42 protein-coding genes and 1 tRNA gene (1 of these 43 running past the window's edge) are annotated in these 57,671 nt (G+C 38.5%); 10 read left to right on the forward strand and 33 right to left on the reverse strand.

The features are described 5' to 3' along the window. The 10 genes from I6F42_RS10320 to I6F42_RS10365 form a co-directional block, all read right to left on the reverse strand. Positions 1 to 689 (reverse strand): GDP-mannose 4,6-dehydratase (locus I6F42_RS10320; RefSeq protein ID WP_197152059.1); only part of this gene is annotated, 689 nt, incomplete at its 3' end. A gap of 104 nt (positions 690 to 793) precedes the next feature. Then, a complete protein-coding gene (locus tag I6F42_RS10325; RefSeq protein ID WP_007582302.1) occupies positions 794 to 1,837 on the reverse strand; it encodes a glycosyltransferase in 1,044 nt (347 codons plus the stop codon). Then, positions 1,815 to 2,933, reverse strand: a complete 1,119-nt coding sequence (locus I6F42_RS10330; protein WP_007582304.1) for a glycosyltransferase — start codon at positions 2,931 to 2,933, stop codon at positions 1,815 to 1,817. The genes I6F42_RS10325 and I6F42_RS10330 overlap by 23 nt, the downstream gene beginning before the upstream one ends. Before the next feature lie 17 nt (positions 2,934 to 2,950). Further along, on the reverse strand, positions 2,951 to 3,826 hold the full coding sequence (locus I6F42_RS10335) for a glycosyltransferase (protein WP_197152061.1): 876 nt from the start codon (positions 3,824 to 3,826) through the stop codon (positions 2,951 to 2,953). Next, positions 3,819 to 4,985: an O-antigen ligase gene (locus tag I6F42_RS10340; protein ID WP_007582309.1), complete on the reverse strand. Its 1,167-nt coding sequence runs from the start codon at positions 4,983 to 4,985 to the stop codon at positions 3,819 to 3,821. The genes I6F42_RS10335 and I6F42_RS10340 overlap by 8 nt, the downstream gene beginning before the upstream one ends. A 24-nt stretch (positions 4,986 to 5,009) precedes the next feature. Then, the gene (locus I6F42_RS10345; protein WP_007582311.1) at positions 5,010 to 5,945 is read right to left on the reverse strand and encodes an exopolysaccharide biosynthesis polyprenyl glycosylphosphotransferase; all 936 of its coding nucleotides are present in this window, start codon (positions 5,943 to 5,945) and stop codon (positions 5,010 to 5,012) included. 117 nt (positions 5,946 to 6,062) lie between these two features. Next, entirely contained in the window at positions 6,063 to 7,031 is a 969-nt protein-coding gene (locus I6F42_RS10350) for a Wzz/FepE/Etk N-terminal domain-containing protein (RefSeq protein ID WP_007582313.1), read from the reverse strand. A 114-nt stretch (positions 7,032 to 7,145) separates the two neighbouring features. After that, entirely contained in the window at positions 7,146 to 9,824 is a 2,679-nt protein-coding gene (locus I6F42_RS10355; RefSeq protein ID WP_197152062.1) for an SLBB domain-containing protein, read from the reverse strand. 122 nt (positions 9,825 to 9,946) lie between these two features. Further along, positions 9,947 to 10,735, reverse strand: a complete 789-nt coding sequence (locus I6F42_RS10360) for a YdiY family protein (protein ID WP_197152063.1) — start codon at positions 10,733 to 10,735, stop codon at positions 9,947 to 9,949. A 188-nt stretch (positions 10,736 to 10,923) separates the two neighbouring features. After that, on the reverse strand, positions 10,924 to 11,742 hold the full coding sequence (locus tag I6F42_RS10365; RefSeq protein ID WP_010554133.1) for a mechanosensitive ion channel family protein: 819 nt from the start codon (positions 11,740 to 11,742) through the stop codon (positions 10,924 to 10,926). 284 nt (positions 11,743 to 12,026) lie between these two features. Between I6F42_RS10365 and I6F42_RS10370 the strand changes: the two genes are divergently transcribed. From I6F42_RS10370 to I6F42_RS10400, 7 genes are all read left to right on the forward strand, one after another. Further along, positions 12,027 to 12,102 (forward strand) — tRNA-His (locus I6F42_RS10370). A gap of 481 nt (positions 12,103 to 12,583) precedes the next feature. After that, positions 12,584 to 13,909, forward strand: coding sequence for a surface lipoprotein assembly modifier (locus I6F42_RS10375; RefSeq protein ID WP_197152064.1), 1,326 nt, complete (start codon positions 12,584 to 12,586; stop codon positions 13,907 to 13,909). A 12-nt stretch (positions 13,910 to 13,921) separates the two neighbouring features. After that, on the forward strand, positions 13,922 to 15,043 hold the full coding sequence (locus I6F42_RS10380) for a FecR domain-containing protein (protein ID WP_197152065.1): 1,122 nt from the start codon (positions 13,922 to 13,924) through the stop codon (positions 15,041 to 15,043). A gap of 39 nt (positions 15,044 to 15,082) precedes the next feature. After that, on the forward strand, positions 15,083 to 21,223 hold the full coding sequence (locus tag I6F42_RS10385) for an Ig-like domain-containing protein (protein WP_197152066.1): 6,141 nt from the start codon (positions 15,083 to 15,085) through the stop codon (positions 21,221 to 21,223). 9 nt (positions 21,224 to 21,232) lie between these two features. Then, positions 21,233 to 22,066: an MBL fold metallo-hydrolase gene (locus I6F42_RS10390; protein ID WP_197152068.1), complete on the forward strand. Its 834-nt coding sequence runs from the start codon at positions 21,233 to 21,235 to the stop codon at positions 22,064 to 22,066. Between the two features lie 128 nt (positions 22,067 to 22,194). After that, complete coding sequence (locus tag I6F42_RS20345) at positions 22,195 to 24,306, forward strand: adenylate/guanylate cyclase domain-containing protein (RefSeq protein WP_308807877.1); 2,112 nt, start codon at positions 22,195 to 22,197, stop codon at positions 24,304 to 24,306. Further along, complete coding sequence (locus tag I6F42_RS10400; RefSeq protein WP_007586383.1) at positions 24,278 to 25,939, forward strand: HD domain-containing phosphohydrolase; 1,662 nt, start codon at positions 24,278 to 24,280, stop codon at positions 25,937 to 25,939. The genes I6F42_RS20345 and I6F42_RS10400 overlap by 29 nt, the downstream gene beginning before the upstream one ends. Before the next feature lie 288 nt (positions 25,940 to 26,227). Here I6F42_RS10400 and I6F42_RS10405 read toward each other — a convergent pair whose 3' ends face one another. The 13 genes from I6F42_RS10405 to I6F42_RS10465 all read right to left on the reverse strand — a co-directional run bounded on the left by I6F42_RS10405 (position 26,228) and on the right by I6F42_RS10465 (position 39,313). Then, positions 26,228 to 27,655: an NAD-dependent succinate-semialdehyde dehydrogenase gene (locus tag I6F42_RS10405; RefSeq protein WP_197152071.1), complete on the reverse strand. Its 1,428-nt coding sequence runs from the start codon at positions 27,653 to 27,655 to the stop codon at positions 26,228 to 26,230. Between the two features lie 248 nt (positions 27,656 to 27,903). Further along, positions 27,904 to 28,242: an ISC system 2Fe-2S type ferredoxin gene (fdx, locus tag I6F42_RS10410; protein ID WP_007586379.1), complete on the reverse strand. Its 339-nt coding sequence runs from the start codon at positions 28,240 to 28,242 to the stop codon at positions 27,904 to 27,906. An 11-nt stretch (positions 28,243 to 28,253) separates the two neighbouring features. Further along, a complete protein-coding gene (hscA, locus tag I6F42_RS10415; protein WP_165741392.1) occupies positions 28,254 to 30,116 on the reverse strand; it encodes a Fe-S protein assembly chaperone HscA in 1,863 nt (620 codons plus the stop codon). A 41-nt stretch (positions 30,117 to 30,157) separates the two neighbouring features. Continuing rightward, positions 30,158 to 30,685, reverse strand: coding sequence for a co-chaperone HscB (gene hscB, locus I6F42_RS10420; protein ID WP_007586374.1), 528 nt, complete (start codon positions 30,683 to 30,685; stop codon positions 30,158 to 30,160). An 82-nt stretch (positions 30,686 to 30,767) separates the two neighbouring features. After that, positions 30,768 to 31,091, reverse strand: a complete 324-nt coding sequence (gene iscA / locus I6F42_RS10425) for an iron-sulfur cluster assembly protein IscA (protein ID WP_007377674.1) — start codon at positions 31,089 to 31,091, stop codon at positions 30,768 to 30,770. 12 nt (positions 31,092 to 31,103) lie between these two features. Then, the gene (gene iscU, locus I6F42_RS10430) at positions 31,104 to 31,487 is read right to left on the reverse strand and encodes a Fe-S cluster assembly scaffold IscU (RefSeq protein ID WP_007377675.1); all 384 of its coding nucleotides are present in this window, start codon (positions 31,485 to 31,487) and stop codon (positions 31,104 to 31,106) included. A gap of 41 nt (positions 31,488 to 31,528) precedes the next feature. Next, the gene (locus I6F42_RS10435; RefSeq protein ID WP_197152073.1) at positions 31,529 to 32,746 is read right to left on the reverse strand and encodes an IscS subfamily cysteine desulfurase; all 1,218 of its coding nucleotides are present in this window, start codon (positions 32,744 to 32,746) and stop codon (positions 31,529 to 31,531) included. 24 nt (positions 32,747 to 32,770) lie between these two features. Beyond that, positions 32,771 to 33,262: a Fe-S cluster assembly transcriptional regulator IscR gene (gene iscR, locus I6F42_RS10440; protein WP_007586371.1), complete on the reverse strand. Its 492-nt coding sequence runs from the start codon at positions 33,260 to 33,262 to the stop codon at positions 32,771 to 32,773. Positions 33,263 to 33,498: 236 nt separating this feature from the next. Then, positions 33,499 to 34,224 (reverse strand): tRNA (cytosine(32)/uridine(32)-2'-O)-methyltransferase TrmJ, encoded by a 726-nt coding sequence (trmJ, locus tag I6F42_RS10445; protein ID WP_024589846.1) that lies wholly within the window; start codon positions 34,222 to 34,224, stop codon positions 33,499 to 33,501. Between the two features lie 157 nt (positions 34,225 to 34,381). Continuing rightward, positions 34,382 to 35,137: a class I SAM-dependent methyltransferase gene (locus I6F42_RS10450; RefSeq protein WP_010554084.1), complete on the reverse strand. Its 756-nt coding sequence runs from the start codon at positions 35,135 to 35,137 to the stop codon at positions 34,382 to 34,384. 57 nt (positions 35,138 to 35,194) lie between these two features. Further along, on the reverse strand, positions 35,195 to 36,373 hold the full coding sequence (locus I6F42_RS10455) for a response regulator transcription factor (RefSeq protein WP_007586368.1): 1,179 nt from the start codon (positions 36,371 to 36,373) through the stop codon (positions 35,195 to 35,197). A gap of 139 nt (positions 36,374 to 36,512) precedes the next feature. After that, entirely contained in the window at positions 36,513 to 38,552 is a 2,040-nt protein-coding gene (gene prlC, locus I6F42_RS10460) for an oligopeptidase A (protein ID WP_197152076.1), read from the reverse strand. Positions 38,553 to 38,638: 86 nt separating this feature from the next. Next, positions 38,639 to 39,313 carry a DUF2461 domain-containing protein gene (locus I6F42_RS10465; protein WP_197152078.1) on the reverse strand — a complete coding sequence of 225 codons (675 nt, stop codon included), beginning with the start codon at positions 39,311 to 39,313 and terminating at the stop codon, positions 38,639 to 38,641. 78 nt (positions 39,314 to 39,391) lie between these two features. On the opposite strand from I6F42_RS10465, the gene gorA reads away from it, so the two are divergent. The 3 genes from gorA to I6F42_RS10480 all read left to right on the forward strand — a co-directional run bounded on the left by gorA (position 39,392) and on the right by I6F42_RS10480 (position 42,594). Beyond that, on the forward strand, positions 39,392 to 40,753 hold the full coding sequence (gene gorA, locus I6F42_RS10470) for a glutathione-disulfide reductase (RefSeq protein WP_024594474.1): 1,362 nt from the start codon (positions 39,392 to 39,394) through the stop codon (positions 40,751 to 40,753). Positions 40,754 to 41,017: 264 nt separating this feature from the next. Beyond that, positions 41,018 to 41,650 carry a hypothetical protein gene (locus I6F42_RS10475; protein ID WP_197152080.1) on the forward strand — a complete coding sequence of 211 codons (633 nt, stop codon included), beginning with the start codon at positions 41,018 to 41,020 and terminating at the stop codon, positions 41,648 to 41,650. A 107-nt stretch (positions 41,651 to 41,757) separates the two neighbouring features. Further along, the gene (locus tag I6F42_RS10480; RefSeq protein WP_024594472.1) at positions 41,758 to 42,594 is read left to right on the forward strand and encodes a mechanosensitive ion channel family protein; all 837 of its coding nucleotides are present in this window, start codon (positions 41,758 to 41,760) and stop codon (positions 42,592 to 42,594) included. Positions 42,595 to 42,648: 54 nt separating this feature from the next. Here the strand turns inward: I6F42_RS10480 and tldD are convergent, their stop codons facing one another. The 10 genes from tldD to I6F42_RS10530 form a co-directional block, all read right to left on the reverse strand. After that, positions 42,649 to 44,088 carry a metalloprotease TldD gene (tldD, locus tag I6F42_RS10485; protein ID WP_101163214.1) on the reverse strand — a complete coding sequence of 480 codons (1,440 nt, stop codon included), beginning with the start codon at positions 44,086 to 44,088 and terminating at the stop codon, positions 42,649 to 42,651. Beyond that, entirely contained in the window at positions 44,085 to 44,924 is an 840-nt protein-coding gene (locus I6F42_RS10490) for a carbon-nitrogen hydrolase family protein (protein ID WP_197152082.1), read from the reverse strand. Before I6F42_RS10490 ends, tldD begins: the two co-directional genes overlap by 4 nt. Next, positions 44,921 to 48,778 carry a YhdP family protein gene (locus I6F42_RS10495; protein WP_197152083.1) on the reverse strand — a complete coding sequence of 1,286 codons (3,858 nt, stop codon included), beginning with the start codon at positions 48,776 to 48,778 and terminating at the stop codon, positions 44,921 to 44,923. Before I6F42_RS10495 ends, I6F42_RS10490 begins: the two co-directional genes overlap by 4 nt. After that, complete coding sequence (gene rng, locus I6F42_RS10500; protein WP_007586345.1) at positions 48,778 to 50,250, reverse strand: ribonuclease G; 1,473 nt, start codon at positions 50,248 to 50,250, stop codon at positions 48,778 to 48,780. The genes I6F42_RS10495 and rng overlap by 1 nt, the downstream gene beginning before the upstream one ends. Position 50,251: 1 nt before the next feature. Next, on the reverse strand, positions 50,252 to 50,821 hold the full coding sequence (locus I6F42_RS10505) for a nucleoside triphosphate pyrophosphatase (RefSeq protein ID WP_007586343.1): 570 nt from the start codon (positions 50,819 to 50,821) through the stop codon (positions 50,252 to 50,254). Then, positions 50,821 to 51,300, reverse strand: coding sequence for a rod shape-determining protein MreD (gene mreD / locus I6F42_RS10510; RefSeq protein ID WP_007586341.1), 480 nt, complete (start codon positions 51,298 to 51,300; stop codon positions 50,821 to 50,823). Before mreD ends, I6F42_RS10505 begins: the two co-directional genes overlap by 1 nt. Beyond that, entirely contained in the window at positions 51,293 to 52,135 is an 843-nt protein-coding gene (mreC, locus tag I6F42_RS10515; RefSeq protein ID WP_010553767.1) for a rod shape-determining protein MreC, read from the reverse strand. Before mreC ends, mreD begins: the two co-directional genes overlap by 8 nt. Further along, positions 52,135 to 53,178, reverse strand: a complete 1,044-nt coding sequence (locus I6F42_RS10520) for a rod shape-determining protein (RefSeq protein ID WP_007586338.1) — start codon at positions 53,176 to 53,178, stop codon at positions 52,135 to 52,137. Before I6F42_RS10520 ends, mreC begins: the two co-directional genes overlap by 1 nt. 134 nt (positions 53,179 to 53,312) lie before the next feature. Continuing rightward, positions 53,313 to 55,361 (reverse strand): formylglycine-generating enzyme family protein, encoded by a 2,049-nt coding sequence (locus I6F42_RS10525; RefSeq protein WP_197152086.1) that lies wholly within the window; start codon positions 55,359 to 55,361, stop codon positions 53,313 to 53,315. A 121-nt stretch (positions 55,362 to 55,482) separates the two neighbouring features. Continuing rightward, positions 55,483 to 57,671, reverse strand: the 3' portion of a protein-coding gene (locus tag I6F42_RS10530) for an H-type lectin domain-containing protein (RefSeq protein WP_197152088.1). Its footprint extends 1,552 nt past the window's final position; 2,189 of the gene's 3,741 nt are visible here — the last part of the coding sequence; its start codon lies off the right edge, out of view — the gene reads right to left on this strand; its stop codon occupies positions 55,483 to 55,485.

Raw genomic sequence — 57,671 nt, forward strand, 5'->3', positions numbered from 1 at the left:
TCTCTAATCTGATCACCTTTACCATAAATAGGTAAGTCTTTACCTTCTAGCGCATTAAGTATTACTAAAGGTATTAATTTTTCAGGAAAGTGGTATGGCCCATAATTGTTCGAACAATTAGTTACGATAGTAGGTAATCCATACGTGCGCAGCCATGCTCGAACTAAATGATCACTCGATGCTTTACTTGCAGAATAAGGGCTACTTGGTGAATAAGCCGTTTGCTCGGTGAATAATGGAAGATCACCTTCTTGCTCGTCGGGGTGTGGAAGGTCGCCGTAAACTTCGTCAGTTGAAATATGATGAAACCTAAACGATTTTTTATCATCGTCATTTAATGTATTCCAGTATTCACGAGCCGCTTCTAATAGATTATAAGTGCCTACAATATTAGTTTGTATAAATTCGGCCGGTCCAGTAATTGAACGATCAACATGACTTTCAGCAGCCAAATGCATTACTGCATCTGGTTTATGTGTTTTAAAAACACGATCGAGTTCAGTACGATTGCATATATCAACTTGCTCAAATACGTAGCGGCCATCATTAGCAACCGAATTTAATGATTCTAAATTACCAGCATAAGTTAACTTATCGAGATTAATAACTGAATCATTAGTGTTTTCTACAATGTGGCGAATTACAGCAGAGCCTATAAAGCCCGCACCGCCAGTTATAAGTATTTTCACTACACACCCTAATATATTTGATAAAACTAGGTATATTAACTATCTATTAATACCTAACTTAAAATTTTAATTTGCATTCATTTAAACTAATTGCTTGAGTCTTGCTAGCTATTTCGCAAGCGTTGCAGAGATGAATAATAAAGCTCTATAACATCTTCTAAATCTAAGTGGCTGACTAAGCTTTTTAATTGTTCTGTATCTACACACATATCGTCAAGCGAATCTATAGCGTTTACCAAGCTATCGATATCACCCACTGGGTAAATACTACAGTTTGGATAGGGCCTACGTAATACATCATCCTCGTAACTGACTCTTAAAATTTCTGCAGGGCCCGTTTTACAATTAGTAGTTATAATAGGAACCCCTAATGCAAGAGACTCGACTAAACAATTAGGAAAACCTTCAGTTTCTGATGCTAATAGCATGGCTTCTGAGTTTATAATATATGGATATGGATTACTTGAATGCCCAACAAAAAACACTCTATCTTCTATGTCTAATTTTTTAGCTAATACTATTAAATCCTCACGAGTGTCGCCATCTCCAACTATTACTAAATTCTTTTTTTTATTGCAAGCTTGTAAAGCCAGTAATATATCTTTTATTCTTTTTGATTCAACTAGGCGCCCTACTGAAATCAAAAAACTTTGAAATGGAACTGGGCTGACATCTTTAGAAGATAGGTCTTGATAATCCTTTAAATCATGTGGATTGTATATTTTCTCAATGTCATTTCTAGATAAAAATACCCTTGCTTGTCTCTGCATTTCTTCAGATATGCACACAATACTACTCGCTTTTTTATAGGCTAAGCGAATGATATATGCATTTCTACTACGCTGAAGCCTTTCAAAGCTACTGTGACAGACTAGCTGAGATTTATACCTCATAAAAATAGATAAAAAAGAATTAATAATATTTGGATACAACAAATGAGATTGAACAACATCAGGTTTAAATTTTAAAACAAGGTAAATAAACTTAAAAAAACCTGAAACCTTCCAAAACTTACTTGCTGAACTTTCTTTCAAATACAGGTGCTTAATTTCACAACTGCTATGCTTTGTAAAACCATCAACGAGACTATTAAAAACTTTTTCGGCACCTCCGCCAGAGGCGGAATTAGTTAGAAGCAGTATTTTCATCAGTGCAACCTGTCTTGTAACTTTGTAAATATTCTGAACACATTCGATCTAAACTAAAATCTTTTAATAGCTTCTTATATTGCGCTTGAATAATTTCCTCTCTTAAAGTTTGAGATTCAATTAAGTTACTAAATATTTCTTGCATCTCTTTATCATTATTAAATAAAATATATTCAGATACCGTAGGGTCAAGAATCAAACTATGCGCTGGAATATTTGATAGTAAAATAGGTAGTTTAGCAGCCATTCCTTCTAGCACAGAAATTGGCAACCCTTCTTCTCTAGATAACGATAAAAAAACATCTGACGATACTAGTAGCTCATTTATATTTTCAACTTTGCCTAAAAATTCAATAGCAGTATTATCTCCGGCTAAACTCGAGACCTCGGCCTTAAATTGCTCACTTTCTATACCGCCTGCAATTGAGAAAGTGAACCGATAATCAGGGTATGATTTATTAAGGTATTGAATAAGAGAACTTAAACGATCATAACCTTTTCTGTATTTGACATTCCCTACCAAAACTACTTTTATATTTTTAGTTAATAGAGATTTTTCTTTTACTTTAAAGTTAGAAATATCTACTGAGTTTTCAATAACTTTAAACTTGCTTCCAAACGCCTGTGTAAACCTATCAATGTCTTGCTTCGAAACACCAACAATCACATCAGCGGCTTTATTAATAAAAAATTTATGTACTCTACCAATAAGGCGGTTTAAAAAACCATTCCCATAATAAAAGTCATATGAATTTCTTAAACTTACAACGTAAATAAAATCTTTTTTTATAAGGCCAATAAAAATTAAAAAAGAAAAAATTAAATCAGCACCTTTTAGCTGACTCTGGATCGCATCAAAATTTTGACCTTTTAAGTATTTTGGTATCGCAAATATAGACTTTAATGCACCAACAAGTGGAGAATTAGCATCTGTTATTTGAGTCATTTCCCTACCATTCCAAAAATTCTTTTGAACATTATTGTGGTTCCATAAAAGGGCGACCTTACCCTGAACAAACTTACGGTCGACCATTCTACGGATTGATGCTTCAGCACCACCAACTCCATTTGAATTTAATAAATAAAGAACTTTCATATATTCCTTAAAATGAATTAGTTAAACTTTGCTAAAAAGTTTTTTAATGAAAATACTAAACTTCCTAAAAAGGAATGTTTAAGAAAAAAATAAATGGCTCTTTTCGATTGTGAACTAGACAAAAGAGCAACCACCAACCAAAGGGGGATTTTTTGCCCTCTATTTACAAGATCATTCAGCAACCAGAATGTTACTTTGTCTTTTAGATACTCAGCATGTTTACTTAAAAACTGTATAGCACCTGTTGCAGTTTTAGTGCCCGTTGTAATTCTTTCTCTATTTGGATCCACATTTACTTTATATAGTTTTTTTCCCAGTTTTAAAAAAGGCTTATTTTGAGCCAAAACAACGCGAAACCAACAGTCATAGTCCTGCCATGCAACCATTTTTTCATCAAAAGTATTATTTTTCAAAGTATCTAACTTTGTAAATACTTGGTTCCCTACGTAATTTTTTTCAACGAGATCAAAGTGTGTATACTCAGTTTTATTTAAATCAAACCTGTTTGAGTGCACCCCAAAGATAGAATAATCAGCACAAAGTAATGCATATCTATCATTCCAAGCTGCAAGGTAACTTTGAATGCAATCGGGTTCCATTATGTCATCATCGTCTAGCCCAGTTATAAAGTCCCCTGAGGCCATATCAATAGCACGATTCCTTGCATTACATGCCCCTTTAGGTTGCTCATTAACTAAGAATTTTAGCCTATGATCTTTATTTGCAATGCCTTCTAAAAGAGAAATAGAGTCTTCACACTTCCCATCCAAGGCTACTATCACCTCAATATTAGTGTGTGTTTGAATAAGAACCGAATTGAGTGATCTATTAAGGTCAGTAGGACGATAGTGAGAGGGAATATATACACTTACTAATTGTTCTTGATTAGACACGTTTTTCACCTAAGTTATATACAAATGGAACTACTAAAAAAAGTATCCAGTATGGGTATACCCACATTTCATTAGAAATTGAGAGAAAACAAAATATTATTATTAGGTATCTATTAGCTCTTTTTTGCGTATTAAATAACATATATGTAAAACCAGAAATAATAAGCGTAAATAACACTACCCCATGATCTACTAATATAGCTAACCATCCATTATGAGGTTGAACATAACGCATACTTAACTCGAGTAAACTCCTTACCCCTGTTATCCCATACCCTAATACCGGTCTTTCGTAAAACCCATCTAGAGCTAATCGCCACATAACTAATCGCTGAGAAAACGTTGATAAGTGTTCGAAAAGAGAGAAAGCAATTACAGCTCCGAACAAAATGAAAGCAATGAAACCTATGTTGAAAATCACTTTAATTTTTAATTTAATAAACATTAGCCTAACTAATAGGAGGGCACTGATTAATAAAACAGTCTTTGAACCTGAAGCAAAAAGAGTAAGCAAACATACTAGTAGTAGAGCTCTATTAAAAATAGTTTTTTTTATATTAACAATAATATAAATACTAAAAACCATTAGTAGTGAAGTATAGTTTGGATCATGTGCATAACCTGATGGCCTTACACCTAGTAACGATAGTTTATCCTCAAATGCTTCACCGGAAGAACCTACCGATACAAATGGCAAATCGCCAATTATAGCTTGATACAAGCAAGAAAGAGACAGAAAAAAACTAGATAAAAGCACTGAATTTATTAATACTTTACTATTTAAATATTTTTTATTTAGAAAAAAATAAATAGCTATTAGAAAATTATATATATACAAAATAATTACATTTTTATATACGGCAGTATTCTTATCAAGAGCAGAAAATTGCCAAGCGATTTGATCTTGAATCACTATTATTGTAAGTAATAATGTTAGTAAAATAGCGCGAGTTGGTACTGCCCAATCATTAAACTTTACTTTTACTAGCACAGCAAGAATCAAGCTCGAAATAAAAAACGGGAAAACTAAAAACCGAATATCAAAACCAAGCGAAAATGTTCGGTTATAAATCGAGAAAATTAAAATGCTTATAAATATTGCGCTTAGAGATCTATTTAAGCCTAATTTATTTTTTTTAACGGCTTCATGAAGCTGCATTTATTGATCTAACCCTGCATGTTGTTAGCGGCCCATACCAAAAATTACTGTTTTAATTGTAAGCATAAGTATTTTTAAATCTAATATCGTAGAATGGTGCTTAATATAATGAATGTCGTATTTATGCTTCCAAATAGCGTCTTCCAGTGACGCGCCATATGGGTACCTAACCTGTGCCAAGCCTGTGACACCAGGCTTTACTGCATGGCGGAAACGATAATATGGAATTTCCATTTCAAGGTCTTTAATAAAGATCTCTCGCTCAGGCCTTGGGCCAACTATTGACATACTTCCCTGTAGAACATTTATTAGCTGAGGTATTTCATCAATACGTGTTTTTCGAATGAATTTTCCTACTTTTGTGATTCTTACGTCATTTTCACTAGCCCATTGAGCACCATTTTTTTCAGCATCACTACGCATAGACCTAAATTTATAAACTTTAAACTCTTCATTATATTGGCCTGTTCTTTTTTGTTTATATAAAATAGGGCCTGGGCTTTCTAATTTAATAAGTAAAGCAGCCATTAATGAAAGCGGTAACGTTATAAAGAGTAAGAATATAGAACTAACTACATCTAAAACTCTTTTGGTTATTTGAGTTCTTTTATTCGATAAAATTGAAAATGCTTTTTGATGTAAAAAGTAACTACTGTGCAACAAATGTACTTCTGTGTACTTTAACCTACCGTCTAAATAACTGACTAATGGTTCTACCCATGCACCACTCTCAGTTGCCCTTACTAGAAAGTCTCGTTGCTTATCTGTTAACTGCGCACTTCTGTAATGGCATATAACTTTTTCAGTAAAGTCGACTATTGAGAAGTCATTAATTACAAGCTCAAATGAATGTGCATTAATAATTTCTACAATATTAGAAACACACTCATCTGGGCAAAATACATATATTTTATTTTGCTTTAGTGCTTCTTTTTTTGATTTAAAACTCTTAGTAAACAATTAAAAATTCCAATTTGTCTAATGCGTCAATAAATATCTTGTTACTTATGATTCAAAGTTTAATCATCTAAAGTAATGTTTATTTAAAATTTATTTATAGTTTTAACCTAATCTGACTTATTTTATAGGTTTACTATTTCCCTGTTTAATAAAATATCTCACTAAGACAAAGACACAGCTAATAAAAAAACCTAATATAACCCCTACCAAACAAATCAAAGCTCTTTTCGGTTTAAACTTTTTCTCTGGCACTATAGCTGGATCAATTGTTTTGAAAACATATTCATCTCGTACATTAGCGAACATAATAGTTTTTGTTTGCTCTTCTACTAATTTATAAAGTACAGCACGAATATCAGCAATTTTGGTTTGTTGTATTTGTGACATTAAGAAACTAGTACTTTTATTTGCTTCGACTACATCGCGCTGTTTCATAGTTGAGTTTATTTCTTGTATTAGCCAATTTACCCATTGCTCTGCAATATATGGTGATACATGCTCTACTGAAATAGTCACCATACCATTTTCTTTATTTGCATTTGTAGAAAGTACTTTTGTAAACTCTTTGTAAGCTTCTTGCATTGAAGGTTCAGCCTTAAAAGGGGGTTCAACTTCACGAACCCATTTAGCGTCACTTTTTAAATAAAGGTCTCTGTTATAATTTATTGTGTTATTTTGACTATTCCACGATTTTGCGGCCATTAAGTCAGGCAATATATTATATTTTTTAATAAACTCGCTGGTAAATTTACGCGATTGCAACACTTCAAGTGCCATCTGAGTTTTATCTACACCACCGCTACCTAAACTAACACCTGCTAAACTAGCCAAACCGCCAAACTGACCAGCTAATGCTCCTAGTCCTCCCTGCTGCTCTTGCTCTGCAGGTGCTAATAAAGCTTCTGATTTATAAATGTTAGGCTGATTAATCGCATAAAAAACAGACGTCACTGCAAATAAAATGGTTATTACAATAATAATCCATTTCCCTTGCCAAATAGCAGTAAGCAGTTCTCTTAAGTCGATTTCGTCATCAGCAATCATAGGCTTATTTTTATCTGTATGATTATTTGAGTTATTATCCATTTACATCTCATATTTTTGCTATCAGCTATTAAAATAATTTTAATAGCGCTAATACAAACTTAAGCTAGAAATACTTTCATTCTGCTTAAGCTGTTAGGAAAAACTTGCTTTTTATTAAATACCGCTAATAGCAGCAACCGCTACACCTAGTTGGTACATAATCTGCGTTGCAGTACTCCAAAGCGTTAGCTTATCCATATGCCCTGCATCCATTGGTATTACTATTGTGTCGCCTGGTTCTAACTGATCAGCATTATTTGCTGCGAACCAGCCACCTGTGTTTGGTATTTTCACTGAACCATTGGCTTTAATAATGTAAATTCGATCTTCAGCGGCACGCTCTTTAAGGCCACCACTCAAAGCAAGATAATCATCAACACTCACCCCAGTTTTGTATAGGTGCGATGTTGAGTAATTAACTTCACCAATTACGCTAATTGAATCACGCTTGCTTGGTACGTAAAGTGTATCGCCATCTTGTAATACTAAGTTTTGTTGATTATTTACAATTAAAGGTAAATCAATTACTAAACGTCCTACAGCTTCAACACTTGCGAGGTCGTTTAACAGCTTGTTCATTTCTTCATATGAAAGTGTGCTACTGCTTACAGAGTTTTGGAAGCTCTTAGAAGCTATATCACGGCGAAGCTCTGTAGATAAACGTGCTAACTGCTTTTCCTCTTGCTCTTTAATCGACGTACGGGTAAATACAGCTGCTTTTTGCTCTGCAAATTTTGAAAAACCACCCGCGCGTTCAAGTAATTCAGTTAGCGTTTCTCCTCGGCGTATGGTGTAAGTGCCCGGAAATTTAAGCTCACCTTTTAATTCTACTTTTACGTTTTCTTGCCAATTTGGAATAGCGAATACGTTTATGCTGTCTTTACTTTGTAATGTAATATTACTTTGAAGGTCGCCCTTCATGGCGCTTTCAAGGTCAAATCGTAAGTGTTCTATTTTAGAACCATCGCTGGCTACAATACGTGTAATTTCAGCTTGTTTTACGTAGGCAGACTCTAACAGGCCACCGGCTGCTGTTATTAAATCACTTACCTCACCACCAATCATTAGTGGATAAATACCAGGGAAAGTAACGTTCCCGCTAATCTCAACTAATTGCATAGCTTGCTGCACTGATGCTTGCTGCTTAAATTTAGCAATAATTGGCGCTAGTAAGTTATGGCGGCTAAATAATGCGTAATCTTCAGGTTTGAGTTCTTGGTCTTCTTCTTCTTTTGCTTTACGTTTAGAAATTTCAGCAATTGTTAGTATTTTATTGTCTTCAAGAACAAGCTCTTCGTCTTCTTGATTAACGCCAATATATTTTTCGAATTCTTTTTGCTCAAACTTATGCCATTGCTCTGCTTTTTGTTGCTGCTCTTGTTGCTCTTGGCTAAGAGCCATATTTGCTAGAGCTGATTGTTCTGCTTCTTTTTCTTCAAAACGGCTGAATACAACTATTTTGTCATTTGCTTGAAGCTGTATATTATTTTCAGAGTTTTTAATAATAGCTTGAGCAACATCGAACTGATGTGCTTCTATATCGCCGTTTATATTTATTTCGCGGATTACGAGTCCATAGCTTAAATCGGCTTGCGGTAGTAAATCACCACGTACTGATTTAAGTACATCTGAAATGCGCTTGCCTTGATGCCACTGATAATTGCCTGGGCGCGCTACAGCACCAATTAAGCTAACTGAATTTTGATATTGCGAACTAACTGAATTAAAGCGAATACGGTCGCCATCTTGTGGAATATAGTTAATTTGCGATTTTGAAAAATCTACCGATAGCACTTCTTTACGATCGAAGTTAAAGCGCTCTACAATTGCGCTTTTGGCATATGCATTTGGTTTAAGGCCTCCGGCCATTGCTAATAACTGCTTAGCAGACTCACCTTTTTTAAGTTCAAAGATAGCTGGGCGTTTAACCGCACCTTCAACTCTTACTTGAGCGCCAACTGATGGAATAAATACAGCATCGCCCGGCTTTAATACGATATCGTTACTGCTATCGCCATTAATAAGTAAGTCGTAAAGGTCAAAGTTTGCAACCACGTTGCCTGCGCGTTTAACTTGAATATTACGAAGAGAGGCAATGTCAGACACGCCACCGCTTACGAATAATGCGTGCGAAACGGTTGTTAACGAAGAAACACTGTAGCTACCCGGCTTATACGCTTCTCCTAGCACTAAAATACGCATGCTACGAAGTTGGCCAAGCGATATAAAGGCTTTTACACCAATAACTTCCTGCTCTACTTTTACTTTTATTAGTTCTTTAATTTCAGCAAAGGTTAAACCAGCCACTTCTACAGGGCTCAGATCAGGAATACTAATACGTCCTTCACGGTCAACTATGACTTCAAAACTGTCACTTTCTTTACCATAAAAGTTAATTTTTAATTGATCGCCGGGGCCTACAATATAAGTATCGGGTACTGCGGCATTTTCGCTTGGCATAAATGTAGTGGGTTCACCTGCAAACAACTCATAACCATATGGTTTTAATTCGTCTGCTTTTGGTTTGAAGCGTTCTTCATCTGTTAGCTTTTCTTTTTCTGGCTCTGCGCGCTCGCCAATACTGTTTTGTTGTTCTGTATTATTTTGATTATTGGATTGGTTTGTACCGGTGATCGTTGAAACATCAACACCATACTGCTTAGCAAGCGCCTCTTGCTGAGCTTTTGGCAGCTTTTTAAATTGCTCAATTTGAGATGCTGTTGGCGTAAAAGCCAAAGTACTAAAACTACAAAGTAGAATAAAAGCACTAATAAATTGTGTAAAAACTTTCACGAGTAGGTATATCCCTAGGTCTACAACCAAAATTGGTGGCTATAATACCTTAATTTTGAGCAAATAAAAAAGGGACTTTCGTCCCTTTTGTCACTTTAGTGTCATTAACTTAGTTACATTGGTTAAAAACTGTAAACCAGAGTAAATGATGTTTCTGTGTCAGTGCTTTCTTTGTCGTCAGCAACATCTGAGTTGTTAGTGACATTAAAAGCGACTTTCATTTGTAATGAGCCGTTTATTTTTGCAAGCAATGCAGTTTCTGAACGAGTTTTAGTGTTTGTATCACCATACTCTACAGCAACTAATTGAGTAAAACGTGCACTCTCAGAAATTTGCCAGTTGTAATCTAATTTACCTAAGGCAATTACTTCGCCTTCAAACTCGCCAGCAAGAGAGTTACCGTTATCATCAATTTCAGAGCTGTCATCTGGGTATTCAAAATATTTATAACCAGGACCAACTTCGGCACTTAACCACATTGTTTTTTCGTTTAATAAACGTAGACCATAACCTGCAGAAATTACTGACTCACTTCTATATGCTCCAAAATAATCTGAAACGTGTGAACCATAAATGAATAGATGAGAATGATCTTCATTTAATTTGTAATTACCTTGCGCAGAAATAGAGTACTTTTCATTAGTACGCTGCTTGTTTTTGTCGCCGTTAGCATCTTCAACTTCATCTTCTTTGTAAATGCCATCTAGTTTATATTCATTGTTCCATTGTTCAAGGTTGTGCTGAACCTTAATACCACCTTTAAGCGTGGTTGTTTCTGTATTACCGCTTGTGATAATAGCGCCAAGCTCACTGGTAACTTCCCACGTTTTTTGTTCTGTGTCTACGTCTGCAGCAAATGCGTTAGTTGCAGCAGAGGCTGCAACTAAAATTGATAAAAGCTTTAATTTCATTAAAAAATAACCTTTGTATAAAATGTGTATCTATTTTATTAAACCGCTACTTGTAAGAGCAAGCAAAACAACTCATTAATTACGTTAAAAATTTTCATGCAGAGAACTCCACATGAAAATTTTATATTTTTGAGTAGCTTTACTACTGCAACAATTAAGACGAGCTTTAATTAAATAGGTATTTAAAATTAGTCTTGCTTGTGAAAATGAACATCCATTTGTGGAAATGGGATTGCAATATTTGCATCATCTAATGCAATTTTAATGTTTTCCATTAATGACCAGTAAGTAGGCCAGTAATCTGCAGCGTTAACCCAAGGACGAACAACAAAGTTTACGCTAGAATCCCCTAACTCATTTACAGCTACGGTATAAGCTGGATCTTTAAGTATGCGTGTTTCTGCATCTAATACAGACTTCAATACTTCTTTAGCTTGACGTAAATCAGCATCGTAACCAACGCCAATAACTAAGTCGATACGGCGAGTAGACTCACGCGAGAAGTTAGTAATAGCGCCTGACATTATTTGAGAGTTTGGTACGATGATTACTTTATTATCTGGAGTACGAAGTTCAGTTGAGAATATTTCGATTTTCTTAACAGTACCCATTTTATTACCGGCTTCAACAAAGTCACCAGACTTGAATGGGCGAAGTAAAATAATAAGTACGCCTGATGCGAAGTTAGATAATGAACCTTGTAATGCTAAGCCAACAGCTAAGCCTGCAGCACCTAAAATAGCAATGAACGAAGTTGTTTCAATACCAATTTGCGAAAGTGCCATTAAAATAGTAACAGCAAATACAAGTGTGTACACAATGCTTGAAACAAACGACCCTACAGCTTTATCTACTTTCTTTTTAGCAAAACCTTTTTCAGTTAAGTTAGAACAAAACTTAGCGATACGACTACCAAGTAAAAAGATAACAAGCGCAACAACAGCTTGTATACCGTAGTGTAAGATTAGGCCTGAGTTATCGTTAAGCCAATTAAGTACTGAATCCATATTTACTCCAAATGTTTTTTATTAAGCGTTTTCCGAGCATTATTATACATTAATTTACAATTTATTCTCATAGAATAATGAATTAATACTATTAAAGTCGCCTATATTCGATTTTTCGCGAAGGTTATGCGACAATATGTTACCTAAATCCCCGTAAATACTAGCTGTCCAACACTGATTAAATTTGTTTATTTAAATTATTTTAATTTATTTCACTTTTAGACTTCACAACATTTATTATTTTATGTATTATGCGCGCCACACCAAACAAGGTGTGTGTAGTGGCGGTTGTAGCTCAGTTGGTAGAGCCCCGGATTGTGATTCCGGTTGTCGCGGGTTCAAGCCCCGTCAATCGCCCCACTTTTTCTCCTAGAAATACCCTTATTTATATTTTAATAATTCCCCTAAATTATATTTTTTAATATTCTATACAGCATACCCAAGCTTTGTTACCCAAATTAATTAATATTTTAAGCTAAATTAGTTTATCAGCAACCCCTCCCCTTTAATTAGTTTAACTTGAAGATTTATTAGCAAGTATTTAGCCTGCAATTAAATAACATTTATTTAACCAATGTGATTACATTGGCTGTACTTAAGTACAAAAAGTGCTAGATTTCTAGTACTAATACCAACCTGCATAAATATTTGAGCAACTTAACGAATTAAATTTCACTAAAACGTTGTTAAAAATTTTTTATTTAGAACAATTAGATACAAAAATTTTCGCCTAGTTCTAGCGTGATTTTCTTAACGTTAAATAGACCTCACATATAAGCAGATTGGTATAACATCACTTTATTACAAAACATCAAACTTCCTATGGGATATAAAATTAAGCATGATTAAACAGCTTTTAAGAAATTTACTATGTAGTTATTTGGCCTTAATAAGTTTTAGCTCATTGGCTCAAAGCAATGATGAATATGATAATCTATTGATTGAACTGCAAAAATTAGTTTCTGAAAAGAAATATACTCAGGCTTACGAAAAAAGTAACAGTGAATTTCAATACCTAGGTGAGCCTGTTTATGATTTTTTACTTGGGGTTTCTGCGCTTAAAACAGGAAATGCGGCACCTGCTGTATTTGCTTTTGAACGCGTGGTTGAAAACAACCCTAGATGGTATGAAGCTCGCTTGTACTTAGTTCGTGCTTATTTAACCGTTAATAATTTACCTGCTGCCGATACCCAAGCTTTAATACTGATTAACTCACCTAATACACCTAATAACATAAAGTCTTCAGCACAGTCCTTACTTGATACAACCACACTTAAAAAGCAAGAAGCTGGGCGTTCTTATAAGCAAAATATTGAGCTTGCACTTGGCGTTGATGGCAACGTAAATGCGGGTACGGCAGAAAATACGATTATAATTCCTAATATTGGTGAATTTTTATTATCGCCAGAAAGTAAAAGTACGCAAGACAACTATGCGCGACTAAATTACAGAGGAAAGTACTCTCACCCTATAGATCAAAAAAGTTTAATCACTTTAAGCGTTAATACCGGGTGGTACAAGTTTGCAGAACTCAGCCAATACGATCGTATAAATGCGCATATTAATGCTGCCTATCAATATAAACAAAATGACATAAGTTGGTTTGCACAAGTATCGACGACTCCATTAATGCTTGATGGCGATCTTTATCGTACTGAATCAGCTTTAACAGCAGGTGCTAGTTATAATCTGAATAAACAAGTTAATTTATTTAGCTCTGCGACTGCGGGTGTTTTAAACAATAGATTTGATGAAAAGCTCAATAATTCGTTTTATGCAATAAACGCAGGAGCTAGCTATGCAACTAAGCAATGGTTTCAAAGTTTAAGTGTTAACGCTAAAAATGAAGAAGCCGATATTACTGAAGGTGAATTTAATAGCCGTAATATTACGAGTTTGTACTACCAAGTGAACACTCAACTAGCTCAACATTGGCAGTTGTTATCTCTTGCTGGATACCAATGGATTAATTATAAAGATGATCACCCTTTATTTTTACAAGAACGTGCCGATAACCTCTTTATGCTCTCAACGTCTGTTCGCTACTTAGTTAATCGTGATTTAGCAATACAGTTGGCTGCCAACTATCAAGATAAATCCAGTAATATTTCTTTATTCGAATATGACCGTTTAGATATCAATTTAAGCGCTTCTTACTCATTTTAATTTAAGGTATTTATGAAACATTTACTCCCTGTAATTACCACTTTACTTTGTGTAAGTTTTTATACACAAGCAAACTCCCCTGCTGGTAAAACTATTTTAGCGCGAGGCTCTGTACTAGCGGTTGATGGAAGCTCTGAACAACAACGGCAGTTGCAGCGCAAAGATACCGTTTTTGGTGTAGATCGCATTACGACCGGAGAGAAAAGCAAAGCGCAATTTTCGATGTTGGATGGTGGTTTAATCGCTTTAAAAGAAAATTCAGAACTCAATATTACTAACTATGAATTTGATGATAATACCCAACAAGGTTCTGCTTCTATTGAGTTACTTAAAGGTGGTTTACGCTCTATTTCGGGTGTGATTAAAAAAAATGGCGGCTCTTATAATGTAAAAACCCCCGTTGGCTCTATTGGTATACGTGGAACACATTTTGAAGTTCAGCTCGTTGAAGGCAATGTGTTTTTAGCTGTATGGGATGGCGCAATAGATTTAACTTTAGAAAATAATAGCGTGGTTTCTTTGGGTGATAACGAGGCATTTTCGTTTGCACAAATTACAGCCTCTGGTGAAGTATTAAAAACGACGCGTGCGGCACGTGTGTTTGATCAAAATATAGTAACGATCCACCCTAAAGATGACAACGAAGAAGAGACTGAACAAGCATCTGTAACTGAAGTTGAAGTAAATGCTTTTGAAGCAGATACAGATACTATGGATATATATTCTGAACAACAATTTCAAACCGTTAGCAGCGCATCTTTAGTCGATCAAATAGCTCAGCGCCAAGGTGTATTTAACTATGAAGCATCAAGCTTTAATGTGAATTCGAGTGTGGGTGCTGTTACTGACTTTGCTATGACTATGGCTGTTGATTTTGATAATGGCACAGTGCCTGATGGCGAAATTAGTTTTAATGACGCGGGCGGAAATTGGTATGCGGCTTACAGCGGTTTAATAAATTTAAGCGAACTTGACCTAGCCGTTACATTTGCATCCCATGGCAACAATAAAGCCGAGGGCGATGTTGATGCAATATTTTTGAATGACTTAGACAACATTACTGGCAACTTTAATCTTAACGAAATAAATAATCCTGATGTAAATGCTAGCGGTTCATTTAAATTAGAACCATAAACACATTGGATACAAAGCTTTTATTATGGAGTATTTAAAATGACAGCAAAAAATATATTTTTGCTTGGTTCTATGGTGTTTTTGTTAAGTGCCTGTGGAGGCTCAGAAGAAAGCCCTGCTCAAGAGACAATACAATCACCTACGGCTGAAGTAGTACCGCCAACGGTGACTAGCTATATAAATTTGGCTGGTGTTATAGCGAGCAATCAAACCAAGAATACAAAAGTTTTAGGTGCTGTCACTTCAAGTAGAGGAGTAGTTGGATCAAGCATAGCGAATACACGCGCTAATATTGTTTTTTCACAAACAAACGAAACTGTGCAAGGCAACGTTTCTTTTTTACTTGAAGCTTCGGATACTGATGGCATTACTGAAGTTAATTTAGTGCTCCCTAGTGTCAATAAAAGCATATCACTGTGTTCTTCTGATTGTGGTTTTGACTACGAAAAGTCAATTATAGGCCTCAGCCCTGCGCTTTATGGCGTAACTCCAGGAGAGATACGCCTAGAAATATGGATAACTGACACTTTAAATAATCAAGTCCTTGCTGATGCAATTACTTTTAACTGGCAACCATATCAAATTGAAGGTGTTACAGCTCAGCGAGACGAAGATAATATTAATCTTTTGTGGCAAGCTAACCCCGAACTTAATCGTTATAACGTTTATATTGCAACTCAAGCTGGAGTTTCATCTACTAATATTAATGAATTAGAAAACGGGCAACAATTTTTAAGTATTCAAGATACTGCATTAAGCATTACCGAGTCACTTACAGATAAAAGTTATCAAGTACTTATTACCGGTATTGATGGCAGTGGTGAAAGTGGCTTTGCTAATATAATAAACATAGCACCAGTGGGTGGAGAGCTTGCATTTGCACCAGAAGCTAATGCCGATCAGTTTCAGATAAATGAAGATCAAACTCTGCAAGGCAACGTTCTAACAAATGATACGAATCAATACAGTGGCGATTTACGTGTAAATGCAGATGCATTAATTCTACCGCAGCATGGCACCATTAATATAAATGAAAATGGGGATTTTACTTATATCCCTATTGCAAACTTTAATGGTGAAGATGCCTTTAGCTATCAAGTTGCTAACGAGCTAGGTATGACAGACACCGCAGTTGTAGAGATAACCATTTTAGCTGTTAACGACGCTCCTATTGCGCTTGATAATACTTATAACATCACAAACAATGGAACCTTAGTTGTCCTATCGCCTGGCTTACTTATTAACGATAGCGATATTGATTTAGATAACTTAACTGTTGATACAACGCCTGTTAGCGAACCGACAAGAGGACAATTAACCCTTTTTGATAATGGTAGCTTTGAATACCAAGGCGAGCAGAACATGCAAGGTGAAGACAGCTTTCAGTATAGAGTTGTTGATGCACAAGGTGCTCAGGCTATTGCAAATGTAACTATTGTAAGCTCAAACACTAACGTAGCCCCTGTAACAAAAAATGATAGCTATAGTTTAAGCGAAGATGAAACACTTGTGGTTACAGCAGCCAATGGTTTGCTTAGTAACGATACTGACCCAAATAATGACAGTTTTTCAGTTGATGAAACATTTATTGTGGCACCAACACATGGCCAACTATTATTAGCAATTGATGGCAGCTTTAGTTATGTGCCGGATGCTAATTTTAATGGTGTTGATCAATTTCAATACCAAGCTATAGACTCATTAGGTGCAACCTCTACAGCCACAGTAACTTTAGTAATAAACAGCGAACCCGATAACCCTGTTGCACAAAATGATGCCTATCAATTTAGCAAAAATAAATTATTTGAAGTAACAGTACAAAATGGCTTATTAATTAACGATTTTAATATTGAGGCTGGCGATTTATCAGTTAACACCACGGCAATCAATACAACTCAAAATGGCGAGCTTACATTAAAAGTTGATGGCTCATTTACCTACCAACCAGACTTAGGTTTTATTGGTGTAGATAGCTTTACTTATTCAATTTCAAATGAGCAAGGCTTAACTGCTACAGCTCAAGTAACATTAAGTGAAAGCGGCGTTAATACTTTTCCAGAAGCCAATAACGATCAATTTACGTTAGACGAAGACAGCTCTGCATCTTTATTAGACGTGCTAGCTAACGACACTGATGCAGATGGCGATACGATTAGTATTTCTAACATAGAAAATATTGTTGGAGAAGCGACTATTGTCGCCGGAAAAATACAGTTTACTCCACCAGCAAACTTTTCAGGTGAGATAGTACTAACTTACACTATTACTGATGGCTATAGCACTGGTAATGAAGGTATAAACGACAGAACAGCAAGTGTGACTATTACCGTTACATCCGTTAATGATGACCCTACTGCAAATGCTGATTCAGCAACGATGAACGAAGATGCTCCTGCGTTATTAGTTAACGTACTAGCTAACGACTCCGACATTGATGTCGATACTCTTACAATAACAGCTGCTACTGCAGATATAGGTTCTGCATCTGTTGTTGATAATAAAATCCAATACACGCCTGCTGCGAATACAAATGGAACAGCAATTATTAGCTACACAATAAGTGATGGTAATGGTGGTACTGCAACTACAAACTTATCAATAATTATTACTCCCGTAAACGATACTCCTATTGCAAACGCAGACTCAGCTACAATAGATGAAGATGCAGCGCCAATACTAATAAACGTATTGGCAAATGACTCTGACGTGGATGGCGATAGCCTCACTATCAGTGCTGCCTCGGCAGATACTGGTTCGGTCGCAGTGGTTGGCAATCAAATTCAATATACACCGGCAGCCGACGACAACGGCGTAGCAACAGTTACTTATACTGTAAGCGATAGCAGCGGTGGTGCCAGTACAACAACGTTAACTATCACTATTACCCCCGTAAACGATGCTCCAATAGCAAACGCCGATTCGGCCACCATAGCTGAAAATGCAGCGCCAATACTGATAAACGTATTAGAAAATGACTCAGATGTAGATGGCGACAGCCTGGCGATCAGTGCAGCCTCAGCTGATATTGGCTCAGTCTCAGTAGTTGGCAATCAAATTCAATACACACCGGCAGCCGATAGCAACGGCTTAGCAGCAGTTACTTATACTGTTAGTGATAATAATGGTGGAACGAATACTGCCACGCTCGCTATTACGATAACTGCAGTGAATGATGCACCTGTTGCCAATAACGATACCGCGACCATGGCTGAAGATGCAGCACCAATACTGATAAACGTATTAGCAAATGATACTGACTCTGATGGAGACAGCTTGGTGATCTCTTCAGCCTCAGCTGATATTGGCTCGGTCTCAGTAGTTGGCAATCAAATTCAATATACGCCTGAAGCCAATACCAATGGACTTGCCACGGTAACTTATACGGTTAGTGATAACAATGGCGGAACCAATACAGCCACAGTGGCCATTACCGTAACTGGTGTTAACGATGCACCTGTAGTATCGGTTCAAAGTTTTAGTATTAATGAAAATGCTACCGATGGCGACATCATAGGGACTGTTAGCGCGTCAGATATTGAGAACCAGACCTTAACTTATACTTTAACTGGCGGTAACACTGCTTTATTTGAACTTAATAGTAGCTCTGGTGTTTTATCAACCTCAGGTGAAAGCCCATTTGATTTTGAAACAACTAATCAATATATCTTAAATGTCACTATAACTGATGATGGCACACCTAATGAAAGTTCAAACGTTAACATAACCGTTAATATTACTGATGAAATTGAGCTTCTTATTCCAACTGAAGATGTGACATTTGGCCGCCCGATTACAGGTGAGCTTGATCTTTCAAACATTTTTTCTGGAGGTGAGTTTAAAGACAGTATTGAGCTTAATGGCAACCTTTATTTTGTTGGTTTTGTTGATGGCGACGATAAAGATATTATTGTTGTGTCTTACACCAACGCTGGCATAACAAATAATGCTTTTAATAGTAATGGAATAAAAATATTAGATTTAGATGATGATGAAGAAGCCACAGCTATTATTTCTGACGGTACAGATCTCTTTATTGCTTATTCTAGTTTTGACGGCACAAATACTGAAGCCTGCTTATTGGAAATGAATACTGCTGGCGTTGTAAGTACTGACTCTGGTGAGAATGATTCAGGAGTTCGCTGTACTTCACAAGCGAGTACTCTTGTTATTAATGACCTTGAAATTGATGACGATAAAATACTGGCTGTAGGTAAACGCTTTGATGGCACTCAAAACGATAGTCTATGGATACATTATAAAAAATCAGATCTAGATTTTGAGAACTCTACTCCAGCTATTGTCGATGTTAGCGGCGCTAATCGAGATGATGAAGGCTTTGCAGTTAAGAACTTTAATGAGTCCGATTACTTAGTGGTTGGGAGTGTTACCAATGCAGAGGGAACAAAAGACTCTCTACTTCGTTATTTAAAATCTGATGGCGATAATGACAATAACTTTAATGGTGGCGCAGCACTAACAATTGATATATTTGATAATGATAAAGACGACGAACTTTTTGCTGTAGGCGGAGTTAGTGATTCTGAATTTACTGCCTTTGCAGGTGGATATATAACAAGAAATAGTGGTGAAAAAGAAGCTGTAATATTAGCTATTAATAAAAATGGGGAACTAATCACCACCTTTGGTAATGCTGGTATAGCAATTTATGATATTGATGGTAATGGTGGAAATGGTAATGGCGGCGCTAAAATTACAGGTATTAAACACGAGCCTAGTAACAATGGCATTAGTTTGTCGGGGACGACTGGCGTATCAGCCTCAGAAAAATTATTTTCAGCACGGATTAATAATGAAGGTACTTTAAATAGTGCCTATGGCACCTCCGGCATTAATATAATTGATGGTATAAGTGGTAAGCAATTTGCCAACACTTTAGCTATCGACTCTAATGACACTCTTTGGGTAGCTGGTGTTAATGATGATTCAAATACAAAACCGTTTATTGCAGCAATAGACAGTCAAGCCACATTATTTAGTAACTTTGAAACGAATGGTTACTTTACCCTTAATAATTTAGTAGATGCGACAAACGATGAATCAATGCACGTTTTACAACTTAGCAATGGCCCTCATGCCGGTAAGTATATTCTTGCATCAACGGCTAAATCGGACTCAATTACTAAGTTAGTATTAACACGCTTTACGAGTGCGGGTGATATCGATACTAGTTTTAGCGAAAGTAGCCATAAAGAAATTGCCATAGATTTGAGTAAGTCGCGCGTCGCTATAACCGAGCAAAGCGACGGAAATTTAGTTATTACAGGCTCTAAAAATAGTGAAAATGGTGAAGCGGGCTTTGTAGCTAAAGTTGATCAGTCTGGTAATTTAGACACTTCATTTGCAACAGGCGGTGTATACACAACCTCTGTCAGTGGCGCAGAATTGGTAAACCTGACCGGTATTGCACTTGATAACAGCGGTAACATTATTACTGTTGGGTCAATAGTAACAAGTGGCACTCCTAGCCCAATCGTTATAATGTTTACGCCAGAAGGTACTCTAGAGCCAAACTTTGGCACTGGCGGAAGTATCATAGGCTCAGCTTTTGAGTACTATAACCGCGTACATACCGACAATGCAGATATTTTCATTGGTGGTAAGTCTGTATTAAGTGGCACTTCAAAGCTAATCGCATTGAAGTTGAGCTCAAACGGTACTGAAACCTTTAAATATGTAGGTGAAGAAACTACAGATACCGACAATAAAATAGCGCAGATTTTAACTGACACAACGGGTAAGTTATATTTAATAGCAAACCTTATTGATTCGCCAAATAAAGCCAATGTTATTAGGTTGCTCGTTACGGGTGCGCTTGATACTAGCTTTGCCGTAAATGGTGTCGGTGAATATACTTTGGCGTCAAGCGGTAACACTGAGCTAAGTGGTGCAGCGCTCGATAGTAGCAATCAACTTATTTTAGCCGGCATGGCTAACAATAAAGGAATGTTAGCGCGTATTTTAACTGACGGTACTTTAGATAATACGTTTGGAGCCAGTGGTGCCGGGTTTTATGAAGCAAGCCAATGTACCAGTACACATGTATTTACTTCAATCATCCTGCAAAATGACACCCAAGTTGTTGTAAGTAGCACCTGTAATGACACTAACTCTAACAATGTTAGTATTTCTAAATTCAATTTTTTAGAAGATGGAGCTTAGCCTTAAATTATGAAAGTTGAATTTTTTGGTGTTAGAGGCTCAATGGCTTCAGCAGGAAGTAATACGCACATTTTTGGGGGAAATACCTCATGTGTGTACATTGAACAAAGTAACGGTAAAGATCTCATTTTAGACTCTGGTACCGGTATTGTAGAGCTCGGTACACGTTTACTAGAAACACAAAGTCCTATCAATATTTTGCTAACGCACAATCATTGGGACCATATTCAAGGGTTTCCTTTTTTTAAACCTATTTACCAACCTAACCGCGATATAACTATTGTAGCTGGCAACGTTGATGATAAAAAAAGTGAAGATGCCATATTAAAGCAAATGAGTGGTTCGTACTTTCCGGTGTGTTATCAAGATTTACCTGCCAGCATTACGCTTAATACTGATTTATCGTCTCAAAAGCAATTTACACTTAATGGTTTTTTGGTTTCGACTGCTCCACTAAATCACCCTGGCGGTGGTACTGCTTATTGTATTAAAGCGGATGATAAAAAGGTGGCTTACGTTACCGACAATGAGCTAAATCCGCCAGAAAAAGCAAACACAAGTATTAGCGAATGGGTCAATTTTATTGAAGGCGCTGATTTACTAATTCATGATGCTCAATTTATAGATGCAGACTTGCCTCTTAAACATGGTTGGGGGCATAGCACCATAGATCAGGTGGCTGAGCTTGCTATAAAAGCGAGTATTAAAAATGTGGTTATTATTAGCCACGATCCATCAAGAACCGATGAACAGTTATTAGCTATAGAAAAATATTTACACACGCAGTACGCTCAACAGGTAAAAATAGAATGCGGCCGAGAAGGACGAGTTTTTGATTTTTAGTCTATCAAGGAGCGTTACTCATTAGCTCCTTAAAACCAATTACTTCAAAGCACTTTTTCATTGGCGCTGTTATTACATTATTAATTGCATCAATAGAGCTATTTTCAACTGGGTCGCTTGCAAAGTTAGTGAACCGCGTAGAAGGTATAATATACGACTCTCGGTTGTTACTAACACTTTCAGAGACGCCTAGGCGTATTGATGAAACCGTTGTAATAATTGATATCGATGAAAAGAGCATGCAAGAACAAGGACGCTTTCCTTGGAGTCGCTCAAAAGTAGCTGACCTTGTTACAAAGCTTACTGATGCAGGTGTTATTGTTATTGCATTCGATATATTTTTTTCTGAACAGGAAGAAAACCCTGTTACAAAAATTATGTCTGAAATTCCTGATTTATCAAAAAAGTACACCATCCCCTTTGCTGAAATTACTAAACAAGTCGATGCAGACACAAAACTAGCAAGCGCATTATCTAAAAATGATACTGTTCTTGGTTTTTTATTAATTGATGAACAACTCACTAATCAAAACCTGCCAGCTAAAAGCAGTGTTGTGTGGGCAAATGCGGATCATACTAATTCACAAATAAACCAGTTTCCTGGTGCTATTGTAAATATTCCACAGTTACAAAATGCTACAACGGGTACCGGTTTTATCAATGCACATAGCGATGAAGATGGTTTTATACGTAAAGCAGCTCTTATAAATCGAGTTGGCAATAAGCTCTACCCTTCTTTAGCACTTGAAGTTGCTCGACTTTATACCCTTGCTGAAAACATAGAAACCCGTTCCAATATATTAGATGGTATAACCTTATTCGAAGGTATAAAGTTTCAAGATAAGTGGATTCAAACTGATGAATATGGGCAAATATTAATTCCTTACAAAGGGCGTGCACATAGCTTCCCTTATTATTCGGCTACCGATATTTTGACCAAAAAAATTGGTTTAGAGGAATTAGAAGGCACTGTAGCCTTTATTGGCACATCGGCAATTGGACTCGCTGATTTAAGATCAACACCTGTTGGTTTACAGTATCCCGGTGTGGAGGTTCATGCCAATATATTTGAAGGATTAATGCACCCAGAGCTACTGCCATCTAAACCTAATTGGTCACTGGGAGCAAGCTTACTCATCATTGCATTAACGGGTAGCGTACTGTCGTTTTTTAGCCACGGTAAGAGCGCACGTTTTATTATTGTTTTGTCTCTTACAGTTACAAGTGTCGTTATATTTTTAAACGTTTATTTATGGTCAGTGCAAAAAATTAGTTTACCTTTATTAATGCCTCTTTTACTCATCATTATATTAGCGGGTTATTACATCATTGTTGGTTCTATCGCTGAAATGAAGCATAGCCGAAAAATAAAATCTATGTTTGACCAATATATGCCTCCTGAGCGTATAAACCAGATGATACTACAGGGTAAAAGTTTATCTCAAAAAAGTGAGCGAAAAAATATGACGGTGTTGTTTGCCGACATTCGTAGTTTCACTTCAGTATCAGAAAGTATGTCGCCTCATCAGTTAAGTGAATATTTAAACGAATATCTTACGGCTATTACCAAAATCATATTTGATCATAACGGGACTATTGATAAGTACGTAGGCGATATGGTGATGGCATTTTGGAATGCCCCACTAAAAGATGAAAACCACGCTCGCCATGGTGTTGAAGCCGCAATGGGTATGATTAACGGGTTAACGCAAGTAAATCAGTTATTTGCAGAAAACAATCAGCCTGCAATAAAAATAGGTATCGGTTTAAGTACTGGCGACATGAATGTAGGTGATATGGGTTCGGTTTACCGTAAAGCCTATACAGTTCTTGGTGATACTGTTAATTTAGGTGCTAGAGTAGAAAGCTTGACCAAGTTTTATGGCGTAGCTATTCTTGTTACAGAAGAAACGATGAAGGAATGCCCTCATATTGCATTTCGTTTAATAGATAAAGTGCAAGTTGTCGGAAAAACAGCCGCTGTACAGTTGTTTGAACCTATAAACTTTACAGATAAGCTCGATGAAGAACAGTTAAATGAAGTTAAAAAATCACAGCAGGCCATGACGCTTTTTTATAATAAAAACTGGCCACAAGCGCTTAGCTTATTTAAAGAACTACACAGCACGACCGTATTTAGCTCTGACGTTTATACCATTTTTATCGAACGTATTAAGGGCACTGATTTGCAAACACTAGCTAAGGATTGGAATGGTGCCTTCAAACATACTAAAAAGTAGTAAACATATGCGACAGCACATTAAAGACAAAACAAACCTTCAGCATTTTATCGATATTAGTATTAGGCTAACAACAGAAAAAAACTCGTCTAAGTTACTTGATGAAATACTGCAAGTTGTGATGTCGATAGCAAATTCTGATGCTGGCAGCATTTACTCTATTACCCCAAACAAACAACTCAAGTTTGAAACGGTAATAAATAAGTCATTAAATCTTTATTTAGGTGGCACTTTAGGGAGCCCTGTAGATTTTCCTAATATAGATCTTTTTATTGATGGCAAACCAAACGAAACAGCTATTGTTGCCCACTCTGCAAATTCTGGCGAAGTGATTAACATTCCTGACGTGTATGATGCCCTGCCCTTTGATATGAGCGCAGCTCGCAAAATGGATGCACGCACAGGTTATCGTTCTGAGTCCATGCTAACAATTCCTTTAAAAGATCACGAAGATGACATTATTGGTGTAATCCAGCTTATAAATGTAAAAGATGCGCAAAATAAAAATATCCCTTTTAGTGAAGAGCTTGTCACTCTAATTCGATCTTTTGCCTCTTTAGGCGCTATTTCACTAACTAACTCAACACTAATTAAGGGAATGGAAGATCTTTTTTCGACCTTTGCTGAAACAATTGCGATGGCAATAGATGAAAAGTCTCCTCATACCGGTGGCCATTGTAAACGAGTGCCAGCACTCACGTTAATGCTAGCTGATGCCGTACATGATATAAATAAAGGCCCTTTGGCTTCATTTTCGATGAGTGAGGCCGACCGGCATGAACTTGATATAGCAGGCTGGTTACATGACTGTGGGAAAATCGCGACTCCCGATCACATTATGGAAAAGTCGACAAAACTAGAAACTATTTTTGATCGAATAAAATATGTAGATGCTAAATTTGAAATAATTAGCCGAGATTTAAAAATAGCGTATCAGCAAAAAATCATCTGTGCGATGAAGCTGCAAAAACCTATCGAAGTTCAACAATTTGAACGCCTACTTGATACCGAGCTTAAACAGTTGGCATTAGACCGTGCATTATTACAGCGTGTGAATGTAGGGGGCGAGTTTTTAGGTGATGCAGAACTTGAGCACATTGAACGCATTGCAAACAAATACCAACTCGTTATAAATGATATTAATACACCATTGCTCTCAGCTGATGAAGTTGAAAACTTAACAATACGAAGAGGCACGTTAACCGAAGCCGAACGTGAAGTAATGAAACGTCATATGGATGTAACTAAAAATATTTTAGATGCCCTGCCGTTCCCTAAACACTTAAGCAATGTGACTGAATATGCTTTAGGTCATCATGAAAAACTTGACGGTACTGGTTACCCAAGAGGTTTAACCAAAGAGCAAATGTCGGTGCCTGCAAGGTTAATGGCTATTACGGATATTTTTGAAGCGCTATCTGCAGTAGACAGGCCCTACAAAAAAGCAAAACCGGTCAGTGAGTGTTTATTTATTTTAGGGTCAATGGTTGCTAAAAACCATCTTGATGCTGACATTTTTGCTATTTTTATTGAGTCGCAAGTCTATAAAAATTATATCAATGAATATGCTAACCCAGAGCAGCTAGATGAGGTAGATTTTGATAACTTACCCGGTTACACACCTATAAGTTAGCACCTATAAGCCATGCCTTTATTCAAAATGCGCTTATTACAGCCTATACCTATCCAAACAAAAAAATGCCACCTTACGGTGGCATTTACACACGGGGTTATTTCTACTTATAGAAATCCTTTTACTTTTTATTTGTTTTTTTATGTTGTTTTATTAACAAAAAATATGTTCCCAAAGGTAGCATTTAGCGCTTTGGGTAGCAACAGTAAAAGGTAAAGTTCATATATCTGCCATATTAACGTCATAAAAAAGCGCGAAGTAAATTCGCGCTCGTATACTTAACTGCCGTTATATTTTAATACACACGTATTTTTCTTCTAGGTACTCATCCAGCCCTTGATGCCCACCTTCTCGGCCCAAACCAGATTGTTTAACGCCACCGAAAGGCGCTACTGGGTTTGATATAACACCTTCATTTACACCTACCATACCAAATTCAAGCCCTTCACTAATTCGGTAAATTTGCTTAATATTTTGGCTATAAAAATAGGCTGCTAGACCAAATGGTACATCGTTAGCAAGTGCAAGCACTTCACTTTCTTCATCAAAAGGAATAACCGTTAATACTGGACCAAATACTTCTTCGTGGTAAATATCCATGTCAGTAGTTACGTTGTTTACTATTAATGGGTTTTGAAAGCTGCCACCTAAGTCACTATTATCGCCAATCAACGTCGCACCTTTATCGAGTGCGTCTTGTACTAACTGTTGTACTTTCTCTTTGGCTTTAGGGTAAATAAGCGGACCAATATCAACATCGTCTTCAAAACCATTTGCCACTTTTAACGCTGCAACCTTAGGCGTGATTTTTGACAGTACTTTGTCGAGAATATTACGCTGTATAAAGATACGGTTTGCAGCAACACATGCCTGCCCACTATTTCTAAATTTAGCCGCCATTAGCCCTTCTACAGCTTCATCTAAATCTGCATTATCAAAAATGATAAAAGGCGCATTGCCGCCAAGCTCCATCGAGGTGCGTTTAATTGTGTCTGCACATTGAGATAGCAACTGCTTACCTACACCGGTAGAGCCGGTAAATGTAAACTTACGCACGACTTCTGAGTCAGTCAGCATTTTACCTACTGTTTTGGCATCTTGTGAAACCAGTACATTAAATGCACCTTTAACAAAACCAGCTTGATCGGCCAGATAAGCAAGTGCGATAGCGCATAATGGCGTATGTTCAGAAGGTTTAAGTATAAAGCTACAGCCCGCAGCGTAAGCTGGAGCTACTTTACGAGTAACCATAGCAACAGGGAAGTTCCACGGCGTAATACCAGCTACAACACCTACAGGCTGCTTAAAGCTAGTTAAACGATGCGAGTCATCTGTTGGCGGAATTACATCTCCGTAACTACGTTTGGCTTCTTCTGCAAACCATTTGATAAAACCTGCACCGTAGTTAATTTCGCCAAGCGATTCTTTGAGCGGCTTGCCTTGCTCTTTGGTCATAAGCTCTGCAAGTGTTTGTTTGTGTTTTATAACTAGCTCATACCAGCGCATCAGCGTTTCGCTTCGCTCGGTGGCATTCGTCGCTTTTAATTTAACAAAAGCCCCTTGAGCTGCAGCTATTGCGCTATTTACACCCTGCTCGTCAATATCGCTTACATCAACAATACTTTTTTCGGTCGCGGGATCGTTAACGCTAAAGTGCGTATCAGTTTTATAAAATTCGCCGTTAATAAATGAGTCTGAGAAAATAAGATTACTCAAAATAAACCTCCGAAATAGATTTTAGGGATTGGGTTGAACTCGTAGCAGCGGGTTTACCCCGCGTTTATATAATCTGAAAAATACGTGATCATTTTGATGTTCAAGTTTGAGATTAGAAAAATTTAACTTAAAACGTTTGAGATTTAAAAACGCGACATAAAGTCGCTGCTATGTGTTTATAAATGCTTTTTTGAAACAAAAAAGCCGCTGTATCAAACAGCGGCTTTTAATATATACATCGTTAAAAACTAGTGCTCTTCATTAACGATATTGAGATTGTACTTAGGTATTTCAACCACTAAGTCTTCATCTCTTATAATTGCTTGGCAACCAAGGCGTGACTCAGGCTCTAAACCCCATGCTTTATCTAGCATGTCATCTTCTAGCTCATCACTCTCTTGTAGTGAATCAAATCCCTCACGAATCACTAAATGACACGTAGTACATGCACACGACTTTTCGCAGGCATGCGCAATGCTAATACCATTTTTAAGTGCAGCGTCGAGTACCGTTTGGCCTGTAGGAGCTTCAATTGCAGCGCCGTCAGGACATAATTCAGGATGTGGAAGAAAAACAATTTGTGGCATTCTAATCTCTCTTAAATGTTGTCTACTGACTGCCCTGTAAGGGCCTTTTTAATTGATGCATCCATTCTACGCGATGCAAAGTCGCTACTCGCATTATCGACTTTTTCGATAGCTGCTTTAATTTCGCCAGGCTCTTGTGCATTTTCGCGCACTTTTACCAGTTCTGCAATTTCAGCGCGTAAGTTAGCAAGTTGCATATCGTCAAGTAATGCAGCATCGGCTGCAAGTGATGCATTAAGCGCTTCTATTACGCGTAACGCTTCTACTTGTTGCTCTTTAAGCATACGTGCTTGCATGTCGCCTTTAGCGTTGCTCATTGACTCTTTTAGCATGTTAGCTACTTGGTCGTCAGATAAACCAAACGAAGGCTTAACCTGAATCTCAGCTTGTACACCTGTTGATTTTTCCATAGCTGAAACACTTAATAGGCCATCAGCATCAACTTTAAAGGTTACACGAATATGCGCAGCGCCTGCCGCCATTGGTGGAATACCTTTTAAGCTAAACTTAGCAAGCGAACGACAATCATCAACAAGCTCACGCTCGCCTTGCAGCACATGTAATGACATAGCTGTTTGGCCGTCTTTAAACGTCGTAAATTCTTGCGCGCGTGCTACCGGAATCGTCGTATTGCGCGGAATGATTTTTTCAACCAAACCACCCATCGTTTCAAGGCCTAGCGATAACGGTAATACATCAAGCAATAGCATGTCAGAATCGGGCTTATTGCCAATTAATACGTCGGCTTGAAGTGCGGCACCTAAAGCGACAACACGATCTGGGTCGATTGAAGTTAGCGGCTCTTTATCAAAAAAGCTTTGTACTTGGCTACGTACCAGTGGCATACGGGTTGAACCGCCTACCATAATAACTTGCAGTACTTCGTCGTTTTCTATGCCAGCATCTTTTACAGCACGACGACACGAACGCAGTGTTTTTTTAACGAGAGGCATAGCCATTTCGTCAAACGTTTCGCGTGTTACTTCTACTGTGTATTTTTGATCGTCAAACTCAAGACCCACGTTTACTTTAGCGTATTGGCTTAATGCTTCTTTACACGCTTTTGCTTTATTGATGAATAAACGTAAAACCGAAGGTGACAACGCTGACACACCAGTTTGCTGCTTAAAGTAATCAACAAGTAGTGAGTCAAAGTCATCGCCGCCGAGGCTTGAGTCGCCGCCAGTTGCCATTACTTCAAACACACCTTGGTGTAATCTAAGTACTGATATATCAAATGTACCACCGCCTAAATCGTAAACAGCAATAATACCTTCTTGGCCAGAATCTAAACCATAAGCAACGGCTGCTGCTGTTGGCTCATTTAATAAACGTAGTACGTTAATACCAGCAAGTTCTGCGGCATCTTTAGTACTTTGGCGCTGTGCGTCATCAAAGTACGCTGGTACTGTGATTACAGCACCTAAAATCTCTTGATTACCAAAACTTTGCTCAGCTCGTGCTTTTAATGCAGCTAAAATATGGCTTGATGCTTTAATTGGACTGATTTTACCTGCCGCAGTTTCTATTGCTAGTGCACCATTGTGCTCACAAAATTCATACGGTAGCTGGCCATAACTTTGCTCTATTTCAGCCTGAGTTTTACCTAAAAAACGCTTAACCGAAATAAGCGTGTTGGCAGGGTCTTGCGTTGCTGCTTTTGCAGCTTCTGCGCCAACAGTAATACCGCCAGCTTGATAACGAACAACCGACGGTAACATAGCCGCGCCAAGATCATCAGTTAACGTGCGGGCTTCGCCACTTTGCACTGTTGCAACCAATGAATTAGTTGTACCAAGGTCAATACCAATCGCTAGTTTATGTTCGTGTGGTGCCGCGCTCTGCCCCGGCTCAGCAATTTGCAATAATGCCATAATGCTCTTTAAACTCGTGTTGCTCGCTTTGCAGCAAGTAATTAATCGTCAAATAAACTGTCTTCAATACGCTCTAGTTCGTCACGTAACTTATAAACAAACTTCAGTTTACGAATATTATCTGCGGCAAGTTGATATTGCTGCTCATCGTTACTTGCTAGTTGCTCGGCAAGCTGTGCACTGTACTGCGTGTTTAGTTGCTTAATTTGTTTTTCAAAATTTGCAATCGCAGTATCAGGATCGCGCGACGATGTTAGCTCTTCAAGCTCTTCGCGAAGTTCCATTTGCTGCATTAAAAACATTGGATCTTGCAAGGTTTGCTGCTCTGCACGAATATCAACGCCTAGCTCGCTCAGCATATATTCAGCACGTTTTACTGGGTGCTTTAATGTTTGTAGCGCATCGTTAATTTCGGCGGCGCTTTGCACTGCCATTAACTTATCGCGGCTGCTCGCATTCGCGTGGCGATCTGGATGTACAGTACGCTGTAATTCCAAGTAGTGCTTGTTAACCGTTGCTAAATCAATATTGTAATCAACGGGGACTGCAAATAATTCAAAGTAACGCATAACTTCAACCAATAATATTCAGAAATAACAAAGCCCTACATTAACTGGCAGGGCTTATTTATACTACAAAGATATTTTAAGCTTAAACGGTAAAGCTTTCGCCACAACCACACTCATCTGCTTGATTAGGGTTTCTAAATTTAAACCCTTCATTTAAGCCTTCTTTAGTGTAGTCGAGCTCTGTGCCATCGATGTAAACTAAGCTTTTAGCGTCAACAATTAATGTGACACCTTTAGCCGCAAAAGTTTCATCGTCTTCGTTTAAATCGTCAACAAACTCAAGTACATAAGCAAGACCTGAACAGCCCGTCGTTTTAATGCCAACGCGCAGGCCTAAACCTTTACCGCGGTTTGCTAAAAATGATTGTACGCGGTTTGCTGCCGCATCTGTCAATGTCACTGCCATGAGTTTCTCTTCTTACTTCGCTTGTTTGCTTTTGTAGTCTGCAATTGCTGCTTGAATTGCGTCTTCGGCTAAAATTGAACAGTGAATTTTCACTGGTGGTAATTCAAGCTCTGCACTGATATCAGTGTTTTTAATTGTCGCTGCTTCGTCTAGCGTTTTGCCTTTAACCCACTCTGTTACAAGTGAAGATGAAGCAATTGCGCTACCACAACCGTAGGTTTTGAATTTTGCATCTTCAATAACGCCTTCGGCAGATACTTTAATTTGCAATTTCATTACGTCACCACATGCTGGTGCGCCTACCATACCCGTTGCCACTGACGGATCATTCTTATCTAGAGTACCTACGTTACGTGGGTTTTCTACGTGGTCGATTACTTTATCACTATAAGCCATTATTCTATCCTCATTACCTGCTAGGGTATGTGCTCACACTATTAGTGGTGAGCCCATTCAACTGAATCTAAATCAATACCTTCTTGATGCATCTCCCAAAGTGGAGACATCTCACGTAGGCGACCGATAGAGTTTTTCATTAATTCGACGGTGTAATCAATCTCTTCTTCGGTAGTAAAGCGACCAATACTAAAACGAATTGAGCTATGTGCTAATTCGTCGTTACGGCCAAGTGCACGTAATACATAAGAAGGCTCTAAGCTTGCAGATGTACAGGCTGAACCTGACGATACTGCAATGTCTTTTACTGCCATAAGTAACGACTCACCTTCAACAAAGTTAAAGCTGATGTTTACAATGCCAGGTACTGATTGGTCTTGCGTGCCGTTAAAGTATACTTCGTCCATATCAGCCATAATGCCGTCGATTAAACGATTACGTAAGGCGCTGATGTGTGCGTGATCTTTTTCGAAATCTTGCTTAGCAATTTTAAACGCTGTACCCATACCCACTAATTGGTGAGTAGCTAGTGTACCAGAGCGCATACCGCGTTCATGTCCGCCACCGTGCATTTGCGCTTCAAGGCGAGCACGTGGTTTACGACGAACGTAAAGTGCACCAACACCTTTAGGGCCATACACTTTATGTGCAGAGAACGACATAAAATCAACTTTAAGCTGTTGCACGTCGATTAGTACTTTACCCGCGCTTTGCGCTGCATCTACGTGGAACATAATTTTACGTTCGCGACACATTTCGCCAATAGTCGCGATATCTTGAATTACACCTAGCTCGTTATTAACGTGCATAATGCTTACAAGTACTGTGTCGTCACGCATTGTGTCGGCAAGTTTTTTTAAATCAAGTAGGCCGTTTTCTTCAACGTCCATGTAAGTTACTTCAAAACCTTGGCGCTCAAGCTCACGACATGTGTCGATTACTGCTTTATGCTCAGTTTTAGCGGTAATAACGTGCTTACCTTTTTTCTTGTAAAACTGTGCTGCACCTTTAATAGCAAGGTTATTTGATTCTGTTGCACCCGATGTGAAAACAATTTCACGTGGGTCTGCATTAATTAAATCAGCAATATCTGTACGTGCTTGGTCAACAGCTTCTTCTGCTTGCCAACCAAAACGGTGTGAGCGTGACGCAGGATTACCAAACTTACCGTCCATTGTCAGGCATTGCATCATTTCTTTAGCAACACGTTCGTCAACAGGCGTGGTCGCTGCGTAATCTAAATAAATCGGTAACTTCATTTCTCTCTCCGCTGCAGGTCAACCTTAAAGTTGACAGCTTACTTGAATGTTTTCCAACTGCTTAATTGCATTATTAATACTGTTATCTTGGCGCGATGCTATTTCTTTCACATCTGATTTTTCCACCAATTCAGCAAGGGTAATATTATTCAAAAATTCTTCTATGCGTGCGCTTAGGTCTGACCACAAATTATGTGTTAAACAACGCATACCACTCTGACAGCCGGTATCGGCACCTTGGCAACGTGTTGCATCGACCGATTCGTCTACGGCGCTAATAATATCGCCAACAGAGATAACGCTCGCTTCACGCCCTAGTAAATAACCACCACCAGGTCCACGAACAGAACTTACTAGGCCATTTTTACGTAAACGAGCAAATAATTGTTCAAGGTAAGACAAAGAAATTTCTTGTCTTTGTGAAATATCAGCAAGGGCTACAGGACCTACACCTGTGTGTAGTGCAACATCCAGCATAGCTGTAACGGCATATCTGCCTTTTGATGTTAACTTCATAACGCCCCCTGCACAAAAGAGTGCAAATTTTAATTACCAGAGTAAATTAGTCAAGTATTATCACTTGATAAAAATTTGATTTAGAAACTCTTACTTTTAAATTGTAGAGTTAACAAATTTTCAATACTTGACCTCTTTGGTCAAGTATTACAGCCATTGTAATTACCTGAGTAATTTAGTCAAGTATTAGCACGTTAATTAGTCTAGGTCTTTTATAACTAATAGCTATACCTAAGTTACTTAGGGATAGCCTTATTAATTGAGGTGAGAATACCGCGTAAAATATTCATTTCAGCATCTTCAGGGTGAGCTCGGTTAAACAAACGGCGCAATTTAGTCATAACTAAACCAGGGTGTTGCTTGATGATAAAACCTGTTTTAAACAACGTGTCTTCAAGGTGATCATAAAACAGCTCTGTTTGCTTTGAGCTTGGGTAAACTGCATCGTCTTCTTCAACCTTTTTAGGTTGTTGATTTAAAAATGCCATGCGAGTTTCGTAGCTAAGTGTTTGTACGGCCATAGCTAAATTAAGCGAGCTGTACTCTGGATTAGCAGGAATACACACATGGTAATTACAAAGCTGTAATTCTTCATTAGTTAAACCACTGTTTTCACGACCAAATACTAGCGCTACAGGACCATTTACGGCTTCAGCAACGAGCTTTTCACCACATTCACGTGGTTCAACCATTGGCCACGAAAGCGTACGAGAACGCGCACTTGTGCCAATCGTTAATGTACAGTCAGCGATAGCTTCTTCAACGGTACCTACAATAACTGCATTGCCTAAAACATCAGTTGCGCCTGCAGCTAATGCACTTGCTTGGCTGTCTATTTCGCAAGCAGGATCAACTAAATAAAGTTTTGATAAACCCATGGTTTTCATGGCGCGAGCCGCCGAACCAATATTGCCCGAATGTGACGTGTTAACTAAAACAATGCGAATATCATCTAAGATCATTACTGTGCTACTTTGCTATGCCAAAAAATTGCGCAAATTCTAACATGAAAATGTAATAAGATCCTAGATTCAAAAGGCTAGATCCTATGATCAAACCCAATATAACGATTCTTACAGGGGTAAATTCTAGGGATATAACGCCGATTTGTTTTGATGCTTAAACCATTGCCGCTTTTACATAGACATCAAAACGGTTCTTTTTGGTTTTGATCTGCATACTTGGAGTTTTTTCGTTTAAGAATGGAGCGTAATCGGGGCGCTTTACAACAACACGCTTACTGGCAAGTGGATAGGCAAAATCAAGTAGGTCGTCAGCGTCGTTGTCTGCACCAACAAGCTCTTGGAATACGCGCATTTCTTTTTTAACTAATGCTGATTTTTCGCGATGCGGGAACATGGGATCTAAATAAACAACATCAGGCATGCTTTCGCATTGAGAGAGCAAAGTATGGCTTGAGCCAAATATTAGGCTCATGTTTTCTTTCATCCACAAACCAATTTCAATATCGCTATAGGCTCGCTTTAAACCATCGTATAAAAGTGCAGCTACAACCGGGTGACGTTCATGTAATATAACTTTGCACCCTAGCGAGGCAAGTACAAAACCATCTCGCCCTAAACCAGCGGTAGCATCAAGTACAACAGGCGTTGCGCCTTTATTTAAACCCACTGCTTTGGCAATTGCTTGCCCTTTACCACCGCCAAACTTACGCCTATGGGCGGCAGCACCGGTTACAAAATCAACGTTAATTGCACCTAGTTTAGGCTCGTCGGTTTTAAATAGACTTAACCCTTTATCATCGTAATGTAAGCTAAAGCCACTGCAATTTTGCGCCCATTGGGCTAAACCAAAGCGTGTTTCTAATTCATTTAAATAAGGGCGTAACTCTTTAAAAGCACACTGAATAACCACAATAAACTCCGACGATAAAATACGCCTGTAGTATATCAACCGCTTTACTTTAAAGCACTAAAATAGCTCTATATCACTATGATGATTCGTATTGACCTTTGCGGCTTCCGCTTTAGTACGTAAATTAGATATAAGTTCATTGCGGCTTTCGGCAACTTGTTTAAGCTGATATTTGATAAAGGCTAAATCACTATTAGCCGATACAAATAACTGCATTGTTTGATCCAATTGAGATATATATAAAGTGAGATCCGCAGGATTAGCTTGTGTTTGTTGTAGCTTAATAGCGCAGTCAAGTTCATGTAGCTGCTCTATAAACTCTTTAGTACTTTTGTTTTGCTCTACATTTTGAGTAGTTAACTGCTTAACAATATCTTGAAGGGCTGTACTTATTTGAGCTGCCTGCTCATAACTGCTTTCGCTTCTTTCCATGGTAACAACCTTCTCGTTGGTTACTTCTAATATATGCGGGAACAGATCTTTGTAGCGCCCATACAAAGCATCATTATCAACTGGCATATTTTTTATCAAAAGGGACACTTTGGGGTAATTAATGATAGTGCTGCTACCAATATCAACAAATCGTTGAGCATTTCGATGTTGCTCAAGCAGCTCTTGCTCTAACGGGCAAACACCACTTTGCTGGCTGTAAAAAATACCTTTTCCTTGATACCAAAACACCACCACAACATCTAAATTTAAAGGAGCAAAAAAGGTAAAAAAGTATTCACTCAACGATTGAAAGTTATTAGCGTGATAACTTTGTCCAACGTAGCGCATTATACGTCCCATATCGCCTGACTCTGTCATTGCCATTTCAGCTGTTTTATTCGCTTTTACTATATCCAATTTTAGTTTTGCGCATTTTTGCCTATATTCGTAAAGTACCTTTATTCGCGCTATTAACTCTTCTGCATTAAAAGGTTTTGTAATGTAATCAGATGCGCCGACGCTATAACCTTTTACCCGATCGCTTAGCTCTATTTTAGATGAGAGAAACATAACGGGAATATCCTGAGTATTTTGACTTTGCTTTATTGTTTTACATACGTCATAACCTGACATACCTGGCATTTCAATATCGAGTAAAATAATATCTGGGTTGTATTTATTGGTTAGCCTTAATCCTTCATCGCCATCTTTTGCATGAATTATTTTACAAAACCCTGCTAAAGACTCTTCAATTATATGATGAACATACTTGTCGTCATCAATTGCCAATACCAACTTTGCCATGCCTTAGTCCATTTTATTAGGTGTGCTAAAAGCATAGTACGGTAGGATGAAATTACTAAAAATTATTAGATAATAATTTTAAAATAATAAAAAAGCGCCATTAAGGCGCTTTAATTTGGTTTGTGCTAAATATTAATTTTTAAACAGCAATACCGCTATGGCGTAGTAACGCGTCAACATTAGGCTCACGACCACGGAACTTTTTAAATAATTCCATTGGCTCTTCGCTACCGCCTTTTTCTAAAATATTTTGCATGAAGGCTTGCCCTGTTTCAGCGTTAAAAATACCTTCTTCTTCAAATTTAGAAAATGCATCAGCAGAAAGTACTTCAGCCCATTTATACGAGTAGTAACCTGCACTATAACCACCGGCAAAAATATGGCTAAAACCATTTTGAAAACGGTTAAACTCAGGCGGTTTAACGATTGATGTGCGGCTACGTACATCGTTTAGTACTGCTTGAATTTGGCATTGCTCACCCACTTTGTAATCGTTATGGATTTTAAAATCGAATAACGAAAACTCAATTTGACGTAGCATTTGTACGCCTGAGTTATAGTTTTTAGCCGCTAATAATTTATCAAGTAACTCTTTAGGTAACGGCTCACCCGTTTCATAATGACCTGAAATAAAGCTCAGGGCTTCTTCGTCATAACACCAATTTTCTAAAAACTGACTAGGAAGCTCTACCGCATCCCACGCTACACCATTAATGCCAGCCACTGGCGCGGCATCAACTTGTGTAAGCATGTGGTGAATACCATGACCAAACTCATGAAATAAAGTAGTTACTTCGTCATGAGTAAACAGTGCCGGTTTATCGCCAACCGCCTTATTAAAGTTACACACTAAATAAGCCACTGGAGTTTGTAGTTCGCCGTTAGCGCGTACTTTACGACCCATACAGTCATCCATCCACGCGCCGCCACGTTTGTGGTCGCGTGCATATAAATCGAGATAAAAACGTCCGCGTAGAGTATTGCTACTATCTACAATTTCAAAAAAGCGTACATCTTTGTGATAAGTATCAAAGTCAGTAACTTCTTTTACGCTAATACCAAATAGGCAATTAACGGTTTCGAATAAGCCGCTAAGCACTTTATTTGCTGGGAAGTAAGGACGTAGTACTTCGTCTGAAATTGCATACTTTTCTTGCTTAAGCTTTTCGCTGTAGTAACCAAAATCCCATGCTTCTAATTCAGAAATACCGTGTTTTTGCTCAGCATACGCTTTTAGCTCGGCCACTTCTTGCTCTGCTTGTGGTTTTGATTTAGCTGCTAGGTCTTCTAAAAATGAGAATACTTGTTCTGGTGTTTCGGCCATTTTAGTCGCGAGTGACTTTTCAGCGTAGCTGTTAAACCCTAGTAACTGTGCAAGTTCATGACGAAGCGCAAGCTCCTCGCTCATAATATCAGAGTTATCAAACTCACCGGCGTTAGGGCCTTGATCTGATGCGCGCGTAGAAAACGCAGTGTAGGTTTCTTTGCGTAATTCGCGGTTATCTGCGTAAGCCATTATTGGTAAATATGATGGAAAATCGAGTGTAAATAACCAACCCTCTAATTCTTTACTTTTTGCTGTATCAGCTGCAAGTGCAAGAGCCGATTCTGGCAAGCCAGCTAAATCACTCTCATCAGTAATATGTTTGTGCCAAGCAAGTGTGGCATCCATTACGTTGTTGCCAAATTTTGAGGCAAGTTCTGATAAACGCGCGCTAATTTCGCCGTAGCGTGTTTGCTGCTCTGCCGCCAGAGCAATACCCGATAATTTAAAATCACGAAGCGCATTAGTAATTGTTTTTTGTTGTGCTGTAGTCAGCGTTTTAAATTCGTCACTGTTATAAAGCGTATTATACGCGTTGTATAAACCTTGATGCTGACCTACAAATGTTGAATATTCAGATATTAACGGTAAGCACTGCTCGTAAGCTTCGCGTAATTCGTCGTTATTCATTACTGAATTTAAATGCGATACAGGGGAGAACATGCGCGATAATTTATCGTCAGCTTCTTCAAGGGGTAATACTAAGTCATCCCACGTATACGAGCCTTTAGCTAACACGTCATCAATGGCTTTACGACAAAGCTCGATACCGTCTTTTAGTGCTGGTACTACGTACTCAGGCTTTATTTTTGAAAATGGTGGTAAGCCTTCAAGGCCAATTAATGGGTTGCTCATAAATACTCTCTTTGCGTTAATGCATTACGTTTTAAATTGGGTCTAAAAGTAAAAAAACAACTCAGCCGCTTTTAAGTTGTTTAATTTTAATAAGGTTGCTCCAGAGCAAAACACAAATAACCCATTAATGAGTCGGCCACTTTATAACGTTCTAGCACCGTATCAACTAGGTTATTACTGCATACTTGCTTTTGAGTAAGTGGGCTAATGGCTATAAAGTCTTTTCGCTTGAGCTCATCTATTAAGGGATGCTCTTTTTCAAAACCTCTTGGCGGGCGTTTTAGCGATTCTCCTGACATTTCAAATATAGATTTAAATTGCTCATCATAAATTGCTTTTTTATAGCTATTTGGGTTTTCATCTATGCAGGTTCTAATTGCGTTAAGCGCCTTTGATTCTGGTCGCCAAATACCAGCACCTACAAAACATTCGTCATTTGCTAAGTGAAAGTAAAAACCCGGGGCGTGTACGTCTTTTCCCATAAAATGGCGAAATTGAATTCCTACATTAATTTTATACGGGGTTTTATCTTTGCTAAAACGCGCGTCTTTATGGATTCTCATTAAGCTACCGCCCACTTTTTTATCTGATGCGACAAAATGGCTAGAAACATCAGCAAGTGGTGCTTGCATTTGCCTAATGAAATCTAAAGCGGGCTCTCTTACGTATTCCTCATACTGTGATTTATGGTCGTTAAACCAGTCTCTATTATTGTTTTTATCAAGCTGAGCAAGAAATTCGAATGTTTTTTTACTAAACATAGGTCACCTAAACACTCTTTATTTTTAAAACTTAATGTTATGCTAATGCGCATAAAACTCAACGCCTAAGGACATAAAATGACACAACACTTTGATTATATTGCAATCGGTGGTGGCAGTGGTGGTATTGCCTCTGCAAATAGAGCGGCAATGCGTGGCGCTAAAGTAGCACTTATAGAAGCAAAACACATGGGCGGCACGTGTGTAAACGTGGGCTGTGTACCTAAAAAAGTAATGTGGCACGGTGCTCAGGTTGCTGAAGCAATTAATTTATATGCCCCAGATTACGGCTTTAATGTTGAAGTAAAAGGCTTTGATTGGAGCAAACTAGTAGAAAGCCGTGAAGCCTACATTGGCCGAATTCATAAAGGTTACGACAGTGGCCTTGCTAGCAATGGCGTTACTGTAATTAAAGGCTTTGCTAAATTTGTAGATAATAAAACAGTTGAAGTAAACGGCGAGCACTACACAGCCGATCATATATTAATTGCAGTAGGCGGCCGCCCAAGCATTCCGCATATTGAAGGTGCTGAACACGGTATCGATTCAAATGGCTTTTTTGAATTAAAAGAGCAACCTAAACGCGTTGCAGTAATAGGCGCAGGCTACATAGCCGTTGAGCTTGCTGGTGTATTACATGGTTTAGGTACTGAGACACATTTATTTGTACGTAAGCATGCCCCACTTCGTAGTTTTGACCCATATATTGTAGATACGCTTGTTGAAGTAATGGCTGCCGAAGGCCCTACTTTACATACTCACTCTGTACCAAATAAATTGGTAAAAGAAGATGATGGCTCTGTAACACTGCATTTAGATAACGGCAAAACTCATAACGTTGACCAAGTAATTTGGGCCATTGGCCGCCAGCCAACAACAGACGCAATTAATGTCGCTGCTGCCGGCGTAGAAGTTAACAGCGATGGTTTTGTAAAAGTTGATGAGTATCAAAATACAACAGCTAAGAATGTATACGCGGTTGGCGATATCATCGAAAATGGTATTGAACTTACACCGGTAGCAGTAAAAGCAGGCCGTACTTTATCTGAGCGTTTATTTAATAAAGAACTACCAGATGATTTAAAAATGGATTACAGCTTAGTTCCTACTGTTGTATTTAGTCATCCACCTATTGGTACTATTGGTTTAACTGAGCAAGAAGCTATTTCTCAGTACGGCGAAGAAAACGTTAAAATTTACCAATCTGGTTTTACGGCTATGTACACAGCGGTAACTAAACATCGCCAGCCTTGTAAAATGAAACTTGTATGTGCCGGCCCAGACGAAAAAGTAGTTGGCCTACATGGTATTGGTTTTGCGGTAGATGAAATGATTCAAGGTTTTGCCGTTGCCATGAAAATGGGCGCAACTAAAGCTGATTTTGATGCCGTTGTTGCTATTCACCCGACAGGCTCGGAAGAATTTGTAACGATGCGCTAGGCGCTAAACTCTAAGTTCTCAATTATAAAAAGCCTTTGCTAAGTAAATAGTAAGGGCTTTTTAATGCTTGTTATATTTTGCACAACAAACCACTTAAAACGTCACATTAAAAACATCCATTCAACATTAAATAAATATCTAAGCCATTATTTTAACAGCAAAGATATTAGACCGATAAAAATACTAAAAGTTTAAATTTTGTTTTGGCTTTAAGGCATTTTTACAATTAGAATCTCGCGCATTTATAGTTTCTCTTGGTTATTTATGTTTTTACTGCGATCTTTTATTTATTTATTATGCCTAGCGGGTGTTGCTCATTTAATTCAACTTGAAGGCTTTGAATTAAAACAGTATGCACTTTACAGTGAAGAAACTCTTACTGAACATATGCAAGATGTTTTAACTTTTTTAAGCTGTATTTTGTTTTTCTATGCTTCGCGAATTAACTTTCAACTCAAAATACCGGCAGTATTACTTGCTGCGTTATCGGCAATGATGTTTGTAAGAGAGTTTGATACCTACCTCGACTTATACTTTTTTGATGGCGCTTGGCAAAGTATCGTCTATTCAATTTTAGCTGGCGTGTTTGTTTATTTAATAACAAACAGAGGAAGTATTTTTAACGCTTTAAAAGCCTATAGCCTCACTCCTAGTTATGGAATTTGCTTATCAGGCATGGTTACTTTACTCGCATTTTCGCGAATGATGGGCAAAGGCGCATTTTGGCATTCAGTAATGGGTGATGACTATGTACGTGCGGTAAAAAACATTGTTGAAGAAGGTATAGAAACGCTTGGCTATACTCTAATTTTTATTTCAGCCATTGAGCTTGTACTCATATGCCGAAAAAGAATGGCTAAAAATCACAAACATTGCACTGATGAAGTAACTCAATAGCGTTTCTCCATTTTTATTGGTTACTTTTTTTGCACTAAATTTGCTAATTGGTTTAATAAATCAATATACTGAGCCTGTTTTTATCAACTCGCGTTTAATTGGATATTATGACTAAAGATATATTGCTGCATCCGTTTCTTCTTTCAATTGTAATGATCACAATTGCATTTGTACTAAAAGTACTTGTTGATAAGCTAGCTAAAAATCGCGCAGAAAAAAAAGAAAAAGATATTCGTTACATCGCACATAATATTAAGCATTTTATTAATTTTGTAATGATGATATCGCTGCTATTTGTGTGGTCTACCGAAATTCAAAACTTTGCACTTTCTATTGCTGCTTTTGCTGTAGCGATTGTACTTGCAACGCGTGAGTTTATTCAGTGTGTAATAGGCTTTTTTTATCTCGTAACAACTCGCCCGTTTAGAGTAGGTGATTGGATACAAGTTGGTGATTACTTTGGTGAAGTAGCTGAAACTGATTGGATTAAAACAACCATGCATGAAATTGATATACACACTTATCAATTTTCTAGAAAAACCATATACATACCTAATAATAAGCTGATTACCAGCTCTATTAAAAACTTAAACTTTGTAAAACGCTTTGTTACACATCATTTTATTATTGTCCGAAGAGAGAGCTTTAACCCGTACCCTATTCACGACACACTCACTGAGCAAGCTAAACTGTACTGCGAAGAGTTTCAAGAAGTAGCGAGCCGTTATAATTCGATGATTGAGCGCAAGCTTGATGCAAAAATATCTGGCCCAGAACCGGTAATTCACTTTGGTACAACCGATTTAGGTGAATTTAAAGCAAGCTTTACCTTGTTTTGCCCGACAGAAAAAGCGCTTGAGATAGAGCACAAATTAACAGAGTGCTTTTTTGCATTATGGTATAAAGAGGCTGAAAAAAATAAAGAGGATGAAGGAGAAGCCTAAACCCCGCCTTCATTAAAACAAAAAGCGCGAATTCACTTCGCGCTTGAGTAATATTTAAGCTGTACCACCAACTGTTAACCGATCAATTTTAAGGCTTGGTTGGCCTACACCTACCGGTACGCTTTGACCATCTTTACCACAAACACCAACACCTTTATCAAGTGCTAAGTCGTTACCAACCATCGATATTTGCTGCATTACTTCTGGGCCATTACCAATAAGCGTTGCGCCTTTAATTGGTTGGGTAATTTTACCATTTTCGATTAAATACGCTTCTGATGCGCTAAATACAAACTTACCTGACGTTATATCAACTTGCCCGCCGCCAAAGTTAGGCGCGAATACCCCTTTTTTAACTGAGCTTATAATATCGGCTTGGCTGTGCTCTCCACCTAACATGTAGGTATTAGTCATGCGAGGCATTGGTAAATGTGCATACGACTCACGGCGTGCGTTACCTGTAGGGCTTACACCCATTAAACGCGCGTTTAGCTTATCTTGCATATAGCCTTTTAAAATACCGTTTTCGATGAGTACGTTGTAAGCGGCTGGTGTGCCTTCGTCATCTACATTAAGTGAGCCACGGCGATCGGCCATGGTGCCATCATCAACAACTGTACACAGCTCAGATGCTACTTTTTGGCCCACTTTACCACTAAATGCAGACGCGCCTTTACGGTTAAAGTCGCCTTCAAGTCCGTGCCCTACCGCTTCGTGTAAAAGCACGCCAGGCCAACCATTACCAAGTACAACTTCCATCGTGCCTGCAGGTGCATCAATAGCCTCAAGATTTACTTTAGCTTGGCGTACTGCTTCTTCGGCAAATTCCATCCAACGTGGTTTACCATCAACAAGCTCTTTAAAGTAACCATAATCTAAACGTGCACCACCACCTGCGCCACCGCGTTCACGGCGACCATTTTTTTCAAGCAGTACTGAGCAGTTTAAACGAATAAGCGGGCGAATATCTGTGGCAAACGTACCATCACTTGCTGCGATTAATACTTCTTCGTATACCGCTGACATTGAACTAATTACTTGCTCTGCATCGGGTGCTAGCTCACGAATATAGTTTTCGAGTTCGCGTAATAAGCTCACCTTGTCGGTATCGCTCATACTCGAAATTGGCTGATGCGGTGCAAACTGCTCTTTAGCTTTAACATCACTAAATACTTTAATCGCTCTATCTTCGCCGGCATCTGCAATACTACGAGCCGCTGTAGCCGCTTTATTTAGCGCTTCAAGATTTATTGCATCAGAGTAAGAGAAACCTGTTTTTTCGCCGCTTACAGCACGTACACCAACGCCACGTTCAACGTTATAAGAGCCTTCTTTAACTAAGCCGTCTTCAAGCACCCATGATTCGTGGTGGCTTGATTGAAAATATAAATCGGCGTAATCCACTTTATGCTGATGTATGTAAGCGAGCGTTTTTTCGAGCTCTTCTCTATTTAGCTGGCTGTCGTGTAGTAAATGCTGTTCAACCGAATTCATAATAAATGCTCTCTAAATCGTTGATGAGACTGCACGGGCATATCTCGTCTAATTTTTTGTAACTGGTCTAAATCTGCGTTGCAGCTTATAAAACCGGTGCCTGTTGGCAATTCACTCAGGATACTTCCCCAAGGCGAAATAATAATACTGTGGCCATATGTTTGTCGGCCATTTTCATGTGTACCGTACTGAGCTGCTGCAACTACATAACATTGTGTTTCTATTGCGCGAGCTGCTAATAATGGCTGCCAATGCGCTTGTCCTGTGACGACTGTAAATGCACTGGGTACTAAAATAATATCGGCGCCTTGGCGTACTAGTTCGTTGAATAAGCCACTAAAGCGCAGATCATAACATACTGTTAAGCCTATTTTACCAAAGGGAGAATCAACAACAACCACATCGCTACCTGCTTGGGTAAAATCTGACTCTCGATAGCTACCTGTTTGATCATCTACGTTTACATCAAATAAATGTATTTTGTTATACGTTGTAACCAGCTCGCCTTGATTATTATATAAGTGCGATGCTGCATAATATTTATGTTTGTTAAATGGCTCAGGCATTGTCCCTGCATTTAACCAAATATTATGGTGTTGGCACAATTCACTAAGTTGTAGTTTGTATCGCTCAACTTGCTTAGCAACACGTAACGTATCGTTACCACTTTTACTAAACACTAAAAAAGCCTCAGGCAAACAAACAAGTAATGGTCTTGTTGCGGGGAGTGTTTTAAGTGCACGCTTTAAGCTTGCTATGTTGTCATCAGGGTTTAGCCCTGAACACATTTGCAGGGCAACTATTGTGGGAGTGCTTAGTATTTCAGTTTTGTTCATTGCGTTACTGTTACTTGTGCATCTTTAAGTTTTAAATCGATTGATGCTTGTGGCTGATTTTGCGCAGCTTGAGGAAGCGTAACTTCACGACTTTTTCTGTCGAGTTCTTGAACAATAGGATCGTTCATTTTACCCGTTACTTTAAAGTTGATCTCTGAGATGACGCGCGCAGAATGAATAACTTTATCAATTGCTAAGGCAGCAAGCCCTGTTACTGGGTTTACCATCCATGCAACTATAACCGGAATACTCGAGGTTACCTGCGGCGCTACAGCAAGATCATAATCTATATCAAGCGTGTTTAAATTTGCATAACCTTTAATGGTTAAATCGGCAGGTACACCGTCCATTTTGGTATCTTTAGTGTAAGCAATACCGTTTTCTAACTGCATAGTGCCTTGCATGCTGTTATAAAAAAAGCCCTTTGAAAATACATCTCTAAAATCAAGTTTCAGCTTGCGTACTAATGAATCAAGGCTCAGTAACGAAAATACGCGTGCCCCGCCATCGCTTACTTCAGTTAAATGACCTTCTCCTAAATCCCAGTCCACCTCACCGCTTAAAGTTTTCACATCAAAATCATAAGGTGCTGCTTGCCAAGTAAGATCATAATTTAGATCGGCTTTTGAATCTTTAATCGCGGAGGTTATATCAAACTCACCAAACAGTGCGCCTATGTCATCACTTTTAAGCTCGCCACTTAGCGTTGTTAAGCCATTTTGCCACTGCCCTTTAGTGCGCAGCACATGATTTCCTTTATCGACTACAAGTTCTGATATTGATAAACGCTCTCCATCTCCTAATAATGACGCACTCACTTTATCAAGCTGATAGCGATCAATTTTGCAATCACTACATTCAAACTCAATAGCAGGTATTTTAGTAAGCCAGCTCAAGTCTTTCTCAGGAAGTACATCTGTTATTTCAAGTGCTTGCTCATTGTGCGGTGCAAAATTAAGCCTTAAGTAATCGGCATTAATTCGTATGGGCTGGCTAGGCTGTGATGTAGGAATAAAAACCCCAGCTCTAAGTTCTTTAGCATTTAGCTTTAGATATAGATCGTCTTTTGATGGTGCTAAACGCATTTCAAAATCATTAAAAATGATGTTACTCGCATCAAGTAAACCTATATTTGCGACCACCTCATTAAGCGGTGGCATAATCCCTTTTGATTCTTGATCTGGGTTTGCTTTACCAGCTTTAATTATTTGATCAATCAGATCAAACCAAGGCACTAGTTCACTCTGTTCAAGATTTATATTTACGCTTAAATCTTTTTGGTTTAATCCTAAATCTTGTTTTCCAAGCACAAAATGGACATTGCTAAACTGTGATTTACCATTTTCTAAAATAGCATTAAAGTAAAACTGTTGATTAGCGTTTGCTGTAATGAGATTAGAAATATCATCACCTTGCACTACTGCATCAAGCGCCCACACTTGTTCACTATTTTTATTATAAGGTGCAGGTAGATTACTTGTTAAACCAAATAGCTCCGAAGTAACTTGGGCGCGGTAATTAAAACCTTGTTCTTCAAAATTAAGTACTAAGCCAATATCAACATCACTTTGCCCGCTTAAATAATTTTTCAATATACCTTGTCCACTATCTATTAGTGTATCGGCATCAATTTTGGCGTTTATATCTATGTTTGCTTGGTAATTTTTTGCATCACTTTTACTGCTGTAATCAATAATTAGCGGCATGCCCAACCATTTCGCAGTCGCATTTTTAAGTGTGATATTGTCGTTTTTAAAATTAAGCTCGCCAGTTAAGTTTTTAAGCTCAATACCTGGCGTTGCTATAAATACTGGCAAGTCATTTAAATTAACTTTGCCGCTAACACTGGCTCCGCCTTTAAACTTAGAGCCTACTAAAAGCTCAATACTGGCATCGGCTTCGCCTTTGCCCTGTACAACTTTAAAAATTTCAGCAAGAGGTTTGGCAATAGGTGTCGCTGCAAAAAAGTCATGTAACTTTTCCATCTCTGCTTTTTTATCAATTTGCACAATAAGTTCATCAGCATCCATTAAATCTGCAATGCTTACCTGTACACTATTACCAATATCTAAATTAACCAACTTGCCTTGCTGGCTATATATGTCCATCCGCTCATTAGCAAAATGTAGCTGTACATTAGCATTAGTGACCGCTGGCCAATCAGGGTCAAACTCATAGGTTGCATTATCTATTTGTGCTAATACATCAAACTGACCACTACCATCAGTAAATGGGAAACCAGACAAAGGCCCTGCAAATAAGACCTGTGCTTTAGATACTTCTCCGCCTTTAATTGCACCATTTAAATAGCTAACAAGTTCAGGGCTCATCGCTTTTAATGGAAAGTAATGACCTGCAATATTGGCATCTGGAGCGAACGCTTCTGCGTAAAGATCTAATCGAGGATCATCTGTTAGACTAATTTGTAATTCTGCAGCAAGAGTAACTTCATCATTATCAAACCAGATATTGTCACTACTTATATGCCAGCCATCATCTCGCTTAGCTAAATCTAGCTCTACATTTAGCTGATTATAATTTATGTCGTTACTAAAGCTTTCGCCTGTAACTAATGTGCCATTTTCGCCAAATAAATTTATTCGACCACTACTTTGATTAAGTAAACCATTTACTCTAAGTCCTTGTGCTGCAGGTACCGATCTTAATTCTTGCCAACCAATATTGTCAGCCTCAAACCATAATTGCCATTGCTGTGCATTAGAAAAATTTAAATAAGCGTGATCTATTTGCCCGCTAGGTTGGCGCTCTAAAAATGGTTCAAGTGCATCAAAATTACTTAGCCCTGCTAGGTTACTAAGTAATTCAAAATCAACTTGATGGAGCCACACTTCATTTTTCGCCCCTAGTTGAGCTTCAAACTCTAAACTTGGCCATGCTTTATCGTTACTATTAAATGTTAAACCGGTGCTTTTTAAGTGCCAGCTATTTTGCTCGGGATATAGATGGAATCCACCTTCACTCAAGCTAACTTGTTGGCTTTGCTCTTCTCGCTGCCAACGCACAAAGCTTGGTAGCCACTGCATTTTTATATCGCTTACAAAACCTTTATCTAGTTTTAGCCACGCTTGTAAATTAATATCGCTATGCAGTTGTTGCTTTTGCGTATTTATATATTGCGCTAACCAGTTAGATACATCGACCTTATTAGCCTGCACATAAATATCGCCCGCAACTTGCTCTAGGGTATCGCCAGTAAGTGCTATTCGCGCATCAAAATCACCGACCGAAATACCCGGCAATGCTAAGCTCCCACTACCAAGATGCTGCTCATCTTCATTTTGCCAAACAATATTTTTGAGGAGTAACTTACGCTCTTTACCGTCTTCTAGAACAAAGTTAATACTGGAATTTTCTATTGCAAAATGACCCGTTTTACCCAAAAACAGTTCTTCAATTAGCTCTTTTTGCTCAAAAGAGACTTCGTCGTTGTCACCGGTTTTAAATAAGTTGGTGATATTTACACTGGTATGAAAACCATTAATAACAAAATAATTAGATCTAAGTTGCAGTGCTTTTAAGCTTTCCCATAAGTTTAGCTCTAAGCTGGTTTTAGCAATGGTGAGTGATATTGGTGCAGTTTCGTTATCTTTAAACGATAAATTCTCTAGTACTAATGCAGGACCACTGCCCTGCCAACTTGCTGATATTTCGCCAATAGATAAGCTTATTTCAAACTTTTCGTGTAAATAGCTTTCTATATTACCTTTGTATTCGTTTGCATACGGGAGGGTATATTTTAAAATTGAAACAATAACGGCCAGTAATACCAAAATTATGGCGCAAGTCTGCCATAACTTCCTAAAACAAAAAAAACAGACCGCTTTTGCTTTCATTACATCATTACCACATCAAACTGTTCTTGGCTGTATAAGCTCTCTGTTTGAATATTGACTTGCTTACCAATAAATAGTTCAAGCTCGGCAAGGTTGTGGTACTCGTCGTTTAGTAAAGCTTCGCTCACAGCAGGTGCTGCGTACACCATAAACTTATCGGCAGCGTATGCTCGGTTAACACGCACTATTTCACGTAGTATTTCGTAGCAAACCGTTTCAACTGTTTTTTGTGAACCACGACCAGAACACGCAGGACATACATCACATAAAATATGCTCTAAGCTTTCGCGTGTACGTTTACGCGTCATTTCAACAAGCCCAAGTGCTGAAAGCCCATTGATATTCGTTTTAGTGCGATCTTTTGCAAGTGCTGATTCAAGTGAATGTAATACTCGGCGCTTATGATCCTCACTTACCATATCGATAAAGTCGATAATGATAATACCACCTAAATTACGCAGCCTAAGCTGGCGAGCAATTGCAGAGGTTGCTTCTACGTTGGTATTAAAAATCGTTTCTTCTAAATTACGATGTCCTACAAATGCACCAGTATTAACATCAACAGTCGTCATCGCTTCTGTTTGGTCAATAATTATATAACCACCTGATTTTAGTGTAACTTTACGATGTAGTGCTTTTTGAATTTCGTTTTCAACGTCAAACAAATCAAATATAGGTCGCTCACCTGGATAGTATTCGAGTACTTGAGACAGTTGTGGAACAAACTCTTCAGTAAATAACTTTAGCTCTTCATGAGTAAGTTTAGAGTCAACGCGAATGCGCTCCATATCTTCGCCTACATAGTCACGTAGGGTTCTAAAGGCAAGCGTTAAATCTTCGTGTAGAATACTGGCTTTACTGGTTTTTTTGCGACGAGCTGTAATTTTTTCCCACAGTTTTCTTAAAAAACCGGCATCGTGTCGTAATTCTGCTTCGCTAGCGCCTTCGGCTGCTGTACGTACAATAAAGCTGCCATTTTCGTCGCCATATTCTGCGACTATTTTTTTAAGGCGTGAGCGCTCTTCCTCAGTTTCAATACGCTGACTAACCCCTACATGGGTCGCATCTGGCATAAACACTAAATAGCGAGAAGGAATAGTTATATCAGTGGTGAGTCTTGCGCCTTTAGTGCCTAGCGGATCTTTTACCACTTGCACCATAATGTATTGGCCTTGACGAACTAACTCTCTAATATCTTGTACTTTTTTTATTGGTACGTCGTCTACACCTTCAACAATAGAGGCACTATTTACAATATCGGATGCATGCAAAAATGCCGCTTTTTCAAGGCCGATATCAACAAAAGCAGCCTGCATACCCGGAAGTACACGGCTTATTTTTCCTAGGTAAATATTGCCTACAATACCTAGATTACCAATTCGCTCTAGCTGTATTTCTTGCAGTACACCGTTTTCTATTAGGGCAACACGGCTTTCGCTCGGTGTGACATTGATCAGTAATTCTGTACTCATGTTACCTTCTTAAGAATGTTTTTAATAATTGTTCGGTTTCATATAAAGGTAAGCCTACAACAGAAAAATAGCTACCCGCAATGTGAGTTACAAAGCGACCACCTAAACCTTGGATACCGTAGCCACCGGCTTTATCTTGTGGCTCATTAGAATCCCAGTAGGTATTTATTTCTTCATCAGTTAAAGTTTTAAAGGTGACATCTGTGCTTACAACACAGCTAAGCACATCATTTTGCGTCGCAAATGCAACTGCGGTAAGTACTTGATGTGTGTTACCTGATAAACGTTTTAATGTGTGTATAAAATCGTTTTTATCACGAGGTTTACCCAGTGATTCGTTATCGATAACAACCACAGTATCACTACCAAGTACAGGGCGATCGGTATATCCAAGCTCTACACCGCTTTGGGCTTTCAAGCGAGCTAAACGTTCAACAAGTGCTCTAGGTTGCTCGTTTGGAAGTGGGCTTTCATCTGCATCAACACTAAATTGTGTAAATTCGACACCTAATTGGCTTAATAACTCTTTACGACGGGGAGAGGCTGATGCCAAATATACTGCGGTAGTCATTACCTGATCCTAAAATGTCTGCGATATTTACGAAGTAGTAAAAACACCCAAAACCAACTAACCATTCCGGTTGCTACTGGCCATAAATACTGTGGATTAAAGTAAACCCCTAACAAAAAGTGATTTAGCCAAAACTGCATTAAATGATACAGCGTTAAAAACAAACCAATTAATAAGCTTTGTTGCCAAAGCGAAAAGTTACGAATTTTTTGAAAGTTGCTCGCGGTTACAAATATACATATTGAAAATGTAAGCGAGTTCACACCTAGCGGTGAGCCAGATGCTAAATCTATTAATAAACCAACAACCCAAGCAGTACCAATATTTAAACGATGCGGTACTGCCAACGACCAATACATAAGTACAAGTAAAACCCAGTCAGGTCTAAATGGTTCAAACGAAAAAGGGAGCGGCATTAATGCCATTATTAACGCAAAAAAGATGCTTAGCGCAATTAACAATGAATAACGGTTAATCATCGCTGATTTGCTCCTGTTGATTACGCCATAAAATAACCAGCAAACGAATGCGATCTAATTGCGCAATAGGTTCTGCAAAAACTTGTGCAAACGGGCGGCCTTCATCACGATTTATTTCGGTTACTACAGCCACCGGGTATCCCTCTGGGAATGTGCCACCTAATCCTGATGTAACAAGTACATCGCCAATTCGCACATCTAAGCTGTGCGGAACGTGAGAGAGCTTAACGACGTTAATTTTACCTATGCCCTCAACAACCGTTCGTACATCGTTACGCAGTATACGCACAGGTGTGGCATGCGTAGTGTCGGTCATGAGTAATACGCGTGACGTAGTTGACCCTACTTTAGTTAATTGCCCTACTACACCCATCTCATCAATGACGGCTTGGCTTTCACTAAGTCCATCGGTGGTACCACGATTTATAACAACTTGATGGCTATACGGGTTTGAATGCACAGAAAGTACTTGAGCAATAATTTTACGATTTGATTGCTTTGCAGATGAGCCTAATAAGGCGCGTAGTTTTTGGTTTTCTCTGGCTAGAAATTGATACTGCTGAAGTTGCTCGCTTTGTAGCATTTGCTTTTTTTTCAGCGCTTCATTTTCAGTAAGAAGTTGCTCTCGCGTATGCAGGCTTTTAGCACTTAAGCTAAATAATTCGTAGGGTAAATTAGCAACATAAATTAGTGGGCTAACTAAGGTATTGAGGCTGGTACGAACAACGGTACCACCTTGCGTATATCTGTCTCCAACAATGAGTACGATACTCAAAAGCACTGCGACAAAAAGTCGCAGTTGCAAAGAGACTGTGCGTCCAAACATTAATTTCATTAGTCGTAACTAAAAACGTCACCACCATGAACATCGATCATTTCAAGTGCTTTACCACCACCACGTGCAACACATGTAAGTGGATCATCAGCAACAACAACCGGAATACCCGTTTCTTCCATTAATAAACGGTCTAAATCTTTTAACAATGCGCCACCGCCAGTAAGTACCATACCGTGTGCAGAAATATCTGATGCCAGCTCTGGTGGTGATTGCTCAAGCGCAACCATTACTGCACTCACAATACCCATTAATGGCTCTTGTAGAGCTTCTAGGATTTCGTGTGAGTTAAGTGTGAATGAACGCGGAACACCTTCAGCAAGGTTACGACCGCGCACTTCAATTTCGATTGGCTCATCAGTTTTAAACGCAGAACCAATTTGATGCTTAATATTTTCAGCTGTCGCTTCACCAATTAAGCTACCAAAGTTACGGCGTACATAATTAATGATAGCTTCGTCAAACTTATCACCACCAATACGAACAGATGATGAGTAAACAACGCCGTTAAGTGAAATAATAGCAACTTCAGTTGTACCACCACCAATATCAACCACCATAGAACCGGTTGCTTCTGATACTGGTAAGCCTGCGCCAATAGCTGCTGCCATTGGTTCTTCAATTAAGTAAACTTCACGAGCACCTGCACCCATTGCAGATTCACGTATTGCACGTTTTTCTACTTGAGTAGCACCACACGGTACACAAATTAGTACACGCGGACTTGGACGCATAAAGTTATTGTTATGCACTTGTTTAATGAAGTGTTGTAACATTTTTTCTGTTACAAAAAAGTCAGCAATAACACCGTCTTTCATTGGACGAATCGCTTTTATATTACCCGGTGTACGACCTAACATAAGCTTTGCTTCTGTACCTACAGATGCAACACTTTTAGGTCCACCAGCACGCTCTTGGCGGATAGCAACAACAGAAGGTTCATTTAATACAATGCCTTCGTCTTTTACATAAATTAGGGTATTGGCTGTACCCAAGTCGATCGATAGATCGTTAGAAAAAATACCACGGAGTTTTTTAAACATGAGGCTGGATGACCTTTGAAATACGTTCTTATATTAGCTGCCTCACTTTAACATGCTCAACTATATGAGCAATATAAAGCGCAGCGCCTTTGTGAATTTGTGAAAAAAGGAAGCAAAGCTTCCTTAATTGAGTTTTATCGTTCGCGAACTAAGCGAAAACCAATGTAGTTAGATCTAAAATCAGGCGCTAAAATTAAACGCGTAGATGCACGAGCAAGGCTTGGTGCAAAGTTCCACGCTCCGCCTCTTACTGCTACATCAGACTCACCTGATTCTTTATCGGTCCATTCCCATACATTGCCTACGGTATCGTATAATCCAAATGCATTTGGAGAAAAAGAACCTACTGGTGATGCACGTCTGTTTGACCATTCACTACCACACCAACCACAGTTAGCTAGGTTTTTACCAATTTCGTTACCCCAAGGGTATTCTGTTTCAGTTCCTGCGCGTGCTGCGTATTCCCACTCAACTTCGTTAGGTAAACGAAATTGCTGTCCTGTTTGACCAGATAACCACTCAGCGTAAGCTTTTGCATCGTTATAAGTTAAACATACAGCAGGAAAGTCACTGCCTTGCTCAAAACCAGGATTACGCCAATTTAAATTTGCTTCCCATACTGGTTCGCCATTTAAATAATACGCACACCCTTTATTCTTTTCCGCTTGAGTTTTATAACCTGTATTTGCTACAAACTTTTCGTAGGCACCCACGGTTACTTCTTTACTTTGCATAGCGAAAGAATTTGCTATTACTTTTTCAATTACTGGACGTTCATTAGCTAAACCATTGCCGTTAATATCGCCCATTTTAAATTTGCCTGCAGGAATAACGACAACCGGCGTTTCAACGTTTGCATTTAATACATTAACGTTTTCACTAACCTGGCGTGTTGTTACTTCTGGTTGCTCTCGAGTATAGGTCGGTGCAGCAATCGACTTAGGCTTTTTTACTAAATTTGCATTAATTGTTTGCGCTTTATTCAAATCAACACGTGCTTGATAAGGTTTATAACCAAGTTTACGTATTTCAATGTTATGAATGCCCGGCGGTAAACGTGTAATCAAGCGTGTTGAGCCAAAGCTTACACCATCGATAAACACTTCATCGTCGTATACGTTTGATCGTAATGTTAGCTCTACTGATTGATCCTTCTTCTTATTAAGGATAGAAGGGTAATCTTTTTTCACCGATGCAGGTTTAACTGAATAATCACGTACTGGCTGCTCATTTAAACGAGAAACCGACACCGTGTTGCTATTATCCGCGCTATTACTGAATGTTAACTGACTATCGGTAAATGTATTGTTATACGCTGGTTGATAAGCAGCCGTAAGTGGCGTGCCGTACTCAGAACAATAGCGGTTATCTATGCTTAATAAGCTACATAAACGGCTGCTATTAACTTCGCCGCGCATAGTTACGCTTAAGTTAACGTTGTAATTACCTTGGCCGCTAAATGCACTGTTAACTACATGGCTACTTAATATTTGTACTTGAGCGCCCGCCAAATTGCGTTTTGGCTCAACAATGCGCTCTTCTGTTAGATTTGCAAAAATTTGATCAACAAAGCGTTTAGTTGCTTTTTGTAGACCCATTTGCTGACCGCGTTGCTCACATGCTGCTAGCGTTTCTGTTCGCTTACAGTTAATAGTGTGGTTAACCTCAAGCGTACCTTCACGTGTAAACTCGTTACGTAAACGCTCTACGCGGGCTGTAGTTAACTGCTCTTTTAAACTTTCTAATGTATTTAAAAGCGTATGCTTAGCAACACGAATTTGTTCTATATCTTTACGGTGGGATGCAATTGCCGCCAACTGCATAGAAATATCATCTTTATTTTGCTTATGATCAATCACCGCTTTTTGATAGCGTGATTGAGCCGCACTAATATTAATAGTGGGATCGTCAATTAAACGACGGTACATTTCGTTCATCGCATCGAGCGCTTGGTTTTTTTCTTTATCTAGCTCTGTAGAACGAGAACGAAGTAGCTCTAATTGATTTTGTAACTGACTTTCTTCTTTAAGATGTTTTTCAAGTATTCTTGTCGAGTTATCGTATTCTGTCTGTTTAACACTAATCTCTGAGTCAATTCCAGTCACTGTAGCTGTGTCTTGTGCAAATGCACTACTAGCTAACAAACTAGCTGAAATTAACAGAGATAAAGGAGTAATTTGCATATATTCCAGTCCCAAAAAGCGGCAATTATTTGGTCGTTATTATTTTTTATAATTAAAGCCTTATGCTATGTACTTGCAGCACAAAACACAAGCTTTGTTCAATTATTATATTAGTTTACAACTATTCGCGTGTTTCACGCCAGTAAATAACCCGATCATTTCCTCTAAAGCGTCCAAATTGTAAAATAGTACGAGGATCAAGCAGTGTTCCATCGCCCTGCCAATCCCACTTTAACCAATCATAAGTATTATATTCTAAGGTCAATTCACCCAAACCATTTGGCTGTGCATAAATACCGTTATCTGCCGGATACACTCCCGCTTCTAGCTGGCCAGATACACCAGTCCCATATTTATAGGTTAATTGTGGGCTGCTAGGTGATATTTGAGTGATTTGGGTGTGATCAAATACACTACAGTTATCTTCAGCGTTATTTACAAATCCACTGCCGTTGTAATACTGAGCCTGCATAGGAATAAGTAAAGGGTCGAGATCGGAGCCTGCGTTATTGCCAAGGACTAAACGTCCAAACCTAAACTCTATTGGCAATGCATTTAGTCGTACGCTATTACAACCACCCGAGCATACTGTTTGTGTATTAGGTTTATCATTTGCATCAATAAGTGTTGCCCCTTCTATGTCAGAAAGTGTTGCCATTAAGCTCACCATAGCGAACGGTCCGTCTGCTTGCCCTACACCTAATCTTTTAAGTGTCGTGTTGAGTTGGCTCATTTGCCATTGGCCGTCGCTTATATCTCCCCAGTTGTTATTTCCTAGGTTTACTAAGCGGCTAGTAAAATTAGTTGCAGGTACATAGTTACCTACTTCATTATTTTCGGCATTAACGTCTACACTGGACTTATCAAAGCCCTCTTTATAATTAGCCATTAGCTCACCATTTTGATTTTGTGCTTGTACTGTAAAGCCAAGTTCAAAAGGTTGATCAAGATAAGTTAAATTACTGCCGTATTGCGTGCATTGCGCGGCAGCTTGAACCCCCACTACCTGAAACTGCGAAGGTGCAAAACGACCAACGTTATATAGCTCACCTTTTACATCTCCCGCACCAAAATAATCGGCATCTTGAAGGCCTGCTGTTAAATCAATGATGCCAACTTGGTCGTAATTATATTGCGATATAGATTCACTCAAACTACCTGTATCATTAAAGGCAACAGTGCTCATCGCTTCAAGCGTACCTTGAATACCTGGCGTAGGCGCTTTAAGTAATGCCTCTACAAGTGGTTGCTCTGTAATAAAATGCTTAGCTATACTGTTATTTGTAATATTGCTGTAGTTGTCTGGGAAACCATCGTTGTTAGTGTCTTGCCCTGTTTGCCACTGCACCGCATTCATTTTCAAATCAAATGCTTCGCCCGTTAATCTAAATAAACTTCCATTGGCATCTGCTGCATAACCATCACTTGCTACCTCCATGGCTAATCCAAAAGGTTTTACGACATATTCATTTGAACTACCCGTTAAATTTACTGACAGGTTAGTAATAGGATCTAAAATTAAGTTGGTTTTTACATTTAAACTCAACTTTCCTGCATCGGGATAATTTATAACAATCGGGGCTTTAGACTCACTATCAAAGTTTAGCGTGAACGATTTAGCTGCTTGCTCGACCGCAAAGGTATTATTGTTGTTACTAAGTGAAACCGTATCAGAGCAACTTGCACCAGCACTGCATGTATACGATAAATCTAAGCTTACATCGCCACCAGCGGGAAATGCAGCTTCGCATACGCCCGTAGTGGTATTTGTTTTTACCGCTTGAATAGATAGCGCTTTTGCATTAAATCCAGTATTTGAAGGCTTTGCTGATAACTGAGTAGGAATTGTAGTATTTCCATCTGTATCATTATTAAAAATAAATCCAGCATCAGAAAACGTAACTTTACAGCCACTCAAACCAACATTATTACCACCGATATAACAACGAAGAGGTGCAGAAGGATCAGCAGTGTTATATCCAAATGTAACGCTACCAGTTATACGTTTAGCAAACTCAACAGTTGTTGAGCCTGTAAAATTAATATTCTCCCCTGTAACCCAACTTTGCTGACCACTATTATCTGGAGAAAGGTTTAAACTAGACGGCTCAGCAAATAATAAATCGCAGGCATCATTAGCGCAGGCTGTTAGTGTCATTTCTTTAGCTTCACACGTTAGACCTTTGTTATCGCTTATTGTTAAACGATAATGATCCAGTGTTTCTGGTGTATAAATACCACAAAAACCAGGGATACTTTCGGGTACTGGTAAAGCGTCAAACGTTGAGCTCCCTTCGGTAATAATTTGAG

The organism is Pseudoalteromonas sp. SWYJZ12 (assembly GCF_015864395.1).
Taxonomy (GTDB): domain Bacteria; phylum Pseudomonadota; class Gammaproteobacteria; order Enterobacterales; family Alteromonadaceae; genus Pseudoalteromonas; species Pseudoalteromonas arctica.

What these genes read in the sequence shown, in the direction of transcription:
- I6F42_RS10465 (WP_197152078.1), bottom strand. Translation starts at nt 39,313, where the DNA reads ATGTTTAGTAAAAAAACATTCGAATTTCTTGCTCAGCTTGATAAAAAC.
- I6F42_RS10350 (WP_007582313.1), bottom strand. Translation starts at nt 7,031, where the DNA reads ATGGATAATAACTCAAATAATCATACAGATAAAAATAAGCCTATGATT.
- iscU (WP_007377675.1), bottom strand. Translation starts at nt 31,487, where the DNA reads ATGGCTTATAGTGATAAAGTAATCGACCACGTAGAAAACCCACGTAAC.
- I6F42_RS10375 (WP_197152064.1), top strand. Translation starts at nt 12,584, where the DNA reads ATGATTAAACAGCTTTTAAGAAATTTACTATGTAGTTATTTGGCCTTA.
- tldD (WP_101163214.1), bottom strand. Translation starts at nt 44,088, where the DNA reads ATGAATTCGGTTGAACAGCATTTACTACACGACAGCCAGCTAAATAGA.
- mreD (WP_007586341.1), bottom strand. Translation starts at nt 51,300, where the DNA reads ATGATTAACCGTTATTCATTGTTAATTGCGCTAAGCATCTTTTTTGCG.
- I6F42_RS10325 (WP_007582302.1), bottom strand. Translation starts at nt 1,837, where the DNA reads ATGAAAATACTGCTTCTAACTAATTCCGCCTCTGGCGGAGGTGCCGAA.
- I6F42_RS10475 (WP_197152080.1), top strand. Translation starts at nt 41,018, where the DNA reads ATGTTTTTACTGCGATCTTTTATTTATTTATTATGCCTAGCGGGTGTT.
- mreC (WP_010553767.1), bottom strand. Translation starts at nt 52,135, where the DNA reads ATGAAATTAATGTTTGGACGCACAGTCTCTTTGCAACTGCGACTTTTT.
- I6F42_RS10360 (WP_197152063.1), bottom strand. Translation starts at nt 10,735, where the DNA reads ATGAAATTAAAGCTTTTATCAATTTTAGTTGCAGCCTCTGCTGCAACT.
- rng (WP_007586345.1), bottom strand. Translation starts at nt 50,250, where the DNA reads ATGAGTACAGAATTACTGATCAATGTCACACCGAGCGAAAGCCGTGTT.
- I6F42_RS10390 (WP_197152068.1), top strand. Translation starts at nt 21,233, where the DNA reads ATGAAAGTTGAATTTTTTGGTGTTAGAGGCTCAATGGCTTCAGCAGGA.
- hscB (WP_007586374.1), bottom strand. Translation starts at nt 30,685, where the DNA reads ATGCGTTACTTTGAATTATTTGCAGTCCCCGTTGATTACAATATTGAT.
- I6F42_RS10490 (WP_197152082.1), bottom strand. Translation starts at nt 44,924, where the DNA reads ATGAACAAAACTGAAATACTAAGCACTCCCACAATAGTTGCCCTGCAA.
- I6F42_RS10340 (WP_007582309.1), bottom strand. Translation starts at nt 4,985, where the DNA reads ATGCAGCTTCATGAAGCCGTTAAAAAAAATAAATTAGGCTTAAATAGA.
- I6F42_RS10480 (WP_024594472.1), top strand. Translation starts at nt 41,758, where the DNA reads ATGACTAAAGATATATTGCTGCATCCGTTTCTTCTTTCAATTGTAATG.
- hscA (WP_165741392.1), bottom strand. Translation starts at nt 30,116, where the DNA reads ATGGCATTATTGCAAATTGCTGAGCCGGGGCAGAGCGCGGCACCACAC.
- iscR (WP_007586371.1), bottom strand. Translation starts at nt 33,262, where the DNA reads ATGAAGTTAACATCAAAAGGCAGATATGCCGTTACAGCTATGCTGGAT.
- I6F42_RS10455 (WP_007586368.1), bottom strand. Translation starts at nt 36,373, where the DNA reads ATGGCAAAGTTGGTATTGGCAATTGATGACGACAAGTATGTTCATCAT.
- trmJ (WP_024589846.1), bottom strand. Translation starts at nt 34,224, where the DNA reads ATGATCTTAGATGATATTCGCATTGTTTTAGTTAACACGTCACATTCG.
- I6F42_RS10525 (WP_197152086.1), bottom strand. Translation starts at nt 55,361, where the DNA reads ATGCAAATTACTCCTTTATCTCTGTTAATTTCAGCTAGTTTGTTAGCT.
- I6F42_RS10380 (WP_197152065.1), top strand. Translation starts at nt 13,922, where the DNA reads ATGAAACATTTACTCCCTGTAATTACCACTTTACTTTGTGTAAGTTTT.
- I6F42_RS10435 (WP_197152073.1), bottom strand. Translation starts at nt 32,746, where the DNA reads ATGAAGTTACCGATTTATTTAGATTACGCAGCGACCACGCCTGTTGAC.
- fdx (WP_007586379.1), bottom strand. Translation starts at nt 28,242, where the DNA reads ATGCCACAAATTGTTTTTCTTCCACATCCTGAATTATGTCCTGACGGC.
- I6F42_RS10385 (WP_197152066.1), top strand. Translation starts at nt 15,083, where the DNA reads ATGACAGCAAAAAATATATTTTTGCTTGGTTCTATGGTGTTTTTGTTA.
- I6F42_RS10495 (WP_197152083.1), bottom strand. Translation starts at nt 48,778, where the DNA reads ATGAAAGCAAAAGCGGTCTGTTTTTTTTGTTTTAGGAAGTTATGGCAG.
- iscA (WP_007377674.1), bottom strand. Translation starts at nt 31,091, where the DNA reads ATGGCAGTGACATTGACAGATGCGGCAGCAAACCGCGTACAATCATTT.
- I6F42_RS10400 (WP_007586383.1), top strand. Translation starts at nt 24,278, where the DNA reads ATGGTGCCTTCAAACATACTAAAAAGTAGTAAACATATGCGACAGCAC.
- I6F42_RS10520 (WP_007586338.1), bottom strand. Translation starts at nt 53,178, where the DNA reads ATGTTTAAAAAACTCCGTGGTATTTTTTCTAACGATCTATCGATCGAC.
- I6F42_RS10365 (WP_010554133.1), bottom strand. Translation starts at nt 11,742, where the DNA reads ATGGATTCAGTACTTAATTGGCTTAACGATAACTCAGGCCTAATCTTA.
- gorA (WP_024594474.1), top strand. Translation starts at nt 39,392, where the DNA reads ATGACACAACACTTTGATTATATTGCAATCGGTGGTGGCAGTGGTGGT.
- I6F42_RS10330 (WP_007582304.1), bottom strand. Translation starts at nt 2,933, where the DNA reads ATGAAAGTTCTTTATTTATTAAATTCAAATGGAGTTGGTGGTGCTGAA.
- prlC (WP_197152076.1), bottom strand. Translation starts at nt 38,552, where the DNA reads ATGAGCAACCCATTAATTGGCCTTGAAGGCTTACCACCATTTTCAAAA.
- I6F42_RS10505 (WP_007586343.1), bottom strand. Translation starts at nt 50,821, where the DNA reads ATGACTACCGCAGTATATTTGGCATCAGCCTCTCCCCGTCGTAAAGAG.